A 57,671-nucleotide genomic window follows, 5' to 3' on the forward strand; every position below is an offset into this window, starting at 1 on the left:
ACTCCACCCCGCTCGGACACGCGGCGATCGATCGTGAGCTGTATGTCCCGCGTTCCTGGACCGAGGATGCGGCCCGCTGCCGGGCAGCCGGGATCCCCGACGCCGTCGGCTTCGCCACGAAACCTGCTCTCGCCGCCCGCATGATCGGCCGAGCACTGGACGCCGGCGTCTTCGCGTCCTGGGTGGCCGGCCACGAGGTCTACGGGGGCAACAGTGCTTCCCGGGGGTGGTGCGGGTGTCTGCGGATGTCGGCGAGTTATCGGGGCACCGACCCGCAAAGCGCCGCCAGGGACAGCGGTGTGATCGCCAACAACGACAGCAGCAGCGTGTTGAGCTCGCAGTGCAGCTGGGCCGTCTCGTCGCTCGGCGTGTAGGGGGTCATCATGTACCTGAAGACCGCCGTCGAGGAGAACAGGACGGTACAGCGGACGACGGCGTACCAGTATCCGCCGAGCCGGACCCGGTCCCAGTTCGTCGACGAGGCCGAAGCAGGTGGGTACCGGCTGATGCCGCCGGATCCTTGAGCTGGCCCGCCTCGCCCGCCGCGCCATGGTGTTGTCCGAGCTCGCCCGGCCGGTGATGAGGCGCGCCTCGCCGCGGACGTCAGCAAAACCGTCCTGGTCACGCGCCTGGCGGGCGCCGCCATCCTCTGCCTCAAGCGCGAGGATGCCGACGTCGGGCTGGTCCGGATCTCCTACCAGCGGGGCCAGATCCTGCCGACCAACGCCGGTGCCTCCGCCTACGTGTTGCGCGCCTGGCTGCCCGGGCCTGAGGTGGACGCGAAGCTCGACGCCGCGCGCTTCGAGCCATTCACCGAAGTGACCCTGGCCGCCAAGCGCGACCGCATGAGGCAGCGGAGGGAAACCCGAAAGCGGGGATACGCCGTCAGCCGCGGAGAGATCGACGGCGACGTCCTCGGCGTCGCTGGTCGCCTGCACAACAAGGCCGCTGACGGCGTCGCCGCGCTCAGCGTCGCCGCCGTCTTTGCCCGAGTGGCCGACGAGCGGCTTCCGTAGCTGCCCGAATCGGTCCGCGACGCTGCCGAGGAGATCACCACTGCACTCGCCCACGGAAATTCAGTACGCCGTCGACGCGTCCACGTGCGGCCGAATCGACGGCGGAACCAAACCTGGCGCCGACGCTGCCACGGGTGATGCTGCTCCACGAGTGGACCCCAGCTCCCCGCGCACGCCAGTTCACCTGGTTCGTCCGGCTCGAGGCCATGCTCACGGACGCTGTCACGATCCAGATCGGGAACGCCCCGGCGCGTGTCGAGCTGATCGCCGGAGCCGTGAAAGCCGGTCACATGGCCGCCGCTACCAGCCCGACGCCGATCCCAACGGCATCATCTCGCGTGTCTCGTCGATGATCCGCAGCTCACCACCGACGACCCGGAACGAGCCGAGTAGTACATCGACCCGGCGTCAGGTCGAGGATCGCCCGGGATGGGTGATGGCCGACCATGGCGAAGCTCCCAGCCACCCCCGGGGAGCAGTCCTGCGCCCGTCATGCGATGCCTACCGGGGGCACCCCGAAGTGTGTGCGCCCGAAGTTGATGGCGGCGCTGTCCAATTGATGCGCAACATGACCCCGCATCACGCATATGTTGCGCCAGTAGCGACCGAGCATGCTGTCCTTTCGTGCTGCGGAACTGCCGGCGGTCCGGAAGATGATGTCCGCCGCCTGATGCGCGAGTTCGATACCTTGCAGGAGGACCAGCGTGATGCGCCGCTCGACCTCATCCGAGCAGGGCTCGTTCGTCGCCTGGATTTCGTGCGCAACCTTCATGAAATCGGCAGACGCCTGAAGCAGCGCGGCCCGCGCGGTGTCCACCAAGGCCCGGCACTTCCCGAAATTCAGTTGGTACTCCGAAAGCTCGTAACGGGAGACCTTGATCGGCCCGGCCGGCCTGCGAACGCGGAACCCCTCCTCATAGAGGTCCAGCGCGCCCTCGGCCGCGCCGATGACCACCGATGCCGACTCCGCAATGGTGAACGGCCGGAAAGGTCCGTGAAAAAGGGGGCTGTCCTCGTAGAATTCCGGCGGCAGAAGAGTGTGCCGCATCCCCATGGCGTCGGGGTAGGGCTTCGTCCGGTGCTCCGGAACGAAGATGTCGTCAAGCGTGACGCGATCCGACCCCGTGCCCTGCATCCCGATCGTATTCCAATTACGGACGATCTCATAGTCCCGGCGATCGAACAAGCCCATGCGTACCGAGTCGACGTTCGGATGCGGCTCGTCCACCGCGAACACCAGCAGGATATGGGTACCGTGCTCGCTGCCCGACGCGTAGTCCCATCCGCCGCTCACCCGGTATCCGCCCGGCACCGCGACACCCACGCCTTGCCGCGCTGCGACCTCAGGTGCCCGGAAATCGCCGACTTGGCCATAGGCGTCGAGTTGAGCAGCCAGCGGATAGGTCGACAACTGGTAGACATGGCCAAGGGTCAGCGAGAGCACCCAGGCAGTCTCGGGGCAACCGCGCGAGATCGCCGCGATCAACCGCACGTAGGTCGGCAGATCGAAGCCGTAGCCACCGAAGGCCTTCGGCTGGACGACCCGGTAGAAACCGGCGTCCACCAACGCCTGGTTCGTTTCGACGGAGATGTTCCCCTCCGCCTCTGCCGCGTCCTGCCGCGAGCGCAACATGTCGCACATCGACTCGGCTCGTCGGATCAATTCTTCAGGATCGAGATCGGGCTCGGGTGGCGCGATCCTGGGGACGGATGGAAGTTCCTGGGGCATCGCGGAGGTCATCGATTCCTCACCTTCATGGGCTGCTTGTAGTCAGGTCCTCTACCGCGCGCATCGCCTCGGCGGGCTGGCGACGGCGCACATGCTCACAGTCTTGGCGAAACAGCTGGCGAGCATTTCTATGTCTTTCTTGACTTTGCGCTCCGAGAAATGAGCGAATCACGTTCGATAATGTCTCAACCCGCTCCCGCTGCGCGCTTCGTGCCGCTTACGGGTCATTTTTCCGGAACGCTGCCAGGACGGGCCAGGTCAGCCGAAGGTACAACTGGTGCATGATACTGAGAACGGAAATCCTTTTGAGGATTCTGGCCGGAGGGTAGCATCACAAGCTTTGGGTAAAGATTTCCAGCAACGGTTTCTCCACCGCTTCCAGTGCCGCTTCCTCGACGGCGAAAATTGAGGCGAGTCCCGTATTCGCCCCCGATCCAGCGCCCGGCGCAAACTGCTGAGCGCGGTGGCGATCTGCTGACAGGTCGTCCGGGTCGCCCGCTCAGCGGCCAGCGCAACCACTTCGACGCTCAGCAGCTGGAAGATACGCATGAAGATGTCGGGATGGATCCCACTACTGGCGAGGAGACAGGAGACCAGCCGCGCGACGGCACCAGCACGAGGTGCCCTGCTCACGAGACCACGACCACGGCCACAGGAGGTTTCCGCGGCGCCTGCGCTCTCCAGGACGCGGACCGCCTGGCGGGACGCGCCCCGATCGGCGCCATAGCGGAAACAGAGATCCTCTTCCGAGCCGAGGCGATGGCCCTGCGCCCACTGTTCCGCGGTGCATTCCCGCAGAATGCGTTCGGTGATCTGACCCGCTCGTGAGCAGTTCAGGACTTCCGGCGCGAACAGTACGGCCGGGTTGCCCGGGATCGCCCCATTTCCGGACATCATCTGGCGGATCGCACCGAGCACGTCATCGAATAACTCGAGTGCGGCGGAAACCTGCTCGACGACGAGATCAGCGTCGTTGCGAATGTCGTCGCACAGTCCGTAGCGGACGCATTGGATTGCTTCTTCGGCCTCGCCAAGCTGCGGTTCCGTCGTTCCGAAGAAGAGCACGAAACCCATCAGAAAAGTGGCCGTCCGAGAGTGGTCGACTTCGCGGACCCGAGGCCCGCTGTTCGGCCCGCTGGGGCCACGCACCATGCGGGCCGTGCCGCGCACCTCGAGAATGCGCACCGCCTCGCAGACCAAGGTGCGGCCGTCACCGTATCTCTCCGCGAGTTCGACCTCGGATCCCAACGACGCGTCCTGCGGCCAACCGCGCACGATCAGATCCTCCTCAATGAGGCGGGCGATCCGGCAGGCTGCCTTATCGACCTCCGCAAGCATGAGCGCCTCGAAGCTCTGGAACTCGTTCTGCGGAAATCTGATCTGCTGCATCCTGAATTCCTTCCACTGCGTCGGGGACCGCGTCGAGGGGCGGGCGAAGCAAAGCGGGCGTCCGGTCGCGGCCCGGCCCGGTCTCGTTGGATAGAGTCAAGAGGCTGGGCCCCGGCACGCACTCGGTCCCGGACGACAATGAACCGCCCGGTGTTTGTGGTGGCAACCACAACGGGAACCGCTCGAGGAGGAGCCGGTGGCCGCACGATGGGTGCTCGATCTTCGGACCGGGCCCACGGAACCGCCGGTGACACCCTGCTGCCCTGCGCCGACGGTGACCGCCGCCCGGGAGGTGCTCGGACCGGGTCCGGTGGGGTGGGCCGCACAGGTGGCCAAGGAAGCGGAGCTGCGAGTCGTCGAACTCCTGCCGGAGATGGCCGGTACCACCTCCATCGACACCGTCCGACGGCCCGCGGAGGCCTGCATCCTCACCGTCCTCATCGCCCTGCACGCCGGCACCTCCGGCGAGGCGGTCGTGACTCCGCAGCTGGCGCTCGAAGGCAACCGCGACAGCGTGCACCGCGGCGTCGCCCTGGACCGGGTGCTCCGCGCGATGTGGATCTCGCACGTGCACCACTACGAGCGACTGCTCGAGTTCCTCGACAAGACCCTGCCTCCGCACGAGCTCGCTGACACGGTGCGCCGGGTGACCGAGCTGTCCTTCGCCTACGTGGAGGCATTCACGGCGCGGTTCAGCGCGGAGTACACCGCGGAGCGGGAGGCGTGGCTGGGCAGCCTTGCCGCAACGAGGCGTCAGGTCATCGAGGACATCATTGCGGGTGTCCCCATCTCGGTGCGCGATCCGGAGCGGGTGCTCGGCCTCGACCTGGCCCGTCACCACCGGGCCGCCGTGCTCTGGACCGAGGACGACGCGGGGACCGACTCCGCCCACGCCCTTCACCGGCTCGCGGCCCGACTCGCCGACGCCGCCGATACCGGCCGACCGCTGGTGGTGCGCCCCGGCGGGACATCGCTGTGGCTGTGGATGAGCTGGGCCGCGCCGCCGGAGCAGCGGCTCGCCGAGCGGCTGCGCGACGCCGTCGACGCCCCGCACGGTATCCGAGCCGCCCTCGGCCCGCTCGACGCTGGCATTGACGGGTTCCGCCGCAGCCACCTCGGCGCCCTCGAGGTCCGCCGCGTCGCCGCAGCCTCCACCCGACGGTCGTCGTGGCTCGCCGACCACGACGAACTCGAGGTGATCGCCCTGCTCACGGCGAACCCCGAACACGCCCGCTGGTTCGTCCACCGCCAGCTCGGTGCGCTGGCCACGGACGACGACCGCTCGGCGGAGCTACGCGAGACGTTGCGGCTCTACCTGACATTCGAGCGCAGCCGCACGGCTGCCGCCCAAGTCCTGCACGTCGCCCCGAACACCGTCGGCTACCGTGTCCGGCAGGCCGAGGCCATCCTCGGTACCGACCTGGCCAAGGACCCGCTCCGGATCGGGCTCGCGCTGGAGATCTACGACTACCTGAATCCTGAAAAATAGAGAGACCATGCTGCATCGCGGGCGTAGTTCGATCATCGGGCTACCGGGGCAGAACCCGACCGCGGAGCGGCTCTGGACATCCTCGGCATGCGCACCGACGACCGGCCGGTGGTCTCCGAGGCCGAAATGGCAGGGCAACCGGGCCCGCGGTGCACGGCCTGCCCTTACCTGCGGAGTCTGGTCGCTGACGACCCGGCGCCCGAGCTCTGCCCCGCTCAGCGCTCAGGTGTCCGTGCACCGCGCGTCGAACTCCCAGCCACGCAAGGACGCCGACCGCGTCGGCAGTGGACTGCTGATCGAGATGCCGAGATCGCCGCACGGAAGCTCGGCGCCGGCGACGCCGAGCTGATCGACGCGCCGCAGCACCTCGGCACGGCAGAGTCGATCTCCAACGTCGCACCGATCGAACGGTTACCGCAGCGCCTCGCGCAGAACGCATTGCTGTCCATCCTCGTGGAGGGCGTCAAGGCGTACGACCACACGCGAGGACCCCTCCGCTCCTCGCGTGTACCTGAACCCCGCACGGCATGAGCTCCTGCAACGAGCCCGATGGCATCCCGTCAACCTTCATGGTCACGGCGGAACCCCACGCGCACACAGACAGGTAGCTCTCACAGTAAACAGACAGACGATCTTGAGGTCGGGTTGCCCGTACACCTCCTGAGAACTGAGATCCGCCGTCTGGTTTCGCCGACGATCCGGGGCATACCCTCCAGGCACCCAAGCGGGTAACTTGCCTGTAATCCTCTGGATACCTTGAAATATGGGTGCATGACATTTCCTGACCGACATGCCAGGAATGATTCGGAAGTGAACGCCATCATCGCGTGAACGAAACCGATAAGGCGCGACTGCTTCGTGGCGGAATGAGTCAGGCACCGGAGCTGCCGGTGTGCGCGGCCCGCTGGCTACCGGGACGGCACGCCGAAGGAAACCGAACTACCAAAACGCAGGGACGCAAAGACAGGAGGCGGCATGTCACGAAACGCTCGTATAGCCGCGACGGTTGGTATATTCCTTTGCATGGCCTTCAGCATGGGAGGAATATTCGCGGGGTCCTTCTCGGTCTTCCTCAAGCCCGTATCCGAATCCCTGGGATGGGCAACAGCGGGCTTTACGCTGATTTTTACGTTTTCGCAGATTGTGATGGCGATCATGAGCCCCGTAGCCGGGCGCATCATCGACCGGATCGGCGTGAAGACACCTCTGTGTGTCGGGGTCGCGTTCTTCGCACTGGGCCTCTTCGGGCTGTCGACGATGAAATCTACCGGAGCCGTCTATTGGCTGTCTGCGGTGGCCATAGGTATAAGCGGGGCCCTCGCCGGCCCGGTGGTGGCAATGCGGGTCGTGGCGTCCTGGTACAGCACAAGCCGCGCGCTTTTCCTCGGAATGGTGATCGCTGCCGCGCCGCAGTTGGCGCAGTCCATCGTCGCGCAAATATCTCGTTTGCTCATCGATGACTACGGCTGGCGCACCGCCTACGAAGTGTTCGCGCTGGCCGCTCTCGTATGCGGTGGCAGTGCCGCGTTCTTCCTCGTGCGGACCAAGCCTGTCGACGCGGCGGAAGTTGCACTGGTTGAGGCGGAGAAGGCGGCTAACGCGGCGGAGCCAGGAGTCCCCGCCAAGCAGGCCTTCCGCTCCCGCATCTTCTGGACCATCGCAGGGGCCGACGCTCTGGCGACTGGAGCCCTGGTCGGCGCGCAGACGGTGCTGGTGAACTGGATGACGGGACGCGGCACCTCTGAAGGGACCGCGACGACCCTGGCGTCGATTCTGGCCCTGTCCGTCGTGGTCGGTGTGCTCCTGAGCGGGTACGTCGCCGACCGTGCTCAGTCTCCCCGAACCGCGACCGCGTTTTACCTCCTGCCCGTCCTCGGGCTGACTCTGCTCCTGGTCTCCGGTACCACGTTCATCCTTGAGCTCCTCGGCGTCATCCTGGTGGGTGTCGGGATGGCGACCGTCGCCATGCTCCTGCCGTACCTGATCACCCGTTACTTCGGTCTGCGGACCTCCGCCGAGATCTACGGCGTCAGTGCGGGACTGAACATCGTGGCAGCGGGCCTCGGCTCCGTGCTGATCGGTGTCGGATACGACGCGACAGGAAGCTACACGCTCCCGATCTCGATCGCTGTGGGCGTCACAGTCGTCGCCCTGTTGATGATGACAACCTTGAAGCCCTACACCTACGGCGTCTCCACCCCCGAAGTGCCTGCGGTCAGCGATCCGCCGACCACCACGTCAGACCCAGCCGTGTACTGATCTTTGACCGCGGGCTTGATATGGGTGTGGCGAGTTCGAGGCCGGTCCCGGCCAGGAGTTCGGGACGGCGCTCGTTGAGGTCTTCTCAGCAACGTGCTGGTGTGGTGCGTGATCGCCGTGCGTGCGCGGGATGGGACGGCGTCAGATACGTGTGAAGCCCCTGGTAGGAGCCGGTCTGCCAAGATCACGTTCCTACCAGGGGCTTCACGTGCCACCCAATGTCACCTGCACCGCTGCCCTCGATGTCCGCAGAGGACTGCCGGGCATCTCGCGATGCTGCTGCGCGACCACAGCGACCAGCTGGGAACCCGCAGGGGCACAAGGGTGCCGGGTGTTTTCAAGCAGATTGTGCTGGTGCTGAGCTGATCCGTCGACGCGCATCTGGTCCAGCTGGTCCGCGACACCGGCATCCCGCGCCCACGACCTACCGCTGCCTGCACGAAGGACTGACCGTACTCGCCGACCACGCGCCGGACCTGTCGGCCGCGCCGCAGCGGGCCACAGCGGCCGGGTACACCCACCTCGACCTGGACGGCACGGTGATCCGCAACGATCAGGTGGCTGCGGCCAGCCCCGTCAAGACCGACCCGCGGTCGGGCAAACACAAATACCGCGGCGGGAACGTGCAGGTCATCGCTGCCCCCGGACGACTGGCCCCTGTGGGCCTACCGGTCCGCCCGGGTTGCGGGCACGACATCACCTGCGCCCGCGCCCATGGGCTCGCCGCCGTCCTGGGCATCCCCACCCTGACCGACCCCGGCTACGAGAACACCGGCGTCCACCAGGGACTGACCGGCCTCCCTGAAGTGAGCGCCCAGGATCGGAAGCAGAAGCCCATCTGCCAGGACTTCGAGGGCAGGAGTCCGAGGCCGATCCGCTTGATGGCTTTGACACGATTCTCGACTCGTATCTGACCTGGGCCGCTTTCGGTTTGATCAATCCATGACCAGGTGTGGAGCTGCTCGTGATGATCCGGCGGATACGATCCGCCATCTGGGCTCATCCGACCGTTTGTCTGATGTTCCGTGGAAGTGCCCGTTTCTCCATCCCATAGAGATGCAAAGGGTCACAATTGAAGACAATCGTTGGGCCTTGTCGGGCTGTGGCTTTCATGCTGCTGGGCTTGGCCCTTCCGGTTGCGTCCAGTGCCACGGCCACTGCGGAGGCACCGGCATCCGACGTGCTGTATGTCGCGAAGACGTCGACGTGTTCCGACACCGCTGCTGACAGCGGCAGCCAGGGGCGGCCGTTCTGCACGATCGGTGCAGCGGCGGCGGTCGTCGTACCGGGCCAGACGGTGCTGGTGGAGGCGGGTAGCTATCCGGAGTCGGTGACGATTACCCGCTCGGGTACGGCAGACGCGCCCATCACCTTCGTTTCCAACGACTGGTCGCTGAATCCCGCCTCCGTCAGGGGTCAGTCCACGACGCAGGGGCCGAATCCGGCGTTCACCGTCTCCGGCACACAGCATGTGGTGCTCCGGGGCTTCTCCACGACGGCCCCCGGCGGCGCTCCCTCGGTGCTGATCGACCACTCCACCGACGTCACCGTCGACCAGGCGGACCTGAGCAGCAGCGCCGGTGCGCCAGCGATCAGGATCACCGGCATGTCAAGCGACGTGACACTGAGCCGGACGAGCGTCACCCACAACACCAACGGCAGCCCGGGCGTCGAGATCGACGCCGGCGCGTCCGGCACAGTGCTGAGCGCGGACACCGTCTTCAGCCCCTTCGCGACCAACAACGCGCCAGGCATTGTCACTTCCGGTGCGCCCGGCACCGTCGTCACCGGCGACACCGTGGTCGGCAACTGCGAGCAGGGCATTGTCCTGAGCGGGGATTCCTCCGGCTCGACGGTGAAGAACGACGTCGTCGAGGAGGCGGCCAATGGCTGGGGCTCATCCCCGGCGGCCTGTGCGTCGACGGCCGATGCGACCGCGATCTCAGTCGCCGCGGCAGCCACCTCAGGCACCGGCATCGACGACAACGTGGTCGACCCCACCAGCGGCGGCTCGCTCTACTCGTGGGCGAGCACCGGCTATCCGGACTCGTCCTCCTTCGCGGCGGCCACCGGCCAGGGCCGCGCCGACATCTCCGCCAGCCCCCAACTGACCGGGGAGCTCTCCGGGACACGGCAGTGGTTCACCCCTGCCGCCTCCTCGCCGGTCATCGACTCCGCCGACCCCGGAGCGCCGGGCGAGACGGCCACGGACTTCTCCGGCAATCCCCGCGAGGACGACCCACAGGTGCCCAACGCGGCATCCGGCTACTACGACCGGGGAGCGGTGGAGGTGGTCGGCCCGGAGACCGGCGGGGGCTTCGAGGTACAGCCGCTCGGGTCGCCGAACCCCTTGCAGGTCACCGTCACCACGACCGCCCCCACCCCGACCTGGACGGCCAACGGCCCCATCGACCGGGTGTACTCGTACGTCCTCGACGACGCCACCGCGTTCCCCGTCGACACGGACGGCACGTTCACCTACACCTTCCACCGGGCGGGCGACCACGCGATCGACCGCTACGACCCCAGAGGCGGCCCCTACGACGAGAGCGTCAAGCACGTAGTCGTCGGCGCCGACTACACCCCGCTCACCCCGGTTCGGCTGCTGGACACCCGGCACGCCGTAGGGGTAACGACCACGACCCCCGTAGCCGCCGGAGCCGACCTCGTTCTGCCCGTCCCCAGCGTCGCAGGCCTCCCGGCAGCCGACGTGAGCGCCATCGTCGCCAACGTCACCGTGACGCAGCCCACCACCGACGGACATCTGACGGTCTATCCCCACAACGGCGAAAGCCTCCCCACCGCGTCGAACCTGAACTTCACAGCCGGGCAGACGGTGGCGAACCTCGTGACGGTGCCGGTGGACGGCGCAGCAGTGGTGTTCCACAACGGCAGCAGCGGCACCGTACATGTCCTGATGGACCTGCAGGGCTTCTACGGCCGAGCCGGTTCCGGCTTCAAACCCGTCCCCCCGACCCGGGTCCTGGACACCCGCTCCGGCCTCGGCACCTCCTCGGCGGGAGCGGTCACCGCCCATGCCGCCCTGCCCCTCGACCTGTCCGCACGTGTGCCGGCCGGCACCACGGCCGTGGTGCTCAACCTGACCGTGACCCGGCCGACCCAGCACGGCTACCTCACCGCCTACCCCGACGCAGGCGCCATGCCGGGCGTGTCGAACCTGAACTTCACGGCGGGTGAGACGGTCGCCAACCTGGCCGTCGTTCCCCTCACCGACGGGAAGGTCGACTTCTACAACGGCAGTGGTGGCACCTTCCAGGTCGTCGCCGACCTGGAAGGCTACTCCGGCTCGGCCGCCGCCGGGGCGAACCAGTCCTACGTCCCCGAGGGACCGACCCGCATCGTCGACACCCGTTCCGGCACCGGGGCCCCCAGGGCGCCCGTCCCCGCATACGGCAACCTCGCCTTCTACCCCCGCTGGTATCAGGACTGCACTACCGACTGCCCCCGGCCGGCCGGCGCGGTGCTCAACGTAACCGCGACGCAGCCGCAGAAGAACGGGTTCCTTACCGTCTACCCCAACGATCAGGCGGTGCCGAACGCCTCCAACTTGAACTTCACGGCGGGCACGACCGTGCCCAACCTGGTGTCGGTCACCGACCCCGGCCTGATGATCGGCGTCCACAACCACAGCAGCGGCAGCGTGCAGGTCATCGTGGACGAGGAGGGCTACTACATCGCCCCGCAGACCTGGTCGAACTGAAGCACATCAGTCACTCAGCGGGCCCGCACCGGACATCCCTGTCCGGTGCGGGCCCAAACCCGGCCGGGCACCGTAGCCCGCGGTCTTCTCCCACTCAGGAGAAGGCAGCAGGCTTCGTCGGGCCGGCGCCGACGAACAAGCCCCCCTCGCGGACGACCCCTCCGGCCTTGTGATGCCGGGGGCTGCGGGGACCGCGGCGTACAAGTCGGCTCCTGAGGTCGGCGGCACCCAACTGGCCGCGCTACGCGAGCAGTTCGCACGCATGAGGCCCAAGAGCAGCTTGGTGCTGCGGCGCGGAAGGACCAGGCCGAGATCGCGGCACTGCGTGCCGCGCTGGAGCAGGCAGAGGCCGCCGCCAGGGCGAAGTTCGCAACTATCAATGCTGCCCTCGCGGTCGGCGAGGGCGCGTTGCGCGCCCTGCGGGACCAACTGGAGGCGGCCGAGACGGCGAGCGCGCAACTGCGGCGTGAGGCACCACTCGCATACACGACTTGCGGCATGCCGAGGAACAGGCCGCGCACTGCGGCACCGCGGATCAAGCCGAAGTGGGGGCCGCAGCGGACGACCGTCGGACTGCGACAGCAGCTCCAGGCGCCCGCGGAATACAGGCGGGACGTACGCGGGACACCGCCGATCCGCTCCCGGCGCGGCCCGCGTCGCCCGCGTCGCCCGCGTCGCCGGCGACCAGCCAAGCTCCACGTCGATAAAGGATACGACTACGGCCATCTGCGCCGATGGCTCCGCAAGCGGGGCCTCCGCCTTCCCATTGCCCGCAAAGGCATCGAATCCTCGCAGCGGCTGGGTCGCCATTGCAGGGTCGTCGAGAGAACCGTGTTCTGGCCAGGACGTAGCAGCGACCACAGCGATCTGGCTGGATGCGCTCACCTTTCATGACCTACCGAAAGGTGCCGTGTTGAGCCAGTACTTCGATATAGGCGACAAGACTGTGTGGAACCCGTCCCACGGCGCTTCCCGTCTGTTCCAACGCCAAGTATCGCTTTTCGAGGCGGAGCTGGAGCTCTCATCGGGCATCGGGTCGATGGAGAACGACGAGTGCCAGATCAACCCAGCCCTCTTCGAGACCTTCGTCAACGCCCTACTGGCGCGGCACCGAGGAACAAGCCACGCCGTACTGCTTGCGCTCTCCGAGGGGTTCACCGCCACCGTGCTGGTTCTCGCGGAGCGCGCCGGGATCAGGGTGGACTGGGCTCAGTCCGGTGCCGCCCCGGATGGCGCAGTCGAAGATGCACAGATTTCGGCAGTCACGAGGATGCCCGCTCTGGCCGAAGGGCGTGCCTGGGAGGCGGGACTGCGCGAGAAGGCACGGGAGCTCGGCAGCACATGCCTCCCTGACCGGAGCCCCGGGCCGGCCGATCAGTGGCCACCGATGCAGTCCACCAAATGATGCCTGCGGCTAGCCCAACACGTCGCGGCAGTGCGCCCATGCCGACGCGGACAGCAGTGGCCGCCACCGGGTGAACAAGCCGAGCAGGCTGGCGCCGTACTCAGTTCGGATCTTCGGACTGATCGCGGCGAGATCCAGCTCGTTGGCGGCCGTCAGCTCGGCGAGATCCCGACGCTGGCCGAGATTCGGCTGGACTCTGGCACCGGTGAATCGGTCGAGGAGCATCCCGTCGTCCTCGGCAAACGTCCGGTAGGTGGCCTTCCGGTCGCAGGAGGCGTACAGGTAGGCGAGCGCCTCAGCGTCTGCTCCGATCGCCTCTGCCAAGTCTGCTCGATGTTCCAAGTTCAGCAGTTGGAGCGGAAACCCGTCGGTGCCGTAGAACGCATGGCACAAACCCGCAGCCCGCAGGGCCGGGCGGCCTCCCCACGAGGCGAGCAGAGCTTCGACCCTCTCCAAGTGGGCGAGCAAGGTGCCACCGGGGTGCTCAAAGTGGGAGGCGTGGGGCGTGCGGGATGTCCTGGTTGCGCCGTCCGTTCCGCCGTCGACGCAGGCGACCGGGCTGCCCGAGGCGGTTTCGATGGCCGGAACCGTTCGCACGGTGAGCTCGCAGGCGGTGATCGCGCGCACCGCGCTTGCGGTCCTGCGCGATGACCCGCCAGAGACTGTGTGAACGGTCGGCGGGCGCGAGTGTGGGATCTGGAGGAAGAGGGCCTTGGCCGGGGGTGCCGCAAACGTCCCGGTTCATTGCCAGGGCGGGGCCAATGAGCAGGGGACCTCGACCCCGGCGAGATCGTCACCGACGTCCACTCCAGTCCGTCCCGTCTCGTCCCGCCTGTCCCCCGATGTCACCGGCGCCTCCACCACCGACGGCGCCCCGGTCCAGATGGAACCTGTAGCGGCGGCACCAAGCAGAGGCCGAACACCAACTGACTCCACCCCCGGTCCGCGCGGCACAACCCCAGCCCGAACACGGCGAAACCTCCGACGGGAACGCGACCCCTTGTCAGGGTCATGGCCCTCTTCTACAGTCCCGGGTACGGAGACCGTGGGAGCGCTCCCACACCAGGGGGCTCCAGCGCTCACTCCCCTCCCTCCGAGAGCAGTCCCCCACGAACGTCACGGCGCCCCGTCACGAAGAAGGCGGATCCCCCCATGCAGCTTCGTTCGAACCCCCGCTCCCCCGCCCGACAGCGCATTGCTGTGCTGCTGGCAGCGCTTTGCTGTGCCGCGTTACCCGTCGTGGCCGCGGCCGCCCAGCCACGCGTGGCGAGCGCCGCCACCACTGAGGTCCTGGGCAACGCGACCCACTTCGACGGGCTCGGGAGCCCCTACGGCGGCTGCGGTCTGCCGCAGCGCGAACTGGACAGCCAGGATTTCGTGGCGCTCAACGTGTTCGACACGCCCGGCGACTACTCAAGCTCCTACCCGCGCCCGATACCGGACGCAAGTGCACGGATCAAGGGTGCCTTCGACAACGGCCGCAACTGCGGCCGCTGGGTCAAGGTCACCATCGGGGACTACTGCTCCGGCACCAACGACGGCGCCCCTGGCCAGCCCTTCTGCCGCAACGGCTCCTGGGTGGCCGACCAGTACAACGGGGCCACCCTGACCATGCTCGTCGCGGACAGCTGTGCCGATTCCAACGCCTGGTGCCGGGACGACCCGAACCACCTCGACCTGGCGACCGGTTCCCTCAACCGCTTCCGGATCGGCGGCACCCCCGCGGGGGCGATGTACCCGGACCACTGGAACAACCGCCATGTCTCCTGGAGCTTCGTCCCGGCCCCGGACTACAGCGGCGACATCCGTATCGGATTCCTCCGGGGAGCCCAGCGGTACTGGCCCGCCATCGCCGTCTCCCATTTGCCCAACGGCGTCCACGGCATCCAGTACCTGGCGAACGGTACTTGGACCGACGCCACCATGAACAGCGACATGGGGCAGTCCTACGTCATCGGCGCAACGGCCTCCGGCGGAAGCGACTTCACCATACGGATCCGCGACGCCGCCGACGCCTGGCTGGGCAGCGGCCGTACGTACTCCTTCTCGCTGCCATCGGGCTGCGCGGGCGGCTGCTCGCAGGACTACACCGCCGTCCCCTACACAACTGACACCTCTGGAGGGACACCGCCTCCCACTCCCCCACCGAGCCCCTCCGGCGACACCGTCTGCACGGCGCAGTGGAAGCTGACCGGCTCATGGCAAGGCGGGTACCAGGCCGACGTCACGGTCACCAACACCGGGTCCCGGCCGGTCACCGGTTGGTCGGTGCGCCACACCCTGCCGAGCGGTGCGACCGTGGCGAACCGCTGGAACGCGGTGGTGGATCCGTCCCGCCCCGCCACCACCGTGCACAACGCCTCCTACAACGGCTCCCTGGCGCCGGGCGCGTCGACGACCTGGGGGATGACGCTCAACGGCGACGACCGAGACCTCGGCACCCTCCTGTGCACCGCGTCCTGACTCCCGTCGAGAGAGTGATCATGACCATGACTTCACTACGCGTGCGCAGCCACCGGCTGCCTCTGTGGGCACTGGTGCTGACCGTGGTGGCGGTTGCCCTTCCCGCCGTCGCGACGTCGCGCGCACAGGGCGCGGCAACGGGTTGCACGGTCACGTACACCACCAACGAGTGGGCCGGCGGCTTCACCGCCCAGATCCGCGTCACGAATCTCGGCGCCGCCCTGAACGGCTGGCGGCTGGAGTGGGCCTACGGCGGCGACCAGCAGATCACGTCCGCCTGGAACGCGCAGGTCACCCAGTCGGGCAGCGCGGCGACCGCCGTGAACGCCGCGCACAATGCCGTGCTCGCCGCCGGCGGGTCCGTGGACTTCGGCCTCCAGGGGACCTGGCGCACTGCCGACCCCGCCCCCACCGCCTTCGCCCTCAACGGCGCTCCGTGCGGCGGAACCGGGACTCCCACGCCGACGCCAACGCCGACTCCGACACCTACGGCGCCGGCCGAATGCGCCGGGGCGGGGGCGATCATCTGCTCCGACTTCGAGGACCAGAGGGGCACCGTGCCCTCGGGCGACTGGCAGACCACGGCACCCGACTGCCAGGGAACGGGGAAGGTCAGCGTCGACACGTCCGTCGCCTACAGCGGCACCAGGTCGCTGCGCGTCGACGGCGGCGCCGGCTACTGCAACCACGTCTTCGCAGCCTCCACCCGCGATCTGTCCTCCGTCGGGCCCGTGGTGTACGTGCGGATGCGGGTCCGGCACACCACCTCCCTGCCCACCAACCACGTCACCTTCGTGTCCATGCCCGACGCCTCGCAGGGCGGCAAGGCGCTGCGCGTCGGCGGGCAGAACGGCGCGCTGCAGTGGAACCGCGAGAGCGACGACGCGACGCTGCCGGAACAGAGCCCGGCGGGCGTCGCGCTCAGCACCCCGCTGGCGACCGGCAGGTGGCTGTGCCTGCGGTACCAGATCGACACCACCGCCCAGTCCATGCGCACCTGGGTCGACGACCAGGAGATCACCGGACTGCGCGTGGACGGGGTGCCGACCCAGAACGTCGACGGGCAGTGGCTCGCCCGCAGGACCCTTCCCCGCCCCACCGGCCTGCGCCTGGGCTGGGAGAGCTACGGCACCGGGGAGGACACCCTCTGGTTCGACGACGTGGCCCTGGGCTCCTCAGCGATCGGCTGCTGACGCCCGCAGGGAAGGCGCCGGGACGACAGGATCTGAACGAGCGGCAGTTGCCGATTCCTTGATCCGTACGGCACGCAGCACGCGCTTGGCGGACCGGTCTGTGCAGGCCGTCGGCCTGGGCCCTGGCTCACCCGCCCGCCGATCAACTGGATATCGAGCTCATCGATCCCTTACGCAACAAGGAGATCAGGTGAAACGTCGTCACACCTTCATAGCCACCGGCGCCGCCGGTGCACTGATCCTGGGTGGCCTTGCCCTCGCCACCCTGCCCGCATCGGCAGCCGCCACCGGCTGTTCGGTCACCTACAAAGTGCAGAGCCAATGGCCGGGAGGGTTCACAGCGGACCTGGCCATCACCAATCTCGGCTCCCCCGTGCGAGGGTGGACCGCGACGTTCGACTTCCCGAACTCCGACCAGAAGGTCACCAACGGCTGGAGTGCCACCTGGGCACAGTCCGGCACCCACGTGTCCGCCACCAACCTCGACTGGAACGCAACGCTCGACACCAGCGGGTCGACGTCCATCGGGTTCAACGGCGCGTGGAAGGGCACGAACCCGCAACCCGCGTTGGTCGCGCTCAACGGCGTGACCTGTACCGGCTCGGTGACATCCCCGACCCCCAGCCCCACCACCACACCGCCCGGCGATCCCAGCGGTCCGGCCCCGGAGCTGAAGGTTTCCGGCAACAGGATCGTCACCGCGAGCGGCAAGCCGTACCGGCTGCTGGGCGTGGACCGCTCCAGCGGTGAATACGCGTGTGTTCAGGGCAAGGGCCTGTGGGACGGCGGCCCCGTCGACCAGGCTTCCGTCGACGCGATGAAGACCTGGAACATCCACGCGGTACGTGTGCCGTTGAACGAGGAATGCTGGCTCGGACTCAACGGCTCGCCCAAGGGGACCGCTTACCAACAGGGCGTCAAAGAGTACGTCGACCTGCTGGTCACCAACGGCATCACCCCGATCCTCGACCTGCACTGGACGCGGGGCGCCTATACCAACGGGCCGGACTGGCACTGCAAGGACGCCACCGCGACCTGCCAGAAACCCATGCCGGACGCGCAGTACGCCCCCCAGTTCTGGACCGGCGTCGCCAGCGCCTTCAAGGGCAACGACGCCGTCGTATTCGATCTGTTCAACGAGCCGTACCCGGAGATCGCCGCCGACTGGGACAAGACCGTCGGCTGGCAGTGCTGGCGCGACGGCGGCGCCTGCACGGGGCTCCCGTACGAGACGGCCGGCATGCAGGACCTGGTCGACGCGGTCCGGGCCACCGGCGCGACCAACCTCCTCATGCTGGGCGGCCTCGAGTGGGCCAACGACATGCGCGAGTGGCTGACGCACATGCCGAACGACCCGCTGAACAACGTCGCCGCGTCATGGCATGCGTACAGCTTCAACGCCTGTGCGACAGCATCCTGCTGGGACAGCCAGGTCGCGCCGCTCACCGAGCACGTGCCCGTCGTCATCGGTGAGTTCGGCCAGGACAACTGCGGCTTCGACTACATGCAACAGCTGGTCGACTGGGCCGACGCGCACACCATGAGCTATCTCGCGTGGACCTGGAACCCCTGGGGCTGCAGCAGTGGTGGCGTGCTCATCAAGGACTGGGCGGGCACCCCCGAACCCGGCGTCGGAGAGGGTCTCAAAGCCCACCTGATCAGCCAAGACCCCTACTCGGCCCCGTAACCGCGTGCCCAGTGCCTCTCGCTGGGGTCGTCGACGGCGCGCACCGGCCGATACGGAGATCGTGCCGGTCGGTGTCTGCCTGCGACCCGACACGGTCGACCCCGGGGTGGTGGTCGGCCGGGAGCTGGACATGTGCGGGCCGTTCAGCACGCTCGGTAGCCGTACCGGTCCGCTGGGCCCGCCGCAGCTGGCGAGCGGTGGTCCAGCGGACGGATGCCGTGCTGCCGTCAGGTGAGCCGGCTGCCCAGACCGTATTCGGAGGCGGTGACCCACCGATGGGACCTGATGCGGTCGTTGACGGCCTCGCCCGTGTTGGCGAAGTAGTTGTCCGTGAGGAGGTCGGCCCACCTCTCTCCCGGAGCGAGGCAGAGGTAGCCCTTCGCGGACGGGTAGTCCTTCTCTGCGTAGAAAGCGACGACGTCCCTGCCTCCGATGAATCCACTGTTCATCACCGAGGTCCCTGCGTCCCCGCTGAGGCGTTGGTGGCCGGTGCGATGAGGCCGAAGGCTCGCGCTCCTCGCCGATGGGGCGAAGTTCGGCGACCCGGGCGCAGGTCGCGTCGGCCACGGCGAGCTTCCGCTCAGCCAACGCTGCGGAGAACCGCTGGTCGGCCAGTACTTTGAGCACATGCAGCGAACGGAGATGTCCGGAGGCCCTCTCCGCGCGGAACCGTTCCCTCGGATCCCCGTAGAGCTACTTCTCGGACTCGGCCACGCAACCGCCCACCTGCTTGCTCACGGTCCCGCCACCGGGGATCTTGACGGAGATCACCGGTACGTCGCGTCCGCCGTCCAGAGCCTTGTCGTAGGCCTGTCGCCGTTGCGCGGAGAGCGTGTTGCGGTAGGCGAGGTTGGGGTTGGCGGCCCGGCCCGCGGCATGCGTGCCACGGCTGCGGTCGTGGGACGCCTGACCGGCCGCAGGATCCCGAACACCAAACTCGCGTCGACGGCCGGTACGTCTGCGTCGAAGTATCGCTCGTTGCCGGTGTCTAGGTCTCGTACGACCAATCGGCCGCGCATGTCTGTTGCGTGAAGCACTGTCCTCTTGGGCCGCAGGGGTCACGCGTACACGCCAGAACCTTCACTTGCAACAGGCCCGGAGCCTGACCGGTGTCCTTCAGGCGGCGCCCACTACGAAGCGTTTCTCTGCCAGTAGCTCGAGCAGCAGCGAGGCTGGCTGGCTCGTGGTGGGTGCGGACGGTCGGATGACGAGGTCCGGGGCGCAGGGAAAGCCGTTGACTTCGGATTGGTCGGAGTTCGCTGTCGACGTCGTCATGTGCACGTGCAGGAAGTGCATGCCGCTCCTGCCGTGCCGTTCGCGTACGACTTCGCCGCTGTCCGTGTACGGCGCGGCCGTCGAGGACACCAGGACGATCACGCCGTTGCGCGCGAGGACCTCGGCGGTCAGCCCTGTCTGCCGCACGTCGACGGCTTCGAGTACGGCCACTCGCCGCCCCGCGCCGCGTAGTCGCTCGGCCACCGCATGGGCGAGGGGGGATGTGCCCGCGTCCGGCGATCCGGTGAGCCATACCGTCACGCCGCAACAACACTGCTCGGGGCGAACCAGCATGATCGGGTCAACCTCGTTTCGCATGGGGTGAGGTGGTGCGGCGTGCGCTCAGGTTCCCGGAGAAGGTCCACCAGAGCGTGCCGTAGGTGATCACGATGCCCGCGATGCACAAGGCCGCCTGGGGCGCGTCCATGGTTGTCGCGAGGCCTGCGGCCACAAGTTGGCTCACGCCGAGGGAGAGGGTGGAGAACATGAAGTCGACGCTGAGGACTCGCCCGCGGATGCCGTCCGGGGTGGCCGACTGCAGGGCGAAGGACGACAGGGTGGAGTTCATGCTGCCGCCGACGTGGGCGATGGCGACCAGCACAACGGCCAGTGGGAACCAGCTGACGGCGGAGAAGGCGGCGTAGGCCAGGCCGAACATGAGGGTCGAGGCCAGAACGAGCAGGCGAATTCGGCCCTCCCGCCCCCACAGGAGCCGGCGGCCCAGCACGGGGCCGATCAGCGCCCCCACTCCGCGGGCGGCGTACAGCAGGCCCACGCCGAAAGCGCCCACATGGAACACGGCGGCGCCCAGGGCGGGGAAGAGCGCCAGCACTCCGTTGCCCAGGGCGGTTCCCGGCTTGGTCAGCAGCAGCGACACGATGCGACGGTCGTGGCGGGCGAACGACGCGGTCTCGCGGAGATCGTCTTGCACCCTGCCCCGCGGCTTGCCGGCTCCGCCGCCACCGCAGGGCCTGCGCACCCGCTGGACCAGGGCCGCGGAGACGCAGAAGGAGACCACGTCGAGGGCGAAGCACCAGTAGATGCCGAGCGTGGAGGCGAGCAGCGCGCCCAGTGAGGCCCCCACCGCGAGCATGACGCCCCAAGCGCCGCCGGTGAGGGCGTTCGCGGTCAACAGGTCGGCCTTCGGGACCAGGTTGGGCAGCGCCGCGTTCGCCGCGGGGCCGTAGAAGGCCTTCACGCCCGCGACACCGCCCAGCGCGATCAGGGCGATCCACGCGGTCGACTCGGTCCGTACGAGGAAGAGGGTGGCGATGAACCCGGCGGACAGCAGATCACAGACGATCATCAGCCGGCGGCGGTCGACACGGTCGACGACCACACCGGCGTACGGGGACAGCGCGGCGATGACCAGCGTGTCGGCCGCGAGGACCAGCGCGCCCCACAGGGGGGCGCTGGTCAACTCCTGGAGCAGGGCCAGGAGCGGGATCATCGCGAACCAGTCCCCGCCCAGGCTGACCAGCTGGGACAGGTAGACGCGGCGGAAGTCGGCTTCCTCGCGCAGGAGTTGAGCGGCCGACCTCCGTCGGGGTGGAGCGGCCGGCGCGTTGTCCGTCGCGCTACTGCCCGTCAGCACGCAGTGCCTCGCGGAGTTCCTCGGACTTCCCTGCGAGGAGGAGAGCGAGCCGGTGCCTGTTCACCTCGGGCAGTCGCTCGATCACCTGCTCGTCCACCCGGGCGAGGAAGCCGCGGCCGAGTTCCAGGGCCGTCGCCATCGCGTCGTCGGTGTTCTCCAGCATGGCGAGCATCGCGATGCGCAGGTCACCGAGGCACATGTCACGCTCGTAGACGGGCAGCAGTTCGGGGGCGCGCTCGCGGAGGATCTCCCCGGTGACCACCATCATGCGCATCCGGGCCGCGATGTTGTCGGGCTCGTACAGGCGCTGTGTGATGGAGCGTTCCCCGGCTTCCCGGATGCGCCAGTGGTAGACGACCTGCCCGACCACATCGACCGACCGGGCCTCGATGTGGGCCCGCACGGTGACCGGCGCGTCCTCGTACTGGGCGAGAGAGAAGGCGAAGCGGTGCCGGTCCCAGAACGACCTGCGGAACACTTTGTTCCAGATCATCCGGTCGAGGATCAGATCCTGGTCGCGGGTGATGTGGGTGCGGCTGCGTGGGGCGGCGAAGACGTCGGCGTAGCGCGGATGCCGGTGTGTTCCGGAGGAGTCGAGGCGCCGGACGTCTCCGGACGCGAAGTCGGAGGCGGTGGACTCCAGGGATTCGACCAGTGCCCGGTAGGCCGTCGGCGGAACGACGTCGTCGGAGTCGGCGAAGGCCAGGTAGGTGCCGGTCGCACGCTCGGCGCCGGCGTTGCGGGCGGCGCTGAGACCCTGGTTGTGCTGGGTGACGAGAGAGAAGCGGTCGTCCTTGGCCACCCATGCGGTGGCGATCTGCGGGCTGGTGTCGGTCGAGCCGTCGTCGACCAGGATCACTTGGATGTCCTTGAGGTCCTGGTGGGCCAAGGACTCCAGCAGTTCGGGGAAGTAGGGGGCGACGTTGTAGAAGGGAACGACGACGCTGAGTGTGGGCGTGAGCATGGGGGGCTACCTCAGTCCTCCGGGTGTGCGGGCGAGAATTCCCGTGGCACAGGCGATTCCCCCTGCACCCTTGGTGAGTTCCGGTATCGGGACGCGGGCGACACACTCGACGCCGTGCCGGGACAGCAGGTCCGCCGTGGCGCGGGACCCGGTCGGCATGAGGACCGCCCGCGGCGCCACGGTGACGAAGTTGAACGCCAGGTGGGTGCTGACCTCCTCGGACTCGGGGATGTCGACGACCGTGAAGCCCAGCTCGCGCAGGTGCCGGATCTCCGCCTGGTCCATGATCGAGGTGCGGGCGGCGAGCAGGTCCGCGTCGAGGACCTGGAGGACCCCGAGCAGGTGCTGGACCCCGGTGGGCACGGAAAGCCGCAGGAGTCGCGCGCCCTGCTGGCCGGCCTCGTCCGCGATCTGCCGGGCCCCGGACTCGTTCGTGCGGGCGCCGAGTCCGACGGCGACCAGGTCGGAGCGCAGCCAGTGGGCGTCGGCGCCCTCGAAGACGCCGTCGGCGCCGACGGTGCGGGCCACCGGGATGCCGAGCCGGGCGCAGAGTCTGAGGGTCTGGAGCTCCTCGCCGGCCCGGACGGCGCTGGCCATCCGGGGGATCACGGCGCCTGCCCTGGTCATCCACAGCAGGTCGCGCGCGTACATCGCGTTGGCGCCGCGGTACGGATTGCTGCCGGGTGGCTCCGGGGCGGGCAGTGTGTGCACGGTGACGCCCAGCGTGCCGTACGCCTCGGCCAGCGCGTCCATGTCGCGGCGGAGTGCGGTGTGGTCGAGTCGTTCCAGGTGCTGGAGTGCGTCTGGCTCACCGGCGGTGAGGAGCGCGGCCGGCGGGCAGTGCAGGGCGACGTCGGTGAGACGGTCGAAGTCGCGGCTCACGCCGAAGGGCGCCCAATTCCCGCCGGCTGCGATGTCGTCCTCGTGCCGTCCGGGGCGGGCGCGCCAGCCCGGCCCGTGGTAGGCGGCCGCGGTCACACCCACTGGTCCTCCTCCCCCTTGCGGTAACCGAGTTCGTCCGCGACGTCGCGGACGCCCGGCCGGTCGACTGCGGGGAGCACGAGATCGGCCCGCTGCCTCCAGCGGGCCGGGCGGGGCCGCGCGGTCGCCATCACGACCGGGAAGCTCACCGGACGGGTCGGCTGCGGGATCCCCGCGAAGGCGAAGACGGACCGCAGGGTCCGCTCCCGGGTGGCGGGATCGAGGATCTGCTCGAACGGCACGCGCAGGACGTCGTCCGCGGTGTCGGGGCCCAGTGTGTCGAGGACGGACCGGTGCGCGCCCGCCCACTGGTTCGCGCACACCCATTCCAGCGGCTGGTCGACGAGCTTCTCCCATCCGGGGGGAATGTCGAAGTTCCACCAGCGCCGAGCGGCCTCGCCGAGCTCCGAGTACCCGTCGATCGACAGGGTGTGCTGGTCGGAGACGTCGTACGAGAAGAATCCCCGGTCGCGCCAGCCGTCGTAGAGCCCGTTCACGCTCGCGGCGGGGTTGCGGGTGAGGTGGATGACCCGTATGCGGGCGTTCGGCATCAGCCGTCGCAGGATCGGGAGCCGGTAGGCGTCGACCGACGACTTGATCACCACGGGCCGGCGCCGCAATGCGCCGCGATCGGCGGCGGTGCGGGCCTGGGGGACGACGAACGGCGGTTCCTCGATGCAGTAGCCGTCGTGGGGCAGGTGAAGGCCGGCGTCGGAGGCCGTGCTCCGGAAGGCGGGCGGTAAGTCGTAGAACGACGGATCGATTCGGGGATGGGTCGCGCGGAGGTGGCGCAGGACATCAGCGAACAGCGCGTCCGGCTCGTCGGGTCGTGCACAGGTCTCGGCGGTGCGGTCGACGGCCTCCCGTACGGTCGCGAACGCGATCTCCTCGAGCGGCCACTGGAGGGCGAGGCGCCGCGTCACCACGGCCGTATACCGCAACCGGTCCCCGACGGTGGCCGTGGGGCAGACCCGGCCCGATCCGAGGAGGGACATGAAGTCCCTTGAGAACGCCGTCCAGTCGAACTCCACGTCGGGCTCCAGGGCGTCGGAGCCGTCGCGGCCGCGGTCGAGCCTGTTCAGCTTGTACAGAGCGGTGTGCTCGCCGGCGATGGACAGCACGTCCGGCTGGTCGGAGAGGATCTGGTGGAGGAGGCTGCTGCCGCCGCGGGACGAGGCCACGATGGCCACGACGCTGCTGACGTGGGACAGGTCCGCGTCCGAGGCCGGCCGGCCGACTGCCGTGCTGTGCACCTCGTCCAGTGTGTGCCGGGCTGCGGCGATCGACCGTTCGCGGGCGGTGACTTCGAAAACAGGCACCATCAGAGCCGGACCTCACTCCCCGCAGTGCCTTCGAAGACGATGCCGCCACCGGGCGGGACGTCGATGGTCAGCGGGCCCCCCGGATGGTCGCGTCCGGGGGTGATCCGTTCGCCGGTCGGCGACAGGATGCTGAAGGAGAGCCCGGCGGCCTGTGCGTCCACCGTGAGCCGGGTCGCGTACCCGCCGTTGAGTACGACGGTCGGCCGGTGGACCCGACAGGAGGTGGCGGGCTGGAGCACGAAGACGACATCGCGCTCGTCGGCAGTGGCCCGCAGGACGCTGTGCGAGGCGTTGTCAGCGCGGCGGTGCCGCAGGAAGCCGCTGAGGTTGTCGGCGTAGAGCCGGTGATGCCACCGGAGCACGTCCTTGCTTTCCTCGGACAGTCGCGCGAAGTCCGAGCCGTAGGCCGGGATTCCGGCGGCCAGCATGGCGATGACCGTCACGGCTACGTCCGTCGGTGTGTCCCCCGGGCCGAACGTCTGGTAGTCGTTGATCGAGGCGGGCGTGTAGGCCTGCACATGCAAGGTGCGCAGGAAGTTCGTCCGCGGGTCGAACGGGGCGTCGCCGGCGCGCATACAGGTGCCGTACGGGGTGAGGAACGCCGTGCCGTAGTTCTGCTTGAGTTCGACGATGTAGTCGGGTGAGACCTGGCGGGTGCGCCGGTCGGCGTCCTCCAGCATCAGCTGTAACCCCATGAGCATGGAGTCCAGGTCGTGCTCGTGGTGCGGGCTTTCGCACCGCAGGTCGGGTATCCAGTTGAACAGGTCGTACTTGGCTCCGTGGAAGCCGTACTCCTCGACCAGCCGTACGCAGACGTCTGCCATCACCTTGCGCGCCTCGGCGTTCATGAAGCACAGGGAGTAGAACTGCGTCTCGCCCAGGACGGGTTCACCCGAACTCGGGGCGATGAGCAGGTGACGGCGGTCGGCTAAACAGTCGGCGGCGGGACCTACGGCGTGGGGGGCGCACCAGATGACGGCACGTGCTCCCATGTCGTCGAGACGGCGTACCAGCCCTCGCATGTCGGGGAACTTGGCGGGATCGGGCTTCCAGTCACCGATGTTCAGCGGGGTGTCGTACGCGGTGTCGAGGCCGGGGCCGAACCAGCCGTCGTCGATGATGAAGTTCCGGACACCGACATCCAGGCCGATCTTGGCGTTCTCCAGGACCATGTCCGCGCTGATGTCGTCGCTGGCCCAGTCGGTCCAGCTGCACCAGAAGGGTTCGAACGACTCCGTGACGATACGGTCGCGAAGCCCGAAGACGGTCCGGGTGTGCTCCGAGAAGTCCCTGAGAACGTTCATCCAGGGCCCGTGACCGCCGTCCTTCTGCCGGGTGAGGACATAGACGTGTTCGGTGACGGATCCGTCGGCGGCGGGCACGGATCGCGGCAGCGGATACTCCTCCGTGCCGCGCCGGATGCTCACCTCGACGCCGCGCGTGTGCACGTTCAGGGCGCGGTTGGAGACGGGTTCCAGGAGGCGAAGGTCTGTCTCGGCGAGGGCGCCGATGACCCCCATGGCCAGATCCACGTTCCCGTCCCGGCCGGTGAACATGTACAGCGGAACCTTCACGTCGTTGATCTTCGACTGGGCGAGCCTGCCGTACTTCCAGAAGCCCGTGACGTGCATCAGGTTCATGAACCACCGGCCGCTGTCCGGCGGGACGACCTCATCGAAGTTCCCCATCGGGGCGCGGAGCAGATACTCGAGCGAGACGATGCGCTCGCCACTCGGTGGATGCACGGACACCTTGAAGGGTGCCGTCCCGCTGACGCTGACATCGAAGTCGTCCTGGGCGACATCGGCTGCTTCTCCGAGCGCGAAAGGGCCGAACTGCCTTTCCGCTCCTGACTCGAGCCGAACGATCAGACGCATGTGTGGTACCGCGTTCATTGGTTGCCCTTCTGATGACAGAAGGCCCACTCGGGCGGTGAGCTCGAACTCTGTTACATGCCGTTCACGTTCCGTAGGCAACCATAAGCCAACATGACACGTCAATGATCTTGCCCAGATTCCTTACCAAATCAACAAACTTACATGAAAGTAAACATCGGGCGTCGCGGTCCGGCAGGAACTACGCGGGGACCGGGCCCGGGCTGGTGCGCAGGGCGAGGCACGTGGGCAGTGTTCGCCCTGGCCGCCCAGGAGCCTTGCCGCTCACCCCTTCGCCTTGGGCTTTGTGGTCCCGTCTGATCCCCGACACGTGGACCTGGGCGAGGACCCACCTTGACCTGACGCTCAAGACCATCAGCCACCCAAAGGACGCTGTCGACTTCGACATCCTGTCCGGCGCTGGGTGATCGAGGGTTCGATCGCCTGGATCATGCACGCCGGTCGTCACGCCCGGGAGTACGAACGACTCATAGAGCACTCGGAATCCTTGATCACCCGGGCTGCGATCAAACTGATGAGGCGCATCACAGGCCGGTCCTGGTGATCACACAGAGCGCGCGTTCCTGTGGTCCGCCTCGGAGGGCATGCGGGATCTCGGCATCCTGAGCGGCGGGTCGACCAGCCTCGGGCAGCTCACCTGCTTCGCCACCAACACCAAGCACACCCCGCTCGCCGAACTGGAACTGCGGCACCGCCGACGGACCCGTGCCGAAGACCGCATCCGCGCCGCACGGGCCACCGGCTTGCGCAATCTGCCCCTGCACGATGCGGCGCAGAACCCGCCGCCTGCGTCTGCGGCTGTTCTCCACCGTCGCCCAGTTCGTCATCACCGGCCGCCGCATCCTCCGCCTGGCACACCACTGGCCCTTCATTCCCGTGATTACCAGGCACCCCGAGGTGCAGGCGGATCAGCTTCACCGGTTCGGCCCCGTCAGGCGGGCTGCAACTCCACGCGGTGCATCACCTCGCGGCAGAAGGGCGTCAGAGCCGCGGCCGCGGCCGGCCCGCCCTGGGAGACGGACCGGCCTCACGGCGCTACGGGGTCACGGTCACCCCGGGCGCCATCTCGGCGGTTCCGTTGGTGAGCTTTCCGGTGCCCGTGGCGCCTTCGGAGCTGACGAAGCGCAGCTCGTGGTTGGTGCCGCCCGCGTTGCCGACGGCGAGCAGGAGCGTGGACTGGTTGGCCGCGTACGCGTTCTGGACGAAGGAGGTGATGTCGACGGTGATGTCGCGGCCATCGATGGCATTGCCCTGGTGGGTCCCGCCGCCCTCGGGGACGAGGGTCGAACCGAGGGTGAACGGGGCCGACTTCGCGACGGAGGAGGTCGTCGCGGTGAAGCTCGGCCGGTTCTGCCAGGTCATCGTGTTGACCGGGCAGGACGTGCCGCCGCCGGTGCAGGTGGTGTCGCTGACGGGCTGTACCAGGAGCTGGTCGGTGTCGGTCGACGGGACCGACGTATAGCGGTGGCCGACGTAGGTGAGATGGAGTGTCGCCTGACTCGGTGCCCTGGTGAGGCCGCTGAGGGGGAACTGGATGTAGGAGAGCTTTCCGTCCCCGGATCCTGTGGTGTACTGCTCCCCCATCAGGCCCACCCCTGTGTTGCGGGTGATGAGGGTCAGGTCCGAGGAGTTGTTCTTGGTCTGGTCGCCGGTCCACGCACCCACCCAGGTGTCACCACTGGTGAGCGCGCCGGCCTTGACGTTCTGAGTGTGGCCGCTCGCGTCCGTGAAGGTAGACGTCAGCGTGCCGATCCCGGTTGGCGCCAAGGGGAACTGGCTGCTGTATTCAACGAGCTTGCCGGCGACGCGGAGGTTGTTCAGCGTCACGTTCGTGGCACCGGTCAACGGGCTGCTGTTCGCCTTCTGCTGCGAGAACCACACGTTGTCGAGTGTGAAGGTGCCGATCGGGGCCCTGGTGTAGGTGTACGCGGCGCCCGAGCCGTCCGGGTTGGGGGCGTAGCCGTAGGTCGCCTGCTGGTCGGCGGTGATCGTCTGGGTGGATCCGTTGCCGCCGTTGAGCCCGATCGGCCCCTGAGTGAACCGGGAGGTGTCGATCGAGCTGTTCTTCACCACGATGCTCTGGATGCGCGGGTACGGGTTGGGGCTGTTGTGCGTGAAGATGCCGCCGGCCGCCGGCGACACGGAGTTGAAGTTGTCGAACGTGTAGTTGGTGAGCCGGTAGCCGTACGAACTCCATCCGATCCGGATCGCGTTGCCGGCGGCGACGGACCAGTTCAGCGTGTTGCTGACCGAGATGTTCTTCGAATCCGCGGTGTCCCAGTGGTAGTTGTCGAATCCGAGGGCGTCGGCGACGGTGTCGTGGGCGGCCACGGCGTTGACATATCCCTGGACGTCGGCGCTGGAGGTGCCGAGCTGGAAGTTGTTCCACACGCCGGAGGCCAGCGGGGTGAATCCGTCGCTGGGGTTGTAGTGGCCGGAGGCGAACGCGTCGTCGTTGCCGAGCGTGAAGATGCCGTTGGCGGTGATGTCCTGGCCGCTCGCGAAGTCCGTTCCGTCGATCCATGGCTGGCGGTACGGAGTGAGGGCCTTGATGTTGTTGAACGTCACCCTGCTGGCGGTGTGGGTCTCGTAGTTCCACTGCTTCGAGTCGCGCACGTAGGTGTCGTTGAAGGTGATGTCCGACGAGTGCATGACCATGACGCCGCCCTGGTGCTGGCTGCGGTAGGCGTCGTGCAGGTCACCGCTGCCGGAGGCGTTGTAGTTCGCCACGCCGTTGCCGTCGAAGACGCCGCGGCCGTCGATCTCGATGTCGCTCGAGTTGATGATCCCGACCGCCGGCTCGAACGCCTCCATGTACGCCTGGACGCGGTTCTTCAGCAGGGCGCCTTCGTCGGTGTAGATCTTCAGCTTGCCGCCCTTGAGCGTGCTGCCGTCCACGCCGTTGACGAGGAGACCGGACCACACGTAGGTGCCGTTCGGGAAGTAGAGCGTGTTGAGCGCCGTGGGGTTGGCCTTGATGGTGTCGAGGGCGGCCTGAAGGGCGTACGTGACGTCGCCCGCGGCCATGGTCCGTACATTCGGGTATCGCACGTTGACGCTGCTCGCGCTCACCAGGTTCCCGGCCGCGCTCTTCTGACCTGCGGGTATGGCGGTGCCGTTGACGGTCTTGCCCGCCATGGAGCTCGTCGTCGCGGCGGGCGCCTTCTGGGCCGCGCTGTTGGGGTGCGCGGCGAGGTACTTCGCGGCGAACTGCTGGAAGTTGAGGACTCCGGTCTGCAGGTTGACGCCGGAACCGTCCGGTGCGCTCGTGGTGTCCGGGCGCTGCGCCGGGGCTTCCAGGGGGTCGTTGATGACCGCCAGGTAGGGCTGTCCCGTGGCATTGGTCGAGTCGCCGTTGACCATCACGATCGCCTGGTTCAACCCGGCGGCGGCTGACATCTGGAACGTCAGGGTGTGCTTGTCCGCGCTCACCGAGACGCTGCTGGAGGGGTAGTAGCGGGCCGGATAGATGTTCACCGTGTCGATCGTTGTGCTGGGCAGCGTGACCGTGACCGTCGGCGTCCGGGAGTCCGACGCGAAGCGCGCGATGTCGAAGTTGTTGCCGTTCTGGGCGTACTTGACGGCCTGGACGGGCGTGCCGGCGACCTGCACCTGGTACTTGGTGGACGCCACGTCCGGGGACGTCGTCGTACCGCCTCCCACGCCGGTCGGTGCGTAGGTGTGGACGGTGGTGGCGGCCTGTGCGGGGACGACGGCGGTGAGCATGAGGCTCGCCGCCGTGACGGCAGCACCGGCGGCGGCCGCGATGAAGCGCATCGCGTGCGATCTGCGGCGCGCCGGGACGGGGTTCGGGTCGGCGTCGGAGCCGGCCGGTCGGTTCATGCCTGTCTCTCCTCCGGACGAGATCTTGCGAGGTCTGTTCAGGCGCTCGTCGCCCGCTGGGGACGGGGCGGAGCATGCGCTAGGGGGTCAGGGTGACAGGGGCACCGCGTTGACCGATCCATGCGATCAAGCGTGGCCGGGACGTTACTGGCGTATTTCCGGAGCCGTCAATGGTGCGCGCACGTCAAGTCGCGAAAGGAATCATGACCTGGGCCGGGCGACCCCAGCCTGCGACACAACGGCTGGATCACTGCCTTGGTGCAAGGTCTTGCCCTGCCGCAGCAGCCGTCCTACAGTGACGCCACTTTCGTGGATCGATAAATGTTTCGGGGAGACTACGTGGTGACCATGGCGGACGTGGCCGCGAGGGCGGGCGTCACCAAACAGACCGTCTCCAACGTGGTCTCGGGCAAGAAGGTGCGGCCGGAGACCCTGGCGAAGGTGAACCAGGCGATCGCGGAACTCGGCTACAAGCCGAACCTGGTGGCGCGTTCGCTGCGTACCGGCAGCACCTCGACGGTGGGGCTGTTCGTGCCGTCGGTGGCCAACGCGTTCTATTCGGAGGTGGTGGAGGAGGTGGAGAACCTCCTGGTCGGCCGCGGGTACAACCTGCTGCTCGCCACGACGCGCGACGATCCCGACTACACCCGGGTCCACTTGGAGAACCTCACCGCGCGCTCGGTGGACGCACTGCTGGTCGCCGGGGACAACGGCGTGGAACAGCAGCTGCCGATGCTCGCCGCCGCCACCTTCCCGGTCGCGCTGTTCGCCTGGGAGGGCGACCCGCCGACCACACTCCCGGTGGTGTCCATCGACTACCAGCACGCCGGGTTCCTGGCCGGGTCCCACCTGCGCGAGCTCGGCCACCGGAACGTCGCCGTGGTCGCCGACCTCCCCGCGCACACACCGCGTGTCGAGGGCCTGCGCCGGGCGTTCGCCCCCGACGGGCTGGACGACCGCAAGGTCTTCGCCTGCACCAGCGACGACGCCGCCGGCGGCTTCGACGCGGCCTGTGCGGCGCTGGAGGCGGATCCGGAGCTGACGGCGATCTTCGCCACCCATGATGTGCTGGCCGTCGGTGCCATAGAAGCGGTGGTCCGGTCCGGGCGCCGGGTCCCCGAGGACGTCAGCGTCGTCGGCTTCGACGACATCGCCCACGTGGGGCGGATCCGGCCCGCACTGACCACGGTCACCTTCCCCAAACGCGAGATGGCCCAACAGGCCGTCGAACTCCTGCTGCGAGCCGTCGACTCCGGCCGGCCGCCGACCAACGTCGTATCGCTGCTGCGCCCGACGCTGACCGTCCGGGACAGCAGCGGCCCCGCCCGGCAGGACGGCCCCACCCCGCACGACGGCCCCACCCGGCACGACGGCTGAGCGCCTGGCACCGCCTGACCTGCCACGGCCCACGCCATGGGCCGCAGGCGCCGTCCTTCCCGGCCGTCCCCCACCACCACCGGGCCTTGCGAGAGGAAACACGTCTTCTGATGAACAGCCTCGACCCTCACGCCTACGTCGAAGACCGGTCGCCGGGCACCGGACGGCTGCGGCCGCGCGCCGCGTTCGCTTCCGACCTGCCCACGATCGCACTCGACGGCGACTGGAGATTCCGACTGGCGTCGAACCTTGACGACCTCACGGGGGACTTCGCCGCGCCGGACTTCGACGACACCGCCTGGGACCTGCTGACCGTGCCGTCCTGCTGGCAGATGACCGGCCTGCCCGATGAACTCCGTTACGGTGCCCCGGCCTACACCAACGTCCTTTACCCGTTCCCGGTCGACCCGCCGCGGGTGCCCCGGCAGAACCCGACCGGCGAGTACCGCCGCGAGTTCGAGGTTCCGGACGGGTTTCCGGCCTCGGCCGCGGTGCTCCGGTTCGAGGGCGTCGACTCGGCGTTCGCGGTGTGGCTCAACGGGACCCGGCTCGGCGACGGCAAGGGCAGCCGCCTGACCACCGAGTTCGACGTGTCCGCAGGTCTGCGGCCCGGCCGTAACGTCCTCGCGGTCCGCGTGCACCAGTGGTCGTCCGGCAGCTACCTGGAGGACCAGGACATGTGGTGGCTGTCCGGGATCTTCCGGTCGGTGACCGTGGCCGCCCGCGGTGTCGAGGACTTCTTCGTCCAGGCCGCTTACGACCACACGACGGGGCAGGGCACCTTGTCCGTCGACGTCACGGCCCCCACCCGGGTGTCCCTGTCGGTGCCCGAGCTCGGCATATCCGCCGCCGATCCGGCGGGCCCGCACGTGATCGACGGCATCGAGCCCTGGTCGGACGAGCAACCACGCCTGTACGACGGGGAACTGGTCTCCGAAGCCGGGGAGCGGATACCGCTGCGCATCGGCTTCCGCACCGTGGCGGTCGTGGACGGCGTCCTGACCGTGAACGGCAGGCCGATCTCCCTGCGGGGCGTCAACCGCCACGAATGGCATCCGCTGACGGGGCGGACCCTGACCGAGGACACCATGCTGACCGACGTGCTGCTCATGAAGCAGCACAACGTCAACGCGGTGCGCACCAGCCACTACCCGCCCGACCACCGGTTCCTGGACCTGTGCGACGAACACGGCCTGTGGGTGTTCTGCGAGGGCGACCTGGAGACCCACGGCTTCGAACCCGGCGGCTGGCGGCGCAACCCCAGCGACGACCCCGCATGGCGCGAGGCGTACCTCGACCGGACCGCGCGGCTGGTGGAACGCGACAAGAACCACCCCTCGGTCATCGTCTGGTCGCTGGGCAACGAGTCCGGCACCGGGGCCAACCTGGCCGCCGCGGCCGAATGGATCCGGCGGCGCGACGCCGGCCGCCTCATCCACTACGAGGGCGACTTCGCGAGCTGCGCGTACGTCGACCTGTATTCCCGCATGTACATCGATGCGGCCGAATTGTCCGCCGTGGGACGCGGCCAGGAGGCACCGACGGCCGATCCGGCCGACGACGCGCACCGCCGCGCCCTGCCGTTCGTGCTGTGCGAGTACGGACACGCCATGGGCACCGGCCCCGGCGGGCTCTCCGAGTACCAGCAGGTCATCGAGGCACATCCCCGCCTGGTCGGCGGATTCATCTGGGAGTGGATCGACCACGGCATCGCCCGGCTCACCGGGCAGGAGGACCCTCACACGTTCTACGCCTACGGCGGCGACTTCGGCGAGGAGATCCACGACGGCAATTTCGTCGCCGACGGGCTGCTCTTCCCCGACCGCACACCGTCGCCGGGACTGGTCGAGTACAAGAAGGTCATCGAACCCGTCCGGGTCCACATCGACCCGGCGACCCGGCAGATCCGCGTGCACAACCTGCACCACGTCCGCGACACCCGCTATCTGGACTTCCAGTGGACCGTCGAGGACGGGGGCGAGCCGGCCGGCTCCGGCCGCCTGACCGTGCCCGCGACCGCACCGGGCGCGACGACGACCGTCGACTGGCCCGCCGACGTCACCGCCGCGCTCGACGCGGCACGCAAGAACGCATCCGGCGACGAGGTGTGGCTGACCGTCACCGCGGCGCTCGCCGCCGACGAGACCTGGGCCGCGGCCGGTCACGAGATCGCCTGGGCGCAGGGCCTGGTCGTCGCTCCGGCCGTTCCGCCCGTCCCCCTCACGCCGACACCGGCGATCGCCCACGACGGGAACATCACCCTGGGCCCCGCGCGGTTCGACGCCCTCAGCGGAGTGCTGACACAGCTCGGCGACCTTGAGCTCGACGGTCCGAGGCTGGACGTCTGGCGGGCCCCGATCGACAACGACCTGCTCAGCGCATTCGCCGAGCCGCAGATCGGCGCCTGGCTCGCCGCCGGACTGCACCGGATGCGCCACGACGTCCTGGGCGTCGAGCCAGGCGCACAAGGGCTCACGGTCACCGCCCGGCTCGCCGCCGCCGGATCCGCCTCCGCACTCGACGTCGTCTACCGCTGGACGGCCGGCGACGGACCGGAAGCGGGCCAGGCCCGGCTCCGCCTGGAATGCACCGTCACCCCTGACGGCGCCTGGTCGGTGCCGCTGCCCCGGCTGGGGATCGCGATGTCGCTGCCCGGCACCGACGCCGAGGTCGAGTGGTTCGGCCTCGGTCCCGGCGAGGCCTACCGCGACTCCCGCACCGCCGCGCGCACCGGCCGCCACCGGTCGACCGTCTCGGCGATGCAGACCCCCTATGTCCGCCCGCAGGAGAACGGCAACCGCCACCAAGTCCGCCGCGCCCGGATCACGACCCCGGACGGCACCCTGCTCATCACGGGCGACCCGGTCATGGACCTGACCGTACGTCCCTGGAGCACCGCGGCCCTGGCTGCCGCGGCCCACCAGCACGACCTGGCCGGCGACGGCCGACTCCATCTCCACCTCGACCACGCCCACCACGGACTCGGCAGCGCGGCCTGCGGCCCGGGCCCGTCGGCAGCGGACGTCCTGGCCGCCGTCCCGACCGTGTTCAGCGTCGAGTTCAGCACCGGTCGGTAGGCGGGCCTGGCCGCCCGCCCACCGACAGTCCAGCAAGTCAGTCCCCGTCACGAAGGGTTTCGCTCACATGGACAGCACCACCATACGCAGCCGCAGACTCCTGGCGCTCGCCACCGTGACCGCCCTCGCGTTCGGCGTCGGCGCGTGCAGCAGCGACAAGAAGGACTCGGCCGAGGGATCGGGCCAGGCCGGGCCGGTGAACATGGAGTTCTGGGGCTGGGCCGGTTACGAGAAGATCGTCGACCAGTGGAACGCCTCCCACCCGGACACCAAGATCACCTTCAAGAAGATCCCGTCGGGCCCCAAGGGCGGCTACACCCAGATCAGCAACGCGCTCACCGCCGGCAAGGGCCCGTGCCTGGCCCAGATCGAGTACCAGAACATCCCGTCGATGCTCGTGAAGAACTCGGTCATGGACATCACGCAGTACGCGAGCGAAGGCATGGACAAGTACATCCCGTCGGCCGTCTCGGCCTCCAGCGTCGGCGGCAAGATCTACGGGGTCCCGGTGGACGTCGGCCCGATGGTCCTCTTCTACCGCGAGGACCTGTTCGCCAAGTACGGCATCAGCAAGCCGCCGGCCACCTGGGCCGAGTACCAGGCCGACGCCGAGAAGGTCACCACCGCCGGCCCCGGCGTGAAGTTCGGCACCATGCTCGGCGACGCCGGCAGTTTGGCGTCCTTCACCTTGCAGACCGGTCAGTCCTGGTACTCGACCAAGGGGGACAGCTGGACCGTCAGCATCGACAACCCCGGCACCCGCAAGGTCGCCTCCTACTGGCAGGACCTCAAGGACAAGGGCCTGGTGGCGAAGACCGGCAGCGCCTGGGACCCGCAGTTCAACAAGGCCTCCGAAGCCGGCAAGGTGCTGACGTTCGTCGGCGCGGCCTGGGCCGCCGGTGGTCTGAAGTCGGACCTGGCGAACCTGTCGGGCAAGTGGCGGGTCGCCCCGATGCCGACCTGGGCGGCAGGCGACGGCAAGAGCGCCAGCAGCGGCGGCTCGGCCACCTCGGTGATGACCGGGTGCAAGACGCCCAACGAAGCAGTGCAGTTCGCCGATTTCCTGTCCAGTGACCCGCAGGCCGTGAAGACGGGCATCGAAGGCGGGCTGTACCCGGCGTCGAAGGCCGGGCAGGAAGACCCCTCGCTCACGGGCGGTGACCCGTACTTCGGCGGCCAGAAGGTCGGTGACGTGTACAAGGCCTCCGCCGCGCAGGTGCCCAGCACCTGGACCAACGGCCCGACCTTCCAGCAGGTCGAGACGGACTTCACCGGTGCCATCGGTAACGGCACTCTGCCGGACGCGGTCACCAAGGTCCAGGCCTCGACGGTCGCCGCGATCAAGAAGCTCGGACTGTCGGTGACCAACGGCTGAGGCAGCGGAACTCCAGCCGCCCCGAAGGATTCCCGCGGCCCTCCGTGTCCAGCGCCGCGGGAACCGCTCCTTGACGACGAACCGCCCAGCGAGGTTTCCATGAGCAGTCCCAGCAGCACCCGGACCGCGTCACCGCCGCGGCCGGCGCCCGCGGCCGTCCGCCGCGTCTCCCCCGCCAGTCGGCCGCGGCGCACCGGCCGCCGCAGCGGGTTGACCGCGTCGGGTTTCCTGGCGCCGTTCGCGGTGCTCTTCCTGTCCATGATGGTCGCGCCGATCTGTTACGCGATCTACCAGAGCTTCTTCACCGTCCACCGCGCGGGGCTGTTCGGCGGTGCGCAGTCCACCGAGTTCGCGGGACTGTCCAACTACGCCGACGCCTTCAAGGACCACGACTTCATCGCGTCCATCGTCCGGGTCGTGCTGCTGGGCTGCGTCCAGGTCCCGGTCATGCTGGGCCTCGCCCTCCTGCTCGCGCTCCTGCTGGACTCCCGCTCGGCCCGGCTGCGCAAGACCTACCGGCTCACGTTCTTCCTGCCCTACGCGCTGCCCGGTGCCATCGCCGCGGTGATGTGGTCCTTCCTCCTGGTCAAAGACCTCTCGCCGTTCACCGGACCGCTGTCCCACCTCGGGATGCACACCGACTTCCTGTCGCCGTCGTGGGTTCCGGTCTCGATCGGGAACATGATCACGTGGGGCTGGACCGGCTACAACATGCTGATCATCTACTCGGCGCTGCAGACGATCCCGGCCGAGGTGATGGAGGCCGCCGCGCTCGACGGCTGCACCGGCTGGCGCCTGGCGTGGGCGGTGAAGATCCCGCTGGTGCGTCCGGCGCTGGTGCTGACCACGGTCTTCTCCATCATCGGAACGGCGCAGATGTACACCGAGCCGGCGGTGCTGGTCGGTGCGCGCATCCCGGGCGTCGACCCGAAATTCACCCCGATCATGAACACGACCCTGGGCATGGACGTGGGCGGCCAGAACCTGGCCGCAGCCGAGTCCGTCGTGCTCGCGCTGATCACCCTCGTGCTGTCGTTCGGATTCCTCAAGTACAACCAGCACAAGGGAGCGATGGCATGAGCGTGATCGGGGCCGACCGGCCGACCCGACCGGCGCGCCGCGGCGCCGACGTCGCGAGCAAGGCCGTCGTCAACGGCGTGCTGGGCCTGATGGCCCTGTACACGCTGATCCCGCTGTGGTGGCTGTTCGTCTCCTCGACCAAGGCCTCGGGCTACCTCTACACCGGTACGCCGCTGTGGTTCTCCCACTTCGACCTGGTCACCAACATCAAGAACGTGTTCAGCTTCGAGGACGGCATCTTCTCCACCTGGCTCGCCAACAGCGCGCTGTACAGCCTCGTCGGCGCCACCGTCGGCACCCTGCTGTCCGCGATGGCCGGCTACGCGCTGTCCAAGTTCACCTTCCGCGGCCGTGAAAGCGTCTTCAACGTCATCCTCGCCTCGGTTCTCATCCCGGCGCCGATGTTCGCCCTGCCGTTGTTCCTGCTCATGGCGAAGCTGGACATCACCGACTCGTACTGGTCGGTGCTGCTGCCCAGCTGTGTCAGCCCGTTCGGCGTCTACCTGTGCAGGATCTTCGCCGCGTCGTCCGTCCCGGACGAACTCCTGGAGGCCGCACGGATCGACGGAGCAGGCGAACAGCGCACCTTCTTCCGGATCGCCCTGCCGCTGATGTCCCCGGCACTGGTGACCGTCTTCCTGTTCCAGTTCGTCGCCATCTGGAACAACTACCTGCTGCCCTCGCTCATGCTCAACACCCCTTCACTGCAGCCCGTCACGGTGGGCCTGGTGCAGTGGCGCGCGGAGTTCGCCAACGGAGTGCCGCCGCTGGTGCCGATCACCGGTGCGTTCCTGTCGCTGATCCCGCTGCTCGTCGCCTTCGTCAGTCTTCAGCGGTTCTGGCGCAGGGGCCTGACCGCAGGTGCCGTCAAGTAGCGCGGTCACAGCCCCCGTTCAACCAGAGGCGTGGCGGCCTCTGTCCTCGCGCGATCAGGTCGAACCCGTACAGCATTCCCCTGCCGCAACCGTCCACCGTGCAGCCCCGTCAGGGGAGTTGTCACTCAGGCAGGCGTTTGAGCACCAGCGGGCGGTTGTGCGGTGATCGCCGCACAACCGCCCGCTGGTCGCCGGGCCCGCCGGGCCCGCCGGCTCAGGATGCCGAGGTGAGTTCGGCAGGGGTCTTGTCGGGTCCGGATGTGTCCTTCTCAAGGCTGCTGCCCTCGACATCGAGGTCGGGCAGCAGTCGGTCCAGCCAACCGGGGAGCCACCAAGCCCGTCGTCCGGCCAGGGCCAGGACCGCGGGGACCAGGGTCAGGCGTACGGCGAAGGCGTCGATCGCCACGCCGACCGCCAGCGCGAAGGCGATGGGCTTGATCAGGGCGTCGTCCAGCGGGAAGAAGCCCGCGAAGACGGTGAACATGATCAGCGCGGCAGCGGTGACGACGCGGACACTGTGCCGGGTGCCGTCGACGATCGACTGCCGGGCCCGGCCCGAGTGGGTCCATTCCTCTCGTATCCCGGAGACGAGGAACACCTCGTAGTCCATGGCGAGTCCGAAGAGAACGCCGATGAGGATGATCGGCAGAAAGCTGACCACCGGACCGGTGTGCGGAACGCCCAGGGCATCTGCGAGCCAGCCCCACTGGAAGAGAGCGACGACCAGGCCGAGTGAGGCGGCCACGGAGAGCAGGAATCCCGCCGCGGCCTTCAGCGGGACGACGAGCGAACGGAACACCGTCATCAGCAGGACCAGGCTGAGTCCGACGACGATGGCGACGAACGGGAGCAGGGAGTCGCCCAGCCGCGTCGAGACGTCGATGTTGACGGCGGTGGTGCCGGTGACGGCGACAGAGGCGCCGGTGGCCGTGCGCAGGCTGGACGCGCTGTTGCGGATGTCCCGGACGAGTTGGTCGGTGTGCATGCTGTCGGGCCCGGTCTCGGGGATGACAGTGATGACGCTCTGGCCGGGGTCGTGGGTGGGTTGGGGCGGGAGTACCGCCTTGACGTCCTCGAAGGTGCCCAGCCGCCGGGCGACTTGAGCCGCCGCCTGGTCGCTGTCGCCGTCGTGGGTCCTGGTCAGGATGAGCAGGGGGCCGTTGAAACCGGGGCCGAACTTGTCGCTCACGGTGTCGTACGCCGTCCGTTGGGTCGAGTCCTTCGCGGCCGATCCGTCGTCGGGCAGAGCGAGCCGCAGGTCGGCGGCGGGCAGGGCCAGGGCGAGCAGGACACCCGCGGTGCCGAGGACCGCGAGCAGGGGCCTGGCCACGACGGTCCTGACCCAGCGGGCGCCGAGTGACGGCTTGCCGCCACTCTCCTCGGCGTCGGTGGCCCGGGGCGTGGCTCCGCTGTCGGCCGTGGGTGCGAGCTTCGCTCCGGCGAAACCGGCGAGTGCGGGGAGCAGGGTGATCGAGGCGAGGACGGCGACGAGGACGGCTCCGGCGGCGCCCAGGCCCATCGTGGTCAGAAAGGGAATGCCTATGACGCTCAGCGCGGCTAGAGCGATGATCACGGTGCCGCCGGCGAAGACGACCGCGCTGCCCGCGGTGCCGTTGGCGAGCGCCACGGACTCCTGGGGTTCGGTGCCGCGAGCGAGTTGCCGGCGGTGGCGGGAGAGGATGAACAGGGCGTAGTCGATGCCGACGGCCAGCCCCAGCATCAGCGCGAGGGTGACGGCCGTCGAGGAGATGCCGACCACGGGTGTCAGGGCCAGCAGCCCGGTGAGCCCGACCGCGACCCCTGCCAGGGCGGGCAGCAGCGCCATGCCGGCGGCAAGCAGGGAGCCGAAGGTGAGCACGAGGACGAGGACGGCGACGATCACGCCGATGACCTCCGAGGCGCCCACGTGCACACCCTTGCTGCTGAACACCGACCCGCCCACCGACGCCGTGAGGCCTTGGCGTTCAGCGGTCTTCGCCACGTCTTGGAGAGCGTTGACGGAGGCGCTGCTCACCTCGGCGTTCGGCACGGAGTACTGCACCTGAATGATGGCCGTGGTCCGGTCCCCCGAGACGGCCCCCGAGGTCCGCGGATCCACCACCGCGCTGACCTGTGGTGCCCTGTCCGCGGCGGACACGGCCCGAGCGATCGCCGTGGTGTAGGGCGTCTCGGAGACGCGGTGCCCCTTGGGTGATGTGAGAACGATCTGGGCGTTTGCGCCGGACACCTGCGGCAGGGTCGAGCGCAGGGTGTCCAGCGCTCGCTGCGACTCGGTGCCCGGGACGGAGAAGCGGTCGTCGAGCTTGCCGCCGAAGAGGCCGACGCAGGTGACGAGCGCGGCGAGGACGGCGAGCCAGATGCCGAGGACCAGCTTGCGGTGGTGGTAGGCGCGGTGGCCCAGACGGTGGAGCAGGACGGCCATGACGGGCTCCTGTGCGTGAGGGGAAACAGCGGCGCCGCAGAGCAGGCGCACAGATCGAGAGGGCGACGACCTCCACTCGATCATACGACTTTATCAACTGCTCAAGTCAAGCGACCAGCCTTCACGGGGAAGCCAGGTTCGCTCCCATGGAATGGTCCTGAACAGCAGTGATGTACGCAGTCAGTTAACTGAATAGTCAGACCTTGTCACTCGACAAGGTCGTGTGTATGGTCATCCTCGTACCGGCCCCCGCCGCCCACTGGCGGAGCGGCTCACGGGCGCTTCCACGCCTGGACATCACCGAGGAGTGACCATGAACGACCACTGGAGCCACAAGAGCGACGTCGTCGTGATCGGCGCAGGTCTCGCCGGCCTGAGCGCGGCGCGGGACCTCGTGGCGGCCGGCAAGTCGGTCGCCGTACTGGAGGCACGCGACCGGGTGGGCGGGCGTCTGCTCAACCACGACCTCGGCGACGGCCAGGTCACCGAGATCGGGGGCCAGTTCGTGGGACCCACCCAGGACCGCATCCTGGCCCTGGCCAAGGACGTCGGCGTCGAGACCTACCGAGCCGAGGTCCCGGGCGAGAACGTCTACGTGCACGACGGCCGGTCCAAGCGCTTCTCCGGGCACACGCCCCCGGACCTGCTCGCTCTTCCCGACATGGGTATCGCGTTGGCCCGCATCGGCAAGGCGGCCGCCAGGATCGACCCGGCGGCGCCCTGGAAGGCGCCGAATGCGCTGGAGCTCGACGGCATGACGTACGAGACGTGGCTGCGCAAGGCCGAGATCACCGGCGGCGGCGTCGACCTGGTCAACATCTTCCTCAACTCCGCCTACGGCGGCGAGGCGCGCGACGCGTCCGCACTGTTCAGCCTCTGGTACGTGGCCACGTTCGGCGACGAGACGCACCCGGGCACCATGGAACGCGGCACGGGGACCACCGGAGGCGCCCAGGACAGCAGGTTCGTCGGTGGTTCACAGCTTGTCGCCCAGCGGCTGGCGGTCGAGCTCGACGGACGGATCCACCTGTCGGCGCCGGTACGGCGCGTCACCCAGGACTCCACCGGCGTCACCGTCGTCTCGGACGCCGGCGAGTGGCACGCCGAGCAGGTCATCGTCGCCATACCTCCGCTGCTGGCCTCGCGGATCGTGTGGGATCCGCTGCTGCCGCCACAGCAGGACCAGCTCTTCCAGCGGCTTCCGTTCGGCACTCTCATGAAGTGCGTGGCCGTCTACGACAAGCCCTTCTGGAGGGCGGAGGGCCTGTCGGGCATGGGCCTGCTGCGAGGCGGCTCGCCGATCCGCGAGATGTTCGACAACACCCCGCAGGACGGCGGACCGGGAGTCCTCATGGGCTTCCTCGGCGGCAAGGAGTGGCGCAAGTGGGCACACCGGCCCGCCCGTGAACGCCGCGGCGCCGTGCTGCGCTCCTTCGCCCAGGTCGTCGGGGAGCGCGCCTTCGAGACCCTCGACTACGTCGAGCAGGACTGGACGGCCGAACAGTGGACCCAGGGCGGGCCCACCTCCATCGCCGCTCCCGGCGTGCTCACCTCCTACGGCGAGTGGATGGGCCGCGCCTTCGGCCGGGTCCACTGGGCGGGCGCCGAGTTCTCCCCGTACTGGAACGGCTTCATGGACGGCGCCGTCCGCTCCGGCCAGGACGCCGCCGCCGAACTGCTGGCACAGAGCTGACCAACCCAACCACCCACACCGGCCACCGGCCACCGAGCGAGGACCGCGTCCATGAACACGTACACCGTCACCGAAACAGCCGTCATCAACGCCCCCGTCGAACGGGTCTGGGAGGTCATCTCCCGCACCGACCGCTACGCGGAGTGGGTCGCCGGAGCGATCGAGGTCACCGAGCACCACGGGGTGGCCGCCCTCGGCAAGACCTACGCCGAACGAAACCGCACCGTCGGGCCACTGCGCACCAACTCGGTGTGGACGGTCAAGGAGATCGACCCGCTCAGGCGCCGAGTCGACACCGGCACCGGTTTCGCACCCTTGCAGCAGGTGACCAGCATCTTCGAACTCCGACCGACAGTCGGCCGGGACGGCGGCGCCGAGGCGACGGAGATGACCTATCAGGTGGAGTACGCCATCGGCCTCGGTCCGATCGGGATCCTCATCAACGGCTTCCAGGAGCCCGGCATGCGGGCCGGGATGCGGACATCCATGGCCAACCTCGACCGGCTGATCCGGTCCGAGGACTCCTCGCTCGCCCGGTGAGGAGCGTTCTGCCCTGGTCGGCGGCGGTACCCTTCCCGCCGGCGCCGACCAGTCCGCCGGCCCGGACCGACCTGGTCGTACGACCCGTTCGAAAGACTGAGTCGAATAGAATGGCCTCATGGCTCACGTGACCGCGGCCGAACGCCGCCCCCAGCTGATCAAAGCGGCGATCGACCTCATGACCAGGGAGGGCGTCGCCGCCGGCAGCACCAGGGCCATCTCCGCCGAGCTGGGTGTCGCCCAGGCGACCGTGCACTACACCTTCGGCACCAAGGAGGAGCTGTACCGGGCCGTCATGGAACAGCTCACCGAGGACCTGGTCTCCCAGGTCGAACAAGCCGCGCCCACGCACGGCAACTTCGAGGAGTCCCTCTTCGCACTCGCCGAGGCCCTCTGGCAGACCGTACTGAGCCAGCCGGAGTCCTACCAGCTGCTGACCGAACTGACCCTGTACGCCCTGCGCACCCCGCACCTCAGCCAGGCCCTCGACAACCACTTCGCCGGGATCACCGCCGTGACCTCCCAGCTCATCGAGCAAGCCGCCGACCGCACTGGTCACCGTCTCCAGCAACCCACCGCGACCACCGCACGGTTCTTCCTCGCCGCCTTCGACGGCATGAGCATGCAGCACCTGTCGATGCCCGACGAGAAGGCCGAACAGGCCTGCCTCAAGGCGCTCGTGTCAGCCGTGGTGGCCATGGCCTGATATCCGTACGGGCCGGGCGATGCTCCTCGCACACCTGCGTGCGATCCCTTGGTGGCGGGCCACCCAACTCCGGTCCGGGTCGGGGTCCGTCACTGGTTCGCCGTGACCGTCGGCCGCGCCCTGCCGGCCCCTTGCTCGGGCATCACGTCCCGCAACAGGCCCGGTCCGCGTGAGCACCACCGCCTCCGTCCGGAGGAGCTCTGCCTGTGCTCTGCGCCGTGGCAGGGCTGCGCTGTCCAGTCATGCCTGACGTCCATCGGACTCGTTTCACCATCGGCGACTTGAAGGTCGATGCACCGCGCGAAGGAACTCCGCGGTCGTTCGCACGTACCGGGTACGCCGTGGAGTTTCCGGTGTTGCCACGCACGGACCCTCCCCCGACTGCCCAGGACCACCCCCTGCACGCCCTCCCCGACGGCAGTCGGGGCATCGGTTCCCGCTGCCTCGCGGTCTGCGTCTTCGCGAGGCGGCGCCGACGCGCCGGGCGCGGGCGCGGGACGTATAGAGGACTGCACGGGGCCTCGGGAGGCTCGGACTTCTGACAGCGGACCTGTCTCCGCCCCCACGACTGCACCGGTCTACCGGCATCGCCACGCCGCCGTGGACACCGGTCGACCACCCAACGCCCTTTCAAAAGGCGCCAGTTGACCCGGACACGAATGTGCTCCACGTCACCCTGCAACCAGTGGAGATGTGCCCCCTGCCGCGCCGTCGACCTGGCATGCTCATGCGCACCTACTGACAGGTAACAACCGCCGCGCACTGCCCCACCAACAGGTGCGCCGCCCGACCACGCCCACCCCCTCACGTAGTCGCTCTCCGGAATGCCGCCCTGGCACCTACGCCGTGCCACGACGTCATTCCTTCCTGCGGCACCCCCCCCCAGCCACCGCCCTCGAGGACTCACGCGTGCACAAACTCAGAACGCATGCCCTGGTTTCGGCCCTGTCGGCCATCACCGTCGCGACGCTGCTGGCCACCGGCTGCTCCGCCCACTCCCCCGCCGCCACCGGCGACGCAGCCGCCCCCGCGGCCGAAGCCTCGACGCCCGGCACGGGCCAGGAGCCACTCGCAGTCGTCTCCGCCCCGACCGGCGACGCCGCCACCCCGACCGCCGTGGCCGCCGCGAACACGCTCGACAAGACCCCGGCCCGGAAAACCGCGCTCAAGGTCGCCTCGTACGACAGGAAGAGCGGCCGGGCGGTCATAGCGGCACCGCCGTCCGGCTCAAGTGCGGCACCGTCGGCAACCCCATCGGCAACGACCGCTTCCTCGCCCGCCGGCTCCGGCACCCGCCAGGACACGGGCTCGGACGGCGCAACGTCCAAGACCCCTGTGGCCGTCGGCGACGTCATAGCCAGCGCCCCCTCCCCCGGCGCCCCTGACGGCGTACTGGCCAAGGTGACAGAGATCGTCGACACCTCGGCCGACGGCAGTGCCACCGTCCAGACGGAACCGGCCAAGCTCAACTCCGTGCTGGGCCAGAGCAAGGCCAACGGTGCGGTCCCCGTCGACCCGTCCAGCATGAAGGTCGATCCGCTCGTCGAGGGCGTGAAGGTCTCCTGGGCGAAGACCGGTGACCTCACCTTCGGGCCCGAGGGCGCGAAGCTTCCGCTGGGCAGCCTGCGCATCGACGTCGGAACCGCTGTGCAGACCGCCGCAGGTGCCCCCGCGTCGGCCGCCGCCTCCCTCAAGGGATTTGTCCAACTGGCCCCCGAGGTCGCCTTCTCGTACAACGGATCCGGCTCCGCCGCGAGTTCTTCGCCCAGCGGCGCGTTCCTGGGTCTGACCGGCGACTGGACCTCCCAGTGGCAACTGAAGGGCCGCGCTGCCGGCACGACCAACGGCAAGCCGATCCGCATCCCCTTCGCCGAACTGCACGCCGATCCCGTGATCCAGGTCGGCCCGGTCCCGATCGTCGTCAACCTCGATCTCGTCTGCTACTTCCGGGTGGACGCCGACGGCCACGTCACGGTCGACGCCGAACAGGACCTCAAGGGCGACTTCCGCATAGGCGGCAACTTCACCTGGGCCAAGGGCTGGAGCGGCGTCAGCGAATCCCACATGACCGGTGAGCCCCTGAAGACGACGGTCACCGCCGTCGGTGACGTGAAAGCAGCGATGGGTACCGAGGCGACGGTGGGCCTCTACGGCACCGTGGGAGTCACCGCCGACCTCGCCCCCTATCTCCGCGCCGAAAGCAGCGCGACTGCCGAAGGCTCGTCGGACGCCACCGGCTCCGCCCACGGCTCCTGGGCCCTGTACGGCGGCGTCGACCTCACCGGCACACTGAACCTGCAGCTCTCCATCTTCGGCACACCCGTCTTCCAGTCACGGATTCCTCTGGGCGCCGTGCACAAGGAGTGGCTGCTGACGAAGGGCGAAGTGAAGACGTAGAAGCGCTGCCGACCAGGACGAGCCGGAGCGGGCCCGCTGAGCAGGCCACGCAGCAGCGCCCCTCTGACGCGCGGCCTTGTCGACCTCGTCGACGCAGGCGATGGCGTAGCAGGTGCCCCGGACGAATGAACGGCCGTCAGCGTCTCAGAGGAAGACATCACCGCCGATGCGCTGGGCGCCCACATGTTCGCCATGCATGTGGGCGCCGGAGCGTCTGCGGCTCAGCGGATCGGCCGCGCGTCGCATGGCAGCAGGAAGCCGGCGAACGTCAAGCCTCTGTCTTCGCCGCCCTGTGCAGCCCGCTCTCCCACAGGCCCAGGTACGTCAGTACGTTCCCGCCAGACCGGGACTGTCGGCGGTGAAGGAACGGGACCAGGGCGACGGGGTGGCCACCGGCGGACTCACCATCGATGCCCACCCCGCGCGGGCCGATCCGCAGCCGGTCCGTGCATCGGCGCAGCCGGCGGGGCGTGGACGCGGCCGGTATGCACGCCGACCTGTCTGATCTCCCGGTGGTTGATCCAGTGGCGGCCGTGCTCCGGGTGGTAGCTGACGCACCAGCACCTGCCGTAGATCGCGTTGTTGCGCTCGGCTCGCCCGGCCAAGGCGTCCGAGGTGAAGGCGTCCAGGGGCGGACCTGGCAAGGCCCGGACTCAGGCCTCCGCGGCCGCCGCCGCCAACAGCCGGGCGAGTTCGGCCGGCTTGGTGAACATCGGCCAGTGGCCCGAGTCGATGTCGACGAAGTCAAGGTACCTCGAGCGGCTGACCTCGGGCGCGTCTCCGGCGTCGATCCATTCCCGAGCCTGGGCCGGGGTGAACTCGGGGCACACGAGCAGCATCGGGACGTCGAACCTGCGCTCGTCCTTCAACCGCACCGTCCCCTTGGCCACCCCCTCGGGCACGGGGATCGCCGCCGAGGCGATGCGGCTGCGCGTCTCCTCGTCGAGGTCGACGGAGTCCGGTCCTTCGAACGGGCTCCAGCCGGGAAAGGGCATCACGCCGTCCTTCGTCTCGAAGAAATCGGCGTACGGCTGCCCGTCGGCGGACGGGAAGCCGCCGATGAGGGCCACCTTGGCGACCCGCTCGGGCCGCGCATCGGCGGCAAGCCAGGCCAGGGTGCAGGCGGCGGAGTGCCCGACCACCATGGGCTTGTCCGGTGCCGCGTCCACCGCGGCGAGCACCGCGGCGACCTGGTCGTCCAGTGTGGCCGACCCGGCTCCCTCACCCTGGCCCGGCAGGGTCAGCGCCCTGGGGCGGTGGCCGAGTTCCTCGAGCGCGGGTACGACGTCGTCCCAGGCGGATCCGTCGAGCCACAGGCCGGCGATGAGCAGGATGTCCATGGATCAGTTCTCTTTCCCTTGAAGCCGTGAGGTCGGTGCCCCTCACGCTATGACTGGTTCCGGACAATCCGCTTCCGGTGTATACCGTGACCACTTAATCTGCTCGGGTGCCGACCGAGCTCAGTCCCACTGCGCGAGCCCTGCGCACCCTCGAGATCCTCCAGTCCCGTGCCGCGGGAGTGACGGCCGACGAGATAGCCGCCTCCCTGGGTGTCACGGAGCGGGCCGCGCGCCGCTACATCGGCATCCTCCGCGAGGCGGGCATCCCCGTGCACTCGTCCCGGGGCCCCTGGGGCGGCTACCGACTGGGACGTGGGGCGCGGCTGCCGCCGGTCGTCTTCACGGAGCCCGAGGCGCTCGGCCTGGTCATGGCGGTCCTCGACGCTCAGCCGGCGGCCGCCGACCCCGATGCCGACGACCTCGTCGGTACCGCCCTGGGCAAGGTCATCCGGGCGCTGCCCGAGAAGGTCGGCCGGCAGGCGGCCGCTCTGCGCGAGCACGCGTCGGCGGCACCCGATCGTCACGCCGCCCGCCCGGACCCGGCCCTCACGAGCACCCTCGTCACAGCGAGCGCGCTCCGACGCCGGGTACTGATCACCTACCGCAGCGAGTCAGGCAGCGCATGGGAGACCCAGGTGGATCCCTGGGCGGTCGTCGTCCGCTACGGCCGCTGGTATCTCCTGTGCCACTCGCACCACGCGGACGCGATCCGCACCTACCGGATCGACCGGGTCCGCGCGGTCCGGGAGACGGCCCACGGCTTCCAGGTGCCGGACGGCCTCGACCCGGTGGCGGCGTTGGAGGAGAACCTGGGCCAGGGATGGGCGTTTCCCACGCGAGTCGTGTTCGAGGCCCCGATGGCCGAGGTGCTGCCCTCGATCCGCCCGCCCATGGGGCGGCTCGAGCCCTCCGGAGAGGGTTGCGTACTCATCGGCAGCACAAGGAACCCGACCATGTACGCGCAGGAATGGCTGGCGCAGCTGCCGTTCGCCTTCCGCGTGGAAGGCGGCCAGGAACTACGCGCGGCGGTAAAAGCGCTCGCCACCCGCCTCACTGCGGCCGTCACGGACACGACCTGACCTTTTATCGCGAACCACCCATACATGCCAGCTCCTTGGGGCCGCCCCCCTAGCCGCGCGGAAAGGATCGTCCGGCATCGAGCATCACGCCTGGAAGGCACAGGCGCCGTACCGCTGGCAGCTGGTCGGGTTCCTACTTCAGGTACAGATCGGTGTCGAAGATGACGACATCTAGACGAGTAGTTCCGATTTCGGGGTTCACGGATGCAGGGAGGGTGTCCAACATCGGGTTGTGACGACCGAGTTAGACACCCTCTTGACCGCACTGTACGTGCACGTCGATGACCATCTGAATACCCCGCGGTGGCGCGGCCGGCCGCCGAGGCTGACCGACGCGGAACTGGTCACCCTGGCCGTGGCCCAGGCGCTGCTGGGCTATCACTGCGAGGCCCGCTGGCTGCGCTTCGCCCACGCCCACCTGCACGCCCTGTTCCCGTACCTGCCTCAGAGGCCGGCCTACAACAAACGCCTGCGGGCTGCGCTGGGCCTGGTCAAGCGGGTCATCCGGTCCCTGGCGGGCGATTGCGACCTGTGGCTCGATCCGGTGTGGATCGTCGATTCCACGCCGGTGGAGTGCGCCCGCTCCCGCGAGACCGTGCGCCGCTCGGAGCTGGCCGGCTGGGCGAATTACGGCTACTGCCGCTCCCACTCGCGCTTCTACTGGGGCCTGAAACTGCACCTGGTGTGCACCCCGGCCGGGCTGCCCGTCACCTGGGCCCTGGCCGATCCGAAAGTCGATGAACGGCAGGTCCTGGCCGCTCTGATCGACAACGAACCGCACCTGGCCGCCGACCGGCCCGGCCTGCTGATTCTGGCCGACAAGGGCTACATCGCCGCCGAACTCGACCGCTTCCTGGCAGCCCGCGGCATCCAGCTGCTGCGGCCCTCCTACCGCAACCGCGGCACCCCCCACCCCGCAGAACCCCTGCTCAAGACCGTCCGCCAGCTGATCGAATCAGTCAACGACACCCTCAAGGGCCAACTCGACCTCGAACAGCACGGCGGTCGCACCATCGAGGGCGTCGGCGTCCGAGTGGCCCAGCGGATCCTGGCGATGGCCTGCGCGATCTGGCACAACCGCACCATCGGCGCACCCATCACCAGGTCACTGATCGCCTACGACCACTGAGCCACATCGGAACTACTCGTCTAGCTGAGCTCAGCACAGCTCGGTGTAGCGCTCCATGACCACGGGGTCCGCCGAATCATGATGCCGGGGCCGATGCCCGGTGCCCTTCGCCGCGGAAGCAGTGCGCACCGGATGGAGCGCGTCGGCCCCCGGACCGCCACGATCCCCGCGCCCTGAACAGACGGGACCGCACCAGCAGTACGCGCCCGGAACAGACGGGAGCGCGCCACTGGTGCGGAACGAGACGAGGAGGAGGGGGTGCTTGAGGAAAGGGAACGTGTCGCGGTGGATGCCTCCTCGCGCGGAAGCAGTCGCTGAGCAAGCGGAGCATCTCGGACGAAGTCCGCTCCAGCGGCGAAGCGAGGGAGCGCAGGCATCCACCGCGGGCTGCGTCAGAAGGCGGGGACCTCAGAGGGCCGGGCCTTGTTGATGTTGTTGACGAGGTTGTTGGTCAGCGGGAAGTTGGCCCTGCCCCACTGGGAGTTCCACAGGGCGTCGCGCGGCGCCTTGTCCATCTGCTCCATGGTGACCAGGGCCGGGGTGTCCCAGTGGTTGCCCGGGCCCCAGGCCTCCGTGTCCTCGCCCCACTTGGCGAAGCGGAAGGCGTGCGTGCTCGCGCCGTCCTTGTGATAGACGATCTTGACGTGGTTGCCGTCCATCGGCACCTCGTTGATCGGGTGCGTGCTGAAACCGCCGTGCCGGGAGGCGGCCAGGTACCGGGGGCGCTCCTCGCCCTGCTTCTGGAAGACCACGACGCACTCCCAGTCGTGGCGGTGCCCGAAGGCGTCGGCGCCGTTGAGCGTCTGGTCCTTCTCGAAGTACAGCGCGTAGACGTAGGCGCACCAGCCGTTCTCGCACCGGGACTGCGAGTAGGTGTTGGCTCTGCCGAGGTGATCGGTCCGGCAGCCGCCAGTGATCGAGCCGCTGGGGTTGAGGCCGCCGTTGAGGTGTCCGCTCGCGTCCACCGCCGCCGCGGGGAAACAGCCGTCGGTGTCGTAGTCGAAGAGCGGCATGTACTTGTTCTGGAAGGTGCTCGCGTTCCACGGCAGCGGGTTCAGGATCTCGGCGCTCGCGCTTCCCGTCAGACCGACGGTCAGGGTGGCGGCGCTGCCCAGGACAAGGGCGGCCTGGGCGAGGCGGGACAGTCGACGGCGCCTGGCTGTCTGCGGCATGTGTGTGCTCCGGTGATGGTTCGTTCTGCCGGGAGTCCGGCGGGACGAGACCGAGCCTGGAGCACGGGGAGTTGTTCGGCGGGATGCTCTGAACAGGTCGTTCAATCATTTTCGGCGCTACGGGGGATGGCCCCCGTGGCCTGCATCTCCGTGCCTTTTGCGGCCGTTCACCGTTCACCTCGCGTTTCCTCTGCGAGTGTGCCGACGGATGTTGACGGCGGCGGGCACAGGCTCGCATCGGTGACCACAAGGGAGACCGGCGGTCGGATGCCAGGAGCGCGCGGCGCCCGCACCATGCAAGAAGCCGCCGATGGACGGGGGGCGTCCACCGGCGGCCGGTCGGCGGACAGGGGGTGTCCACCGGAGTGTGCCCCTCGGGGGGATGAGGGGCACGGGTTCAAGACTGGCAGCCGGAGCGTTGATCGGCAGCCCGTCTGATCAGGGCGATCAATGCCGGTCGGGTCAGGGCGCGCCCTTGGCCGTGTTCAGGATGAGGGCGTAGTCGGCCAGGGCCGTGATTGTGACGCCGACCAGCCTGTTCCACTGGTCGATCGTCCAGGCCCCCACCCGCTCACCGCTCTGCGGATCGGCGGCGCCCGCGTTGTGCTGCGCCCTGGCGGCCCCCAGCCACCTGTTGAAACGCCCGCTGAGGGTGCCCCAGTTGTTCTCCTCTCCGGTGACCTGCCACGGGATGTACACCGGGTCGCGGTCGGCGGCCGGCTCGTTCGCATAGCCCAGCCTGGTGCCGATGCCTCTGAAGCGGGTGGCTTCCGAGATGAACTGGGTCATCATCAGGACCGCGCGGGCCTGGTTCCGTATCTCGGTGCGCGCCTGGTTGCCGCCGTCGCGGTCGGTGGGCTGCCGGGCGTCGTAGAGGTTCCAGGCCGCGGTGTTCAGCGCGTCCCTGCTGAAGCCGATCTCATTGCGTGCGACACCGGCCCGGTTTTCCAGGTTGGGGTAGTCCGCGTTGAAGTTGGTGGGCCGGTTCGCCGCCCATTGGGTCACCTCGCCTCGGTTGTTCCACGCCACCGCCGGCGTTCCCGACTCCGCCTCGCCGCCCAGGCGGTTGTAGACGGCGTCGTTCGACCACCAGCCCATCAGGTAGAGGTCCCCACGGCGCAGGCGAAGGCGGACGAATTGGTCGTTCCCCCACATCTGTACGTCCACGTCGATGAACTCCCTGGTGTTCGGAGTGTGATCGACCGTGCTGCTGCTGCCCGGGACCTGGTTGTCGGCGCCGTTGACCTGGCGGCGGATCTGGTTGATGAAGTCCCAGTAGTTCCACCTGTTCATCTCCCCGATCTTGAAGCGGGGGATGCGGTCCTGGGCCGAGGCGGTGGAGATCTGGCCGAGCGGGCCGACCAGGGTGGAGAAGACCGACAGCACCAGAGCGGTGATGATCATGCCGATGGTGAACCTGCGAGTGCGTCGCCGCGACGTCTCGTCCGTGTGGGCCATGCGTGTCCTCCAGGTGTTCGGAGTGCCGGGGATCCGGCCTTGTCCCACCGACGTTCGCAACCGGAACGTTGATTGGCATGTGCCTTCTGTCGGGTCGTTCAACTTCGCGACAAAAGGGGCTTGATGGACGTCACGTGCCGTATCGCCGGTATGTCATCTGGCGGCAACCTGGGCGTCACCGGGCGGCTTGTACGTTCGTCGCGCGCGATGTCCCTTTCGCGCACTGTGCGGACTGTACGGAGGTGAGCGCGTGGGGCGCCCGGAAAGACCCCTGGACCCGACGGCCGGTCCCGTCGCGCGGCTCGCGCATGAACTGCGCGAGCTGCGCAAGGCCGCCGGGAGCCCCTCGTACCGGAAGATGGCCGAGGCGGCGGCCTTCTCCGCGACAACGCTGTCGCAGGCCGCTGCCGGCGAACGGCTGCCGTCCCTCGCCGTCGTCCGAGGCTACGTACAGGCGTGCGGCGGCGACCCCGACGCCTGGGAGCCGCGGTGGAAGGACGCCGACGCGGAGGTGGCGGGCGAGGTCCGCGACGACGCCGAGGACGTCGTGCCGTACCGGGGTCTGGCCCGGTTCGAGCCGGCCGACCAGGGGCTGTTCTTCGGGCGGTCCCGGCTGACGGAGGACCTGCTCCAGCTCGTGTGCGGACACCGGTTCGCCGCGATGTTCGGCGCCTCCGGCAGCGGGAAGTCCTCGCTGCTGCGGGCCGGCCTCATCCCCCGGCTGCAGAAGGAGATCACCGGCCGGGGGCGTCCGGCGGTGCTGCGCGTGCTCACGCCCGGCGACCGGCCCGCCGCCACCTACGGTCATCTGCTGACCCCGGGCCCGGACGAGCCGGAGAGCTGGGTGGTGGTGGACCAGTTCGAGGAGGTCTTCACCCTGTGCCGGGACCGGGCCGAGCGGGCCCGGTTCATCGACCTGCTGCTCGCCGCCCGGGACCCGGACAGTCGACTACGGGTTCTCATCGCCGTACGGGCCGACTTCTACCCCCGCTGCGGCGAGCACCGCGCTCTGGCGGACACGCTGTGCGGCGCCGGGCTGCTGGTCGGGCCGATGACCGCGGAAGAACTGCGGGAGGCGGTCGTCAAGCCCGCGCAGGAGGTCGGGCTCCTGGTGGAGCGCGAGCTGACCGCACGGATCGTGGAGGAGGTCCTCGACGCGCCCGGCGGGCTGCCGATGCTCTCGCACGCCCTGCTGGAGACCTGGCGTCGGCGCAAGGGCCGGGTGCTCACCCTGACCGCGTACCAGGCGGCCGGCGGGGTGCGCGGTGCCATCGCGGCGAGCGCCGAGGAGGCGTACGGGCAGCTGACCGAGGAGCAGGCGGACGCCGCGCGGCGGCTGCTGCTGCGGATGGTCGAGCCCGGCCAGGGCACCCCCGACACGCGGCGTCCGCTGAGCCGGGCGGAGTCCCAGGAGTGGGCGTGCCCGCACGTGCCCGTGGTGGTGGAGCGGCTGGCCCGCGCCCGGCTGCTGACAGTCGACGAGGAGGCCGTGCAGCTCGCCCACGAGGCGCTGATCACCAGCTGGCCGCGGCTGCGCGGCTGGATCGAGGAGAGCAGGGAGCAGCTGCGCCACCACCGGCGGCTGACCGAGGCCGCCCGCGTCTGGCTGGAGCATGACCGCGACTCCGGCGCCCTGTACCGGGGCACCCGCCTGGACCGGGTGACGGAGCTGTTCCCGGACCAGGAGCACGACCTCTCCCTGACCGCGCCGGAACGCGAGTTCCTCACCGCCGCATTGGCCGTCCGCGAGGCGGAACGCCGTACCGCAGCCCGCGCCGCGCGCCGGGCGCGGGCCGCGGTGGGCGTCCTGTCGGCCGTCCTCGCGGTGGCGCTGATCACCGGTCTCGCCGCCTGGACGCAAGGCCGGGACAACGAGCGCCACCGCGTCGACGACGCAGCCCGCCGTATCTCCTCCGTCGCGGAGGGCCTGACCACCACCGATCCACGCACCGCACAACTGCTGGGCGTCGCCGCCTGGCGCGTGTCCCGGCTGCCCGAGGCCCGGGAGGCGTTGCTGAGCGCGCTCGACCAGCAGGAACTGGACGCGTTCAGCGACCGGGCACCGGGCGACGGCCCCTTCCGCCGGCTGACCGACTCCGGCCGGACCCTGCTCAGCGTCGAGGGGCGCACCTGGCGGACCTGGGACGTGGCACGGCACCGGCGGATCGCCGAGGGGCGGCTGCCGGAGGCCGGCGTCACGGTCGGGGCGAGTCCGGACGGACGGCTGCTGGCCCTCTACGGACCCGGCCCGGGCGACGGGTTGCGGCTGTGGGACACGGCCGCCGGACGATGGACCGACGAGCGACTGCCGGTGTCGTCCGTCGTGGACTTCGGCAGGAGCACGTACACCGTGCGCGGGGTGGACGCGTCCCGGGCGGCGGTGTACTCGGCCGCGGACGGGAAGCTGCTGTTCGAGGCGGCGGACACCGCGGCGCCGGGCGAGGACGGCCGGCTGATCGCGGTCTGTCCCCTCGGCAAGGGTGGCGCGCCGCAGCTGCGGGACCTCACGGCCCGGCGCACGGTGCACGGCCCCTGGGAACGCGCGGGCGACATCTGCGGCCAGGAGACCCTGCAACTGGTAGTCGGCGGTGGGGGCCGGTGGCTCGCCGCGGTGCTGCCGAGCGGGGTGCGGCTCTGGGACGTCCGGTCGGGGAAACGGCTGCCCGACCTCACCGACAGCGGAGTCAGATACGCCGCCTTCGACGAGGCGGGGAAGTTCCTGGCGCTCGCCGACGGGGAGAAGATCACACTGTGGCGGCTGGGCTACGGCTCCCCGGTGTTCCGGTACTCCCTCGACAACCAGCACCTCGGCGATCTCGCCTGGGACCCCACCCGTCCGGTCCTGCGCTATCTGGAGGCCGGCACGGTCCACACCCTGGACGTGGCGACGGCCGTCACGCCCGCCTGGCAGGACCGGCCGATGGAAAAGGTGCTGATCAGCCCGGACGGCCGTACGCTCGCCACCGCGCGACGCAGCGGCGACACCTACCGCTTCGAGCTGCGCGACACCGGCGACGGACGCCTGCTCAGCGTCCTGCCGCCCACCCCGCTGGGCGTGTCGCACGACCCCGCCCGGCCGGTACGTCCGCAGTACACCCTCCCCCATCTGGCCTTCACCCCCGACGGCAAGGAACTCGCGTACGCCGTCACGGCGCCCGGTTACGAGGCCTCCCCGCAGCGCCTCACCGTCTGGGACGTCGCCCGCCGCCGGGTCCGCACGACACTGGACCTGGCGGAGAAGACCTCGGCCGGGGCGGTGATCACCATCGCCCTCGGCCCGGACGCCCGCACGCTCCACCTCACCCGCACCACGACCGTCGGCGACCTGACCAACGAGACCTGGGACCTCGCCCGCCACCGTCGCACGGCCGTCCTCACCGGCCTGTCCAGCAGTCACCTGGCCGTCCGGCCCGACGGCCGCCTCCTGGCCGGCGACAACCGGACGGTGAGACTGCCGGGCGGCAGGTCCACCGGACGCGACCTGGTCCAGGGCGACGAGATCGGCGCCCTCGCCTTCGCCCCGAACGGTTCGCGGTTCGCAGCCGGGGACCAGACGGGCCGGGTGGGGCTCTGGGACGCGGCGGTCCGGCAGCGGGAGGGCATCCTGCCGAACGTCTTCCCCGCGCTCCCCGGGGGAGAGAGCGGGTGGCCGGACGGCGGCCCCGACCCGATCAGCGACGACACCTCCGAGGCCGTCAGCGCCCTCGCGGTCAGCCCCGACGGCCGCACGCTCGCGGTGGGTGGCGAGGCGGGCAGCCTCCAGCTGTGGGACATCGCCACCCAGCAGCCGCTCGGCGGCCTCCTGTCCACCCCCGGCGACCCGATCGACACGGTCGCGTTCGGCCCGGACAGCGGCACGGTGTACGCGGGCAGCGCGCACGTGCCTCTCCAGCGCTACGTCATCGACCCGGCCCGGGCCGTCGCCTCGGTGTGCGCTCGAGCCGGAGCACGCGAGCTGACGCGGGCGCAGTGGCGGACGTACGTGCGTGACGTGCCCTATCGCAAGGTGTGCGGTGACTGATGCGAGCTCAGTTCCGCCGCGCCCGTGCTCGACCTGTTGCACCTGGTCTGCCTGGCGGCTCGGTCCCGGCTCGGCCACCCGTGCGGGCCCTGCGTGCGCCGGGCAGCCTGCACTGCCAGTTGGGGGTCACCGGCCCAACTACACCGTCGGCCGCGACGGATCGGCACGTCGCGGCCCGTGAACTCAAGACGGGCATCGGCCGGATGGCCTCGTCACGGTCGCGCTGATCATCGCACCTCCCCCCTCACCGCCATGACGACCGACGAAAGCACCCGAGGTGCTCCGGTGCCTCAGGAGAACGCCCCCCCGCGCCATGCCAACGGTCCAGGACGCGCGCGCAAGGCGTTGGGGTGATCCTGGAGAGGTGAGGGGTGTCCCAGCCGGGTGGCTCCCGGCGGCCTACGCCGCTTCCGGCCGCCGGGCCGTGCGCGTGGCCCTTGCCGCTGCGATCGGCTTCTACCTCTTCCGCTACGGGCTGGACAGTCCCGTCGCGGCCACGTACGCGCTGTTCGGCGCGGTGGCTCTCGGCGGACTCTCGCGGATCCCGGGAACCGGGCGGCAGCGTGCGGCGAGCATGCTGCGGGTGCTTCCGGTGTGCTGGGTCCTGGTGGTCGTCGGCACCTGTCTCTCGGTGCGCACCTGGAGCGCCGTCGCCGGGATGCTGGCGGTCGGCTTCGCACTGGCCTTCTCCGCCGTGGCCGGACCGCGTCCGGCGGGCGTGGCGCCGGGGCTCCAGCTGCTGTACATCCTGCCGTCGTTCCCGCCCTACGATCCAGGCTCGCTCGACGAGCGGCTGCTCGGGGCGACGACCGGGCTGGTACTGCTGATGGCCACCGAGGCGCTGGTCTTCCCCGAGCCGTCCCCGACGCCGTACCGGGAGCGGGCGGCTCGCGCCGCACGGACCGCGGCGGACTGCGCCCGAGCCCTGACGGTGCCGCCGTACGCTCTCAAGGCCCAGGATCGCAGCGCGGCGGAAGAGGCCGGCCGGGGGCTGCGGTCGCTGATGGTGCCCGAGGCGGAGCGTCCGGCCGGTCCCGGTGTGCGGGTGCGGGCCCTCGCCCACACCGGCCTCGCCGTCCGTACGCTTCTCCATCGCCTGGCGTGGCTCACGGCCCCGCCAGGAGCGCAGGAGCGCGAGGTGGCAGCCGTGCTGCATACCGTGGCGGACCTCGCGACGGCGACGGCGGAGTGTCTGCGCGCAGGGACCTCGCCGGTGGGGCCGTACACCCAACTGTCCTCGGCACGCGCCGCGTTGTCTGCCCTGTCCGCGGGAACATCCGCCCCGCAGGCCGCGCCCCGGTCCGGATTCACGCCCACCGTGCTGCGCAGGCACGCGGCCGTGCTGGAGATCGCGGATGCCGCGCTGGCCATGGGAGCGGCGGCCGACCGTGCCGTACACGGACGGCATGCCGAGGTGGAGGTGACGCCGGAACGCTTCTGGTACGCCACCGTGCCGGCCCCGGTGCTGTGGTGGCACCGGCTGCGCGGTCATGCGGGGCGCCGGTCGGTGTTCTTCCAGAACGCGGTACGGATCGCACTGGCCCTTACTGCTGCGCGCCTCGTCGCGGGCCTCGACACCCTGCCGCACGGCTTCTGGGCCATGCTCGCCACCCTCAGTCTCACCAGGACCACCCTGGAGGCGACCCGTCACACCATCCGGCTCGCCCTCACGGGCACGCTGGCCGGAGCGCTGCTGACCGCGGCG

37 protein-coding genes and 6 pseudogenes (1 of these 43 running past the window's edge) are annotated in these 57,671 nt (G+C 69.2%); 28 read left to right on the forward strand and 15 right to left on the reverse strand.

Features of this window, described 5'->3' with window-relative positions; genetic code table 11:
* The 3 genes and pseudogenes from AQJ54_RS44070 to AQJ54_RS44075 all read left to right on the forward strand — a co-directional run.
* Window positions 1-230: pseudogene (locus AQJ54_RS44070) on the forward strand (transposase); the annotation flags it as partial.
* A 153-nt stretch (window positions 231-383) separates the two neighbouring features.
* On the forward strand, window positions 384-524 hold the full coding sequence (locus AQJ54_RS45815; protein ID WP_159055583.1) for a hypothetical protein: 141 nt from the start codon (window positions 384-386) through the stop codon (window positions 522-524).
* A gap of 75 nt (window positions 525-599) precedes the next feature.
* Window positions 600-1,016, forward strand: a pseudogene (locus AQJ54_RS44075) (IclR family transcriptional regulator domain-containing protein); the annotation flags it as partial.
* A gap of 490 nt (window positions 1,017-1,506) precedes the next feature.
* Here AQJ54_RS44075 and AQJ54_RS33560 read toward each other — a convergent pair.
* Together AQJ54_RS33560 and AQJ54_RS33565 are read right to left on the reverse strand one after the other, a co-directional pair.
* Window positions 1,507-2,757, reverse strand: a complete 1,251-nt coding sequence (locus AQJ54_RS33560) for an acyl-CoA dehydrogenase family protein (RefSeq protein ID WP_062243783.1) — start codon at window positions 2,755-2,757, stop codon at window positions 1,507-1,509.
* 246 nt (window positions 2,758-3,003) lie between these two features.
* Complete coding sequence (locus AQJ54_RS33565) at window positions 3,004-4,134, reverse strand: hypothetical protein (protein ID WP_062243786.1); 1,131 nt, start codon at window positions 4,132-4,134, stop codon at window positions 3,004-3,006.
* A gap of 196 nt (window positions 4,135-4,330) precedes the next feature.
* Between AQJ54_RS33565 and AQJ54_RS33570 the strand changes: the two genes are divergently transcribed.
* From AQJ54_RS33570 to AQJ54_RS33590, 7 genes and pseudogenes are all read left to right on the forward strand, one after another.
* Complete coding sequence (locus AQJ54_RS33570) at window positions 4,331-5,623, forward strand: PucR family transcriptional regulator (protein WP_159055584.1); 1,293 nt, start codon at window positions 4,331-4,333, stop codon at window positions 5,621-5,623.
* Between the two features lie 87 nt (window positions 5,624-5,710).
* A complete protein-coding gene (locus AQJ54_RS45820) occupies window positions 5,711-6,154 on the forward strand; it encodes a hypothetical protein (RefSeq protein ID WP_159055585.1) in 444 nt (147 codons plus the stop codon).
* Window positions 6,155-6,646: 492 nt separating this feature from the next.
* Entirely contained in the window at window positions 6,647-7,882 is a 1,236-nt protein-coding gene (locus AQJ54_RS33575; RefSeq protein ID WP_079070152.1) for an MFS transporter, read from the forward strand.
* A gap of 208 nt (window positions 7,883-8,090) precedes the next feature.
* A pseudogene (locus AQJ54_RS46930) lies at window positions 8,091-8,658 on the forward strand (transposase); the annotation flags it as partial.
* 347 nt (window positions 8,659-9,005) lie between these two features.
* On the forward strand, window positions 9,006-11,603 hold the full coding sequence (locus AQJ54_RS33585; protein WP_159055587.1) for a right-handed parallel beta-helix repeat-containing protein: 2,598 nt from the start codon (window positions 9,006-9,008) through the stop codon (window positions 11,601-11,603).
* A 627-nt stretch (window positions 11,604-12,230) separates the two neighbouring features.
* Window positions 12,231-12,443: pseudogene (locus AQJ54_RS46935) on the forward strand (IS5/IS1182 family transposase); the annotation flags it as partial.
* A 73-nt stretch (window positions 12,444-12,516) separates the two neighbouring features.
* Complete coding sequence (locus AQJ54_RS33590) at window positions 12,517-13,008, forward strand: DUF6086 family protein (RefSeq protein ID WP_248845083.1); 492 nt, start codon at window positions 12,517-12,519, stop codon at window positions 13,006-13,008.
* 9 nt (window positions 13,009-13,017) lie between these two features.
* On the opposite strand, the gene AQJ54_RS33595 is transcribed toward AQJ54_RS33590, so the two are convergent.
* Window positions 13,018-13,635 (reverse strand): DUF6817 domain-containing protein, encoded by a 618-nt coding sequence (locus tag AQJ54_RS33595; RefSeq protein ID WP_346265471.1) that lies wholly within the window; start codon window positions 13,633-13,635, stop codon window positions 13,018-13,020.
* Between the two features lie 612 nt (window positions 13,636-14,247).
* On the opposite strand from AQJ54_RS33595, the gene AQJ54_RS33600 reads away from it, so the two are divergent.
* The 3 genes from AQJ54_RS33600 (at window position 14,248) to AQJ54_RS33610 (ending at window position 18,351) form a co-directional block, all read left to right on the forward strand.
* Window positions 14,248-15,471 (forward strand): cellulose binding domain-containing protein, encoded by a 1,224-nt coding sequence (locus tag AQJ54_RS33600; RefSeq protein ID WP_248845485.1) that lies wholly within the window; start codon window positions 14,248-14,250, stop codon window positions 15,469-15,471.
* Window positions 15,472-15,497: 26 nt separating this feature from the next.
* Entirely contained in the window at window positions 15,498-16,664 is a 1,167-nt protein-coding gene (locus tag AQJ54_RS33605; protein WP_062033071.1) for a cellulose-binding domain-containing protein, read from the forward strand.
* Between the two features lie 190 nt (window positions 16,665-16,854).
* On the forward strand, window positions 16,855-18,351 hold the full coding sequence (locus AQJ54_RS33610; protein ID WP_079070128.1) for a cellulase family glycosylhydrolase: 1,497 nt from the start codon (window positions 16,855-16,857) through the stop codon (window positions 18,349-18,351).
* A gap of 227 nt (window positions 18,352-18,578) precedes the next feature.
* Here AQJ54_RS33610 and AQJ54_RS33615 read toward each other — a convergent pair whose 3' ends face one another.
* The 7 genes from AQJ54_RS33615 to AQJ54_RS33645 all read right to left on the reverse strand — a co-directional run bounded on the left by AQJ54_RS33615 (window position 18,579) and on the right by AQJ54_RS33645 (window position 26,364).
* Window positions 18,579-18,800: a hypothetical protein gene (locus tag AQJ54_RS33615; RefSeq protein ID WP_062032932.1), complete on the reverse strand. Its 222-nt coding sequence runs from the start codon at window positions 18,798-18,800 to the stop codon at window positions 18,579-18,581.
* 667 nt (window positions 18,801-19,467) lie between these two features.
* Window positions 19,468-19,944, reverse strand: coding sequence for an adenylyl-sulfate kinase (locus tag AQJ54_RS33620; protein WP_248845486.1), 477 nt, complete (start codon window positions 19,942-19,944; stop codon window positions 19,468-19,470).
* Window positions 19,928-21,220, reverse strand: coding sequence for an MFS transporter (locus AQJ54_RS33625; protein ID WP_079070130.1), 1,293 nt, complete (start codon window positions 21,218-21,220; stop codon window positions 19,928-19,930). The genes AQJ54_RS33620 and AQJ54_RS33625 overlap by 17 nt, the downstream gene beginning before the upstream one ends.
* Entirely contained in the window at window positions 21,204-22,184 is a 981-nt protein-coding gene (locus tag AQJ54_RS33630) for a glycosyltransferase family 2 protein (RefSeq protein ID WP_062243807.1), read from the reverse strand. The genes AQJ54_RS33625 and AQJ54_RS33630 overlap by 17 nt, the downstream gene beginning before the upstream one ends.
* A gap of 6 nt (window positions 22,185-22,190) precedes the next feature.
* Window positions 22,191-23,168: a dimethylarginine dimethylaminohydrolase family protein gene (locus AQJ54_RS33635; protein WP_062243809.1), complete on the reverse strand. Its 978-nt coding sequence runs from the start codon at window positions 23,166-23,168 to the stop codon at window positions 22,191-22,193.
* Entirely contained in the window at window positions 23,159-24,487 is a 1,329-nt protein-coding gene (locus tag AQJ54_RS33640; RefSeq protein WP_062243812.1) for a sulfotransferase, read from the reverse strand. The genes AQJ54_RS33635 and AQJ54_RS33640 overlap by 10 nt, the downstream gene beginning before the upstream one ends.
* On the reverse strand, window positions 24,487-26,364 hold the full coding sequence (locus AQJ54_RS33645) for an alpha-galactosidase (protein ID WP_062243814.1): 1,878 nt from the start codon (window positions 26,362-26,364) through the stop codon (window positions 24,487-24,489). Before AQJ54_RS33645 ends, AQJ54_RS33640 begins: the two co-directional genes overlap by 1 nt.
* 332 nt (window positions 26,365-26,696) lie before the next feature.
* Between AQJ54_RS33645 and AQJ54_RS45265 the strand changes: the two are divergent.
* Window positions 26,697-26,911 (forward strand): annotated as a pseudogene (locus tag AQJ54_RS45265) (IS5-like element IS4811 family transposase); the annotation flags it as partial.
* A gap of 100 nt (window positions 26,912-27,011) precedes the next feature.
* Window positions 27,012-27,267 (forward strand): annotated as a pseudogene (locus tag AQJ54_RS47850) (IS1380 family transposase); the annotation flags it as partial.
* Between the two features lie 150 nt (window positions 27,268-27,417).
* On the opposite strand, the gene AQJ54_RS33655 reads toward AQJ54_RS47850, so the two are convergent.
* The gene (locus AQJ54_RS33655) at window positions 27,418-30,225 is read right to left on the reverse strand and encodes a DNRLRE domain-containing protein (protein WP_062243816.1); all 2,808 of its coding nucleotides are present in this window, start codon (window positions 30,223-30,225) and stop codon (window positions 27,418-27,420) included.
* A 321-nt stretch (window positions 30,226-30,546) separates the two neighbouring features.
* Here AQJ54_RS33655 and AQJ54_RS33660 point away from each other — a divergent pair, with 321 nt between their 5' ends.
* The 5 genes from AQJ54_RS33660 to AQJ54_RS33680 all read left to right on the forward strand — a co-directional run bounded on the left by AQJ54_RS33660 (window position 30,547) and on the right by AQJ54_RS33680 (window position 38,009).
* The gene (locus AQJ54_RS33660; protein ID WP_079070133.1) at window positions 30,547-31,602 is read left to right on the forward strand and encodes a LacI family DNA-binding transcriptional regulator; all 1,056 of its coding nucleotides are present in this window, start codon (window positions 30,547-30,549) and stop codon (window positions 31,600-31,602) included.
* A 110-nt stretch (window positions 31,603-31,712) separates the two neighbouring features.
* A complete protein-coding gene (locus tag AQJ54_RS33665; protein WP_062243819.1) occupies window positions 31,713-34,679 on the forward strand; it encodes a glycoside hydrolase family 2 TIM barrel-domain containing protein in 2,967 nt (988 codons plus the stop codon).
* Window positions 34,680-34,746: 67 nt separating this feature from the next.
* Window positions 34,747-36,054 (forward strand): ABC transporter substrate-binding protein, encoded by a 1,308-nt coding sequence (locus tag AQJ54_RS33670; protein WP_062243821.1) that lies wholly within the window; start codon window positions 34,747-34,749, stop codon window positions 36,052-36,054.
* Between the two features lie 99 nt (window positions 36,055-36,153).
* Window positions 36,154-37,134: a carbohydrate ABC transporter permease gene (locus AQJ54_RS33675; protein ID WP_062243824.1), complete on the forward strand. Its 981-nt coding sequence runs from the start codon at window positions 36,154-36,156 to the stop codon at window positions 37,132-37,134.
* Entirely contained in the window at window positions 37,131-38,009 is an 879-nt protein-coding gene (locus AQJ54_RS33680) for a carbohydrate ABC transporter permease (protein WP_062243826.1), read from the forward strand. Before AQJ54_RS33675 ends, AQJ54_RS33680 begins: the two co-directional genes overlap by 4 nt.
* 214 nt (window positions 38,010-38,223) lie before the next feature.
* On the opposite strand, the gene AQJ54_RS33685 is transcribed toward AQJ54_RS33680, so the two are convergent.
* Entirely contained in the window at window positions 38,224-40,431 is a 2,208-nt protein-coding gene (locus AQJ54_RS33685) for an MMPL family transporter (RefSeq protein WP_062243830.1), read from the reverse strand.
* 313 nt (window positions 40,432-40,744) lie between these two features.
* Between AQJ54_RS33685 and AQJ54_RS33690 the strand changes: the two genes are divergently transcribed.
* From AQJ54_RS33690 to AQJ54_RS33705, 4 genes are all read left to right on the forward strand, one after another.
* Window positions 40,745-42,124, forward strand: coding sequence for a flavin monoamine oxidase family protein (locus tag AQJ54_RS33690; protein ID WP_062032968.1), 1,380 nt, complete (start codon window positions 40,745-40,747; stop codon window positions 42,122-42,124).
* Between the two features lie 51 nt (window positions 42,125-42,175).
* Window positions 42,176-42,664, forward strand: a complete 489-nt coding sequence (locus tag AQJ54_RS33695) for an SRPBCC family protein (protein ID WP_062243832.1) — start codon at window positions 42,176-42,178, stop codon at window positions 42,662-42,664.
* A 118-nt stretch (window positions 42,665-42,782) separates the two neighbouring features.
* The gene (locus AQJ54_RS33700) at window positions 42,783-43,370 is read left to right on the forward strand and encodes a TetR/AcrR family transcriptional regulator (RefSeq protein ID WP_062032970.1); all 588 of its coding nucleotides are present in this window, start codon (window positions 42,783-42,785) and stop codon (window positions 43,368-43,370) included.
* Window positions 43,371-44,279: 909 nt separating this feature from the next.
* On the forward strand, window positions 44,280-45,767 hold the full coding sequence (locus AQJ54_RS33705; protein WP_062243833.1) for an RAD23 family protein: 1,488 nt from the start codon (window positions 44,280-44,282) through the stop codon (window positions 45,765-45,767).
* A 653-nt stretch (window positions 45,768-46,420) separates the two neighbouring features.
* On the opposite strand, the gene AQJ54_RS33710 is transcribed toward AQJ54_RS33705, so the two are convergent.
* Entirely contained in the window at window positions 46,421-47,107 is a 687-nt protein-coding gene (locus AQJ54_RS33710) for an alpha/beta fold hydrolase (protein ID WP_062243836.1), read from the reverse strand.
* Between the two features lie 107 nt (window positions 47,108-47,214).
* On the opposite strand from AQJ54_RS33710, the gene AQJ54_RS33715 reads away from it, so the two are divergent.
* Both AQJ54_RS33715 and AQJ54_RS33720 read left to right on the forward strand, forming a co-directional pair.
* Window positions 47,215-48,186 (forward strand): helix-turn-helix transcriptional regulator, encoded by a 972-nt coding sequence (locus AQJ54_RS33715; protein WP_062243838.1) that lies wholly within the window; start codon window positions 47,215-47,217, stop codon window positions 48,184-48,186.
* 232 nt (window positions 48,187-48,418) lie between these two features.
* Window positions 48,419-49,315, forward strand: a complete 897-nt coding sequence (locus AQJ54_RS33720; protein ID WP_062243840.1) for an IS982 family transposase — start codon at window positions 48,419-48,421, stop codon at window positions 49,313-49,315.
* 392 nt (window positions 49,316-49,707) lie between these two features.
* Here the strand turns inward: AQJ54_RS33720 and AQJ54_RS33725 are convergent, their stop codons facing one another.
* Both AQJ54_RS33725 and AQJ54_RS33730 read right to left on the reverse strand, forming a co-directional pair.
* Window positions 49,708-50,487 (reverse strand): NPP1 family protein, encoded by a 780-nt coding sequence (locus tag AQJ54_RS33725; RefSeq protein WP_062243843.1) that lies wholly within the window; start codon window positions 50,485-50,487, stop codon window positions 49,708-49,710.
* 462 nt (window positions 50,488-50,949) lie between these two features.
* The gene (locus AQJ54_RS33730; protein WP_062243846.1) at window positions 50,950-51,945 is read right to left on the reverse strand and encodes a ribosome-inactivating family protein; all 996 of its coding nucleotides are present in this window, start codon (window positions 51,943-51,945) and stop codon (window positions 50,950-50,952) included.
* A 250-nt stretch (window positions 51,946-52,195) separates the two neighbouring features.
* Between AQJ54_RS33730 and AQJ54_RS33735 the strand changes: the two genes are divergently transcribed.
* Together AQJ54_RS33735 and AQJ54_RS33740 are read left to right on the forward strand one after the other, a co-directional pair.
* Window positions 52,196-55,966 (forward strand): nSTAND1 domain-containing NTPase, encoded by a 3,771-nt coding sequence (locus AQJ54_RS33735; protein ID WP_062243849.1) that lies wholly within the window; start codon window positions 52,196-52,198, stop codon window positions 55,964-55,966.
* Between the two features lie 364 nt (window positions 55,967-56,330).
* Window positions 56,331-57,671, forward strand: the 5' portion of a protein-coding gene (locus tag AQJ54_RS33740; protein WP_211278612.1) for an FUSC family protein. It continues 870 nt past the right edge of the window; the window shows 1,341 of its 2,211 coding nt (coding positions 1-1,341); it begins with the start codon at window positions 56,331-56,333; the stop codon falls past the right edge of the window.

It is taken from the genome of Streptomyces griseorubiginosus, from assembly GCF_001514195.1.
GTDB classification, from domain to species: Bacteria; Actinomycetota; Actinomycetes; order Streptomycetales; family Streptomycetaceae; genus Streptomyces; species Streptomyces griseorubiginosus.

Bases quoted from the DNA above. Each gene is read 5' to 3' on its own strand.
- AQJ54_RS33680 (WP_062243826.1), top strand. From the start codon at position 37,131: ATGAGCGTGATCGGGGCCGACCGGCCGACCCGACCGGCGCGCCGCGGC.
- AQJ54_RS33560 (WP_062243783.1), bottom strand. From the start codon at position 2,757: ATGACCTCCGCGATGCCCCAGGAACTTCCATCCGTCCCCAGGATCGCG.
- AQJ54_RS33660 (WP_079070133.1), top strand. From the start codon at position 30,547: ATGTTTCGGGGAGACTACGTGGTGACCATGGCGGACGTGGCCGCGAGG.
- AQJ54_RS33630 (WP_062243807.1), bottom strand. From the start codon at position 22,184: ATGCTCACGCCCACACTCAGCGTCGTCGTTCCCTTCTACAACGTCGCC.
- AQJ54_RS33690 (WP_062032968.1), top strand. From the start codon at position 40,745: ATGAACGACCACTGGAGCCACAAGAGCGACGTCGTCGTGATCGGCGCA.
- AQJ54_RS33655 (WP_062243816.1), bottom strand. From the start codon at position 30,225: ATGAACCGACCGGCCGGCTCCGACGCCGACCCGAACCCCGTCCCGGCG.
- AQJ54_RS33675 (WP_062243824.1), top strand. From the start codon at position 36,154: ATGAGCAGTCCCAGCAGCACCCGGACCGCGTCACCGCCGCGGCCGGCG.
- AQJ54_RS33685 (WP_062243830.1), bottom strand. From the start codon at position 40,431: ATGGCCGTCCTGCTCCACCGTCTGGGCCACCGCGCCTACCACCACCGC.
- AQJ54_RS33725 (WP_062243843.1), bottom strand. From the start codon at position 50,487: ATGCCGCAGACAGCCAGGCGCCGTCGACTGTCCCGCCTCGCCCAGGCC.
- AQJ54_RS33730 (WP_062243846.1), bottom strand. From the start codon at position 51,945: ATGGCCCACACGGACGAGACGTCGCGGCGACGCACTCGCAGGTTCACC.
- AQJ54_RS45815 (WP_159055583.1), top strand. From the start codon at position 384: ATGTACCTGAAGACCGCCGTCGAGGAGAACAGGACGGTACAGCGGACG.
- AQJ54_RS33645 (WP_062243814.1), bottom strand. From the start codon at position 26,364: ATGCGTCTGATCGTTCGGCTCGAGTCAGGAGCGGAAAGGCAGTTCGGC.
- AQJ54_RS33615 (WP_062032932.1), bottom strand. From the start codon at position 18,800: ATGAACAGTGGATTCATCGGAGGCAGGGACGTCGTCGCTTTCTACGCA.
- AQJ54_RS33605 (WP_062033071.1), top strand. From the start codon at position 15,498: ATGACTTCACTACGCGTGCGCAGCCACCGGCTGCCTCTGTGGGCACTG.
- AQJ54_RS45820 (WP_159055585.1), top strand. From the start codon at position 5,711: ATGCGCACCGACGACCGGCCGGTGGTCTCCGAGGCCGAAATGGCAGGG.
- AQJ54_RS33640 (WP_062243812.1), bottom strand. From the start codon at position 24,487: ATGGTGCCTGTTTTCGAAGTCACCGCCCGCGAACGGTCGATCGCCGCA.
- AQJ54_RS33620 (WP_248845486.1), bottom strand. From the start codon at position 19,944: ATGCGAAACGAGGTTGACCCGATCATGCTGGTTCGCCCCGAGCAGTGT.
- AQJ54_RS33710 (WP_062243836.1), bottom strand. From the start codon at position 47,107: ATGGACATCCTGCTCATCGCCGGCCTGTGGCTCGACGGATCCGCCTGG.
- AQJ54_RS33695 (WP_062243832.1), top strand. From the start codon at position 42,176: ATGAACACGTACACCGTCACCGAAACAGCCGTCATCAACGCCCCCGTC.
- AQJ54_RS33700 (WP_062032970.1), top strand. From the start codon at position 42,783: ATGGCTCACGTGACCGCGGCCGAACGCCGCCCCCAGCTGATCAAAGCG.
- AQJ54_RS33565 (WP_062243786.1), bottom strand. From the start codon at position 4,134: ATGCAGCAGATCAGATTTCCGCAGAACGAGTTCCAGAGCTTCGAGGCG.
- AQJ54_RS33665 (WP_062243819.1), top strand. From the start codon at position 31,713: ATGAACAGCCTCGACCCTCACGCCTACGTCGAAGACCGGTCGCCGGGC.
- AQJ54_RS33670 (WP_062243821.1), top strand. From the start codon at position 34,747: ATGGACAGCACCACCATACGCAGCCGCAGACTCCTGGCGCTCGCCACC.
- AQJ54_RS33575 (WP_079070152.1), top strand. From the start codon at position 6,647: ATGGCCTTCAGCATGGGAGGAATATTCGCGGGGTCCTTCTCGGTCTTC.